Genomic DNA, 55,336 nt, shown 5'->3' with positions numbered 1-55,336 from the left:
CCGGTCGGCCAGCTCCCTGCCCGCGCGCGCGACGGGTTCCGCGGCGCCGGCCGCCGCGATGTCGCGCAGCGCGGACGCGGTGTGTCCGGCGTGCGCGGCGAACGCCTCGTCTGCGCCGAGATAGGCGCGCTGTCCGGCCGCCATCGGGACCAGGGTGGCCAGGAACAGCGCCATGCCGAGTACCAGCGGCGGCAGCACGACGAGCAGCAGCTCGGGTGCCAGGGCGGCCATCCCGGCGAGGGCGCCCGCCGCGGTGAAGACGAAGGAGCGCAGGGTCAGCACGAGTCCTGCCCAGCTGTCGCGGGCGATCTCGCTCTGGTGGGTGACCTGCGAGACGGACCGGGTCGTGGCGGTGTCGGTCCGCCGGTCCAGTGCGGTCGTCAGGGCTCGGGCGACCGCGCGTCGTACGAGCCCGTCCCTGAACGGCTCGACCAGGTCGGCCAGTCGGGCGAAGATGCCCCGGGTGGCGAGCCAGGTCGGCAGGGTGGCGGCAGCGGCAACCGCCAGCCACAGCAGACCGGTTGACGAACTCCCGGCCAGAAATCCCTGGTCGAGGGCGCGGGCCACCCCGTACCCGCTCAGGAAGGTCTGGACGAATTCGACCAACGACCAGGCCGCCAGGCGCAGAAGGACCGAGGTGCGGGCCCGCAGGAACGGCGCCGCTTCCCTCGCGACGCGGCGGAGCGCGCCGGCCGACGACGGTGCGTCGGAGCCGGACGGCCGCCCTGCCGCTGGGTCCTGCCGCCGTGCCCGGGGCTCCACGGTCACGGAGGATTCGCGCGTCATCGCGGCTCCTCCTCCGCGACGAGCGTCGGTTCGCCGGATCCGGCCCCTTCGGCGGACTTCTCCTTGTCCGCTGACTTCTCCTCGTCCCCGGCCGGCGGGACGACGAAGACGGCGCGGTAGGCGTGGTCCGCCCACAGGTCTTCGTGCCGGCCTACCGCGCGCACGGTGCCGTTGTCGAGCCACACCACCTGGTCCGCTTCGACGACCGAGGAGAGCCGGTGGGCGACGATCACTCTGGTGCTCGTACCGGCCCGGCGCGCGAGGTCTCGCTGGACCTGTCGTTCGGTGACGGTGTCGAGCCCGGAGGTGGCGTCGTCGAGGACCAGTAACCGCCCGGTGTGCGCGAACGCGCGTGCGAGGCCGAGGCGTTGGCGTTCGCCGCCGGACAGCGGTGCCTGCGCGAGCGGGGTCCGGTACCCGTACGGCAGCAGCTCGATGAAGCCGTCCGCCGAAGCGGCCCGTGCGGCGGAGCGCACCTCGGACGGCGACGGCTGGACGGCGCCGAAGGCGATGGTGTCCTCGACGGTCGTGCCGAGCAGCGCCGGCCGGGCGAAGGCGTACGTCACGTCATGGCGCAGCCGTACGGGTTCCACGGCGTCCAGGGGTACGCCGTCCAGTGTGACGGTTCCGGCGTCGGGGTCGGTGAGCCGGCCCGCCACGGCCGCCAGGACGGACTTGCCGGATCCCGACCGGCCGACGACGGCGGTCGATGTACCGCCGGGGACGGTGAAACTCACGTCCCGCAGCAGGTCGTTGCCGTCGCGCACCACCTTCACACCGCGCAGCTCCAGCGTTCCAGGGCCGCCGGGCGGCAGGGTGAGCGAGCGGTGGGGCATGGCGGGGAGTGCGAGCAGGGGGGCGAGGCGGCGGGCCGCGGCGTGGCTGCGTGACAGCGCGCCCAGGGTGCCGGTCAGCGAGCCGAGACCGACGGCGAGCATGGCGTAGCGGGAGACGGCGACGAGGTCGCCGACGCTGATCGCGCCGGCCGCGAGCCGCAGTCCGGCGACGGCGAGGACCAGGACGGTGAGCAGTGGCAGCAGGACGGCGCTGCGGCCGGTGGCGCGGCCGTACACCTCCCAGGTACGCCGTCCGTACCGGGCGAGTGCGGAGAGGGGTTCGAGGATACGGGCGTACTCCCGGGCCCCGGTGTGCGCCGCCCGGACGGTCGCCGCGCCGTCGAGGACTTCGGTGAGCCGGGTGGCGACGTCGGCCTGCGCGCGTTGGTAGTCGGCGGTGGTGTCGGCCGTGTGCCGGGCGAACGTCACCAGCAGGGCGACGAGGGCGGGGGCGCCGGTGAGCAGTGCGGCGGCCGTCCAGGGGTCGATCAGGAACAGTCCGACCAGTCCGCCCACGGGGAGGAGGACAGCGGCGGCGGAGCCGGCCAGGGTGACGGGGGCGGACGCGGCGTCGGCCGCGTTGGCGGACAGCCGGGTGGCGAGGTCGCCGGGGGCGACGGTCTCGCCGTGGCGGGGCTCGGCGCGCACCACCCGGTCGAGGGTCTGCCCGCGCAGCCACGCGGTCAGCCATGCGGTGGCGCCGCCTCCCAGCAGGGCTGCGGCGGCGTCGAGCAGGACCTCGGCAGCGGTGAGTGCGGCGCACAGCAGAAGGGCCGGCCAGGGGACGGCCCTACCGGTCACGATGTGGTCGACGGTGGTGCCGAGCGCTGCGGGCAGTGCCACCGCGGCGAGCGCGGCGCCCGCGGAACACACCAGGACACCGGTGAGGGCGGCGGGCCGCCTGCGGGCGAGATCCAGTGCGGTACCGCCGGCGGACGGGACGTCGGGAGCGCTGGTCACGCCGGGATCCTTCCGTCGGTGTGTCGCGCGTGCACCGCGCGCTGAATCGGGTGATCGGGTGATCGGGTGATCGGGTACAGCTGATCCCGGGCGGAGAAACCGCCCGGGATCAGACTGTGCCGCCGACAGCCGCCCGGTCGCCTCAGCCACCGGTCAGCGCGACGGCGCGCGTCACGGGGTGCAGAGGACGACGCTCAGCGAGCTGAACTCGCAGATGAGCAGGCTGACCTGGCTGCCCGTCGCGACGTCGCCGAACGCCTCTTCGGCCGGGGTCTCCATCGCCTGAAGGTCAAGAAGAGCCATGATGGTGTCCTTTCTGGGGACTGTTGTGTGCGGGATTTAGCAACGGCCCCGAATGGGACCGGTCTGTGGGCCGCCTTGTCCGGCGCGGTGTGCGCCGTTCGGCGGCAGGAACGGCAGCGACGCCGGGGTGTCCCCGAGCGCGCTGCCCAGAGCGAGCAGGCAGCCTGCGGTGCCGGTGCTCAGGTCCATCGACAGCCGCATCAACTGCTCTCCCGGGAAAGCCACTTCACCCTGGTACGGCATGACGTGGAGTCCCAGGAGCGCGGTGTGCCTGCGGATGACGCGCTGCCGGTCGGCCGGCTCTCCCGCCGAGGTGCGGGCCAGTTGGAGCACGAGTCCGGCCACCCCCCGGAAGAGGCCGGGCTGGACGTAGAAGGCGGACCGGGAGGCGGGGAGCAGCGCGTGCAGCGCGGCTGCGAACGCCTCGTCGCCGGGCCGGTGCCGCAGGTAGTCGTCGATGACCGTCGCGAGGCCGGCGCTGCCCGCGCCGAGGTACGGCATCGTCCGTTTGCCCTCGACCACCAGGAGCGCCCCGTCGGCGCCCTCCTGACAACGGGCCAGGTCGCGGCGGAGCGCGGTGGCGGCCAGGTCGAGCAGCGCGGGATCCCCGGTCGCCTCGTACCGGCGTACGAAGAGCAGGGCGATGCCGGTGGCGCCGTGCAGCAGCCCGGTCCTGGAGGTGGGCGGGCCGTCCGTGAGCGACCGGGCGGCCAGCGCCGTACAGCGGTCGGCGGCGTCGGCGAGTACGGCGGCGTCCTGGGTGTCGGCCGCGCGGGCCAGATCGTGGAGGGCGAGGGCCACTCCGGCGTAGCCGCTGTGCAGGTCGGCGGTGAGCCCTTCGAGTGGCTGTTTCGCTACGAGGAGGGCGAGTTCGGTCGCCTGGTCCTGGTGTCCCAGCCGGTCGAGGGTCCAGGCGATGCCCGCCAGTCCGTCGTAGAAGCCGACGGGTGTGCCGGGCGCCGGGGACTTGACGCGGGCCAGCAGCCATTCCGCGGCCTCCGGACAGGAGGGTGCTCCGGTCTCCCGGAGGGCGTGGAGGACTCCTGCCGCGCCGTAGCCGAAGGACTGGCCGCCGGCGGGCGAGGCGAACTGGGCGATGTCGCCGGGGAAGCAGCGGTCGTCGCGCTCCGGTGTGCGGGAGTCGATGATCGCGCGGGCCATCGAGTCCCGGCTGCGCGGCCAGTCGCCGAGCGCGGAGACCGATGGCCCCCATGCGTCGGGGCGGTCGTCCGCCACTACCGCGGCCGTGGTCCCGGTTTGGGTCCCGGTCCTGGTCCTGGTCTTGGCGATCGGCGCGGTGTCCGGTGTGGCGTCCCGCAGGATCTCCTCGACGGCCGGACGGAGGCGGGCTTCCGGTATCCCGTAGATGAGGGATATCTCTTCCGCGAGTCGGGCCGCCTTGCGCCGGTCGATCGCGAACAGCGTGGTGAGCGGCAGGAACAGCGCGAGGCGCAGACAGGCGAGTGCGTACCGGTCGATGTCCGCCCCGCGCCGGTCGGACGGCGCGACGAACGCCGGGTTGGCGACGATCTGGCGGCGCCGCTCGTCGGTTCTCGACGCGGCCTCGAAGTCCAGCAGTACGACCCGGGATTCGTCCTCGGAGACCATGATGTTGCTCATGTGCAGGTCGCTGATGACAACACCGCGTTCATGGACGTCGAGCACGGCACGCTCGACGAGTCCGTACAACCTCGTTGCCCACGCGGCGTGTTCGGCGATCAGCTCCGGTGTCGGCTCCGCCTGCGAGAGCGGGAACCTGCGGGCGAACACGGCGTTGAGGGTGGCGCCGGGCACGTGCTGCAGTACGAGGAAGCGGTGCTCACCGATGTCGAGGGTGTCCCGGACCTCTGGTACGCAGTCCAGGCCGGTCAGTTGCTCCAGCGCCACCCGCTCACGCTCCAGCCGGGCCACCGCGTCGGCCCCGTCCGCGGCCAGTCCGGCGTACGGCCGTGCTTCCTTGAGCACCACACGCTCCCCGCTGCGGGTGTCCCGGCCGAGGTAGACGCCTCCCCCGTTGGAGAAGTGCAGGGCGCCCTCGACGCTGTAGGGCACATCGGCCAGCCCGACGGCCTTGCGCGCCTCAAGATGCGGCAGCAGGAACGGCGGGGGTGTCACCCACGCGGGGATGTTCAGCGAAGGACCGCGCGGATCGGGGACGAGCCGGCCCTGCGGATCGGCGACGGCGGGTACGAGGCGGCCGTCGGGCGCGGGACAGAACCGCGGTGCGAACGCCCCGTACCGCACATGGACAGGACCACTGCCGCAGCGCAGATCGCTCAGGATGTAGGGACCGTGCTCACCTTCGAGAAGGGCCATCAGGCCCTCGCACACATCCTGGAACTGGTCCTCGGAGTGTGGATACACCGTGATGAATTTGCCACTGCCCGCCCGGTCCGCGTACTTCGCGTTACGCAGATGCAACAGGGCGGGCCCGGGTATGAACTTGACGGGCAGCCGGCGCGGGAGACAGTAGTCGAGCACCCGCCGCAGAACCGATTCCGCGTTGTCGAGTCCCGCCGAGACGTGGATCTTCCAGCCCTGCGACGGCACCCGCAGACCGAGCGGGCTGAGGGAGAGCCAGTCACCACGCCGCGACCGCTCCCACCCCTCGGGGGCGGCCTCACGGGCCGGACCGTAGAGCGCGCCTTCACCCTGACGACCGGCGGAGGAGCGGTGCGGCGCGTCGTAGAAGACACGGTCCGCCTCGCAGTATGCGGCGTACTCCGGATTCACACTCACTCCCCTGCAGTCGCGGTGTTGCCGACGTCGTGTCGTTGTCGGCGCGCTACAGAAGGTGCCACGCCGCGGGAGAGCCGCAACAGTCACCGCTGTCACGTCTCGCGTGTGCACGCGGACATGCACAATGCACCCTCCACCCGCACATCGACCGCGGCCGAACGCAGGGGCTCACCGACTGCCCGGCATGCGCGGCGCAGACGTCATGGCGGGACGAGGTTGGTTCTGACCGAGATCCGGCTGGGCCAATAGCCGCCCTGAACGTTGCCAACAACTCTCACTCCGACAGTCGATGGCTGTCATGACATCTCTCCTCTGTAGAGATGATCGAGAAGGGTCAACAAACGGTAGGCGGTTTCAGCGGCTTGCGGTATGCGGTATGCGCGTTTTACTCATCTCTTGCCTGATGTTGCCGGTCCGCAGCCGGCCGGTGCGCGCCCTCTCTGCGGCCGACGCACTACCCGTTCCAGTCGGCCGTTCCAGGCAGTCGACATTTGCCCTGGTCAGCACACCCTTCAGCATTCCAGCTTCCCGGAATGACCGTTCCTTGTTGCGGCTGGAACAGATCGCGGAACAAGCTGAGGTCGTCACAATAGATGTGCAGCCAGCCTTTCCGATAATCCGCCGAGCCCGCTCACGGCCGGCTGGAAGCAGCGGACGCGGCCTCCCGAGAAATCGACGCGACCTCCCGAGAAATCTCCGAAGAAACTTCTCCGCCGCACCGAACCCTTCCCGCACACTTCACGTCTTCAAGTCCGCAGAAGCGCTTACGAAACTCGCCAATTCCTATCCAGGAGCCGAATTCATGAAGAGCAAGCTGACCGTGATGACCATTGCCGCCGTGGTCGCCGCCGGCACCGTCGCCGCCGCCGTCCCGGCCTCGGCCGCCACCGCCAAGGCCGCGCCGACCCGCTGCCACACCGCGGACCTGAAGGCCGGTTTCGCCCTGGGCGGTGACGCGGCGCCGGAGATGGGGCAGAGCGCGAAGCAGACGCAGGCCTTCATCTGGTTCACCAACAAGAGCAAGCGCACCTGCACCCTGTCCGGCTTCGCGGGCGTCGACATGACCGGCGCTCAGACGACCGACGGCACCTGGTCGTTGGCGCGTTCCTCCGAGAAGCCCGTGAAGATCGCCCTGGCACCGGGCGACACGACGGACTTCAGCATCACCCTGCTCCCGGTGGCCACGTCCACGCCGAAGAAGGAGAAGTTCGTTCCGTCGAAGTTCCTGGTGACCCCGCCGAACGAGACGACCCACTTCACCCTGAAGTGGCCGTTCGGCGGCCAGATCCTCAAGCAGGACGGCGCCACACACCCGGCCACCTTCCTCAACCCGGTAGGAAAGTAGGCACCGGCCGGCTGCTGACCGGATCCGGCGGGGCGATGCGGCTCGCCCCGCCGGACTCCGAGACACCGGCTTCGGATATGGATCAGTTCAGCGCGAGGAACGACCGGTACAGCTCCCGCAGGCGCGGGCACACGCCTCTTTCGGCCGTCAACTCGGCTGCAGAGAAGTCCATTTCTGGTTGGCTGAGCCGTTGCAGTCCCACAGCACCAACTGTGTGCCGTCGGTGGTCGAGGCAGCCGGGTCGTCCAGGCAGCGGCCGGACACGGGGTTGCGGTAACCACCGTTGTAGACCTGCCACTGCTGGTTGGTACCGCCGTTGCAGTCCCAGATCTCGATCTTCGTGCCGTTGGCGGTGCCGGCGCCGGTGGCGTCCAGGCACTTGCCCAGGGCGCGAAGCGTGCCGTCGGTGCGCGCCGACCAGATCTGGGCGTCGGTGCCGTTGCATCCCCAGATCTGCACGGCGGCGCCGTTCGCACTGCTGCCGGCGTTGACGTCCAGACACTTCCCCGCGACACCGGACTGCACCTGTTGGCCCACGCCGACCGGCGCCTTGAGCCAGCCCGCGCTGTCGGCGGCCTGGATGCCGGCGTTGAAGGCGTCAGCCATCTTGCTGAAGCCGTTGTCGTTGGGGTGCAGGGCGTCGGAGAGGTCCGCCGCCGTCAGGGCGCTCATGTCGACGAAGCGCACATGCTTGCCCGCCGCCTGCTTCGCCGACACCATCCCGGGGATCGTCGCGTTGAACGCCGGCCGGCTGGCCTCCTCGCCGGCACTGGTGGAAACGATCACCGATCCCACCAGCACGGTCGCGTCAGGAGCGGCATTGGTGATCCGGTCGATCAGCGCGCTCAGCCGGGCGGGAGCGGTCGGTACCTCGTAGTTCCCGTTCAGATCGTTCGTGCCGATTTCCAACGTGACGACGTTGGGCCGGTACCGGGCCAGGACCGAATCGGCGATCGAGTCGATCTGGTCGATACGCCACCCGGAGTGGCCCTCGTTGTCGGGGTCCGACATCGGACCGTTGCGCCCCGAGCCCACGAAGTCCAGAGCGTGGCCCTCGGCCGCGAGCTCGTTCCACAGATAGCCTCGGTAGCTGTTGCCCGACGGACTTCCGACGCCCCAGGTGATGGAGTCGCCCAGGGGCAGGACCCGCAGACTGGCGGGCGCCGCGGCGGCGGCCCGCGTCCCCGCGCTCCCGGCCGTTACCGTTGCCGAGGAAGCCGATCCGACACTCAGCGCCGTCATCAGCGCCGTTGTCAGTAATGCCGTGGTGATACAGACGGTGGATCTCTTCATGGTCAGTCCTGTTCGGTGGGGAGGGATCGCGACGGGAGGCGCCCGCCGCGCGATTCGTACGGAGGTTCACGCGGCAGGCAGCGCCCAGCGCTGGTTGGCGCCGCCGTCGCAGGTCCAGATGTCCAGTTGGGTGCCGTTGGTGGTGTCGAAGCCGGGGTCGTCCAGGCACTTACCGGATGCGGGGTTCACCAGTGTGCCGTTGGACGGCTGCCACTGCTGGTTGGCGCCGCCGTTGCAGGTCCACAACTCCACCAGGGTGCCGTTGGCCGTCCCTGCCCCTGTGACGTCGAGGCACAGACCGCTCGCCCGCAGCGTCCCGCCGGTGACGGTCCAGGTCTGCGCGGAGGAGCCGTTGCAGTCCCAGAGATCGACCTTGGCGCCGGCCGTGGTTGATGCACCGAAGTCGTCCAGGCACTTGCCGGCGTTCACGCCGGAGGTCACCGGGCCGGTCGGTGTCGGGGTGCCGCTGCCCGACCCGGGCAGTGCGGCGACCAGTGCGTCCTCGCCGGCGGCCGTGGTGCTGTACGAGACGGATTGCACGGGGCCTGCCCAGACCAGGCCGAACTGGCCGGAGCCGTCGGTGTCGTGGGCGATGATCGAGTTGGCCTGGGCCGTCAGGAAGCCGTCGTAGGCGGTGCTGCGGGCGGCGGTGGCGAACGCCCGCAGGTCGCGTATGAAGATGCCCTTGAAGGCGGGACCGTCGGCTCCGCAGTTCGGCTCGCAGGGCTCCGTCAGGATGCCGTTCTTGCTCAGCCGGGACGTTGCCGCGTCCGCGATGGACGTGCCCGTGGCGAGCAGGCCGGAGTTGCCTGTCGCCTTGTACAGTTCGGCCAGTCCGGACAGGATGACACCCTGGTTGTAGGTCCAGGTGGTGTCGTTGTTGTTCTGGCAGGCGCTGGTGAGCCCGTCGTTGACCAGGTGCGAGCTGTTGATCATTCCGCTGCCGTTGAACCAGTTCCACTCGGCGTTGGCCCATCCCAGGTAGGTGGTGTCTCCCGGAATACGGTTGTGCAGCCCTGCGGTCACCTGGAGGAACAGCTCGTTGGGGATGGCGTTCTTGTAACTCTTCGCCGTGCTCCAGTAGATGCCGCCGCCGCACGTGGAGTCCCAGTAGCCGTGCATGTATTCGGCGTCGGTCCTGGCCATCTGGAGGTAGGAGGCGTTGCCGGTGATGTCGTACGCCTGGATCCAGGCCAGCGCCCACCACCCCGTGTCGTCCAGGTAGTCGTTGGTGAAGTTGTGCGACTTGTTCTTGTTGAACGTCGTCTCGTACGTCGACTGGTACTGGGCGTCGCCGGTCCTCTGCTGGTAGGTCATGACGGTGCTCATCGCCACCGCCGAGGTCCACCAGCCGTTGCCGATGAGCCCGGTCCCCGCGTCGTACGACGTCATCAGGGCAGCGGCGCCGTTGGACGCCGGGGTGGTGGCAGCCGTGGAGGTACCGGTCACCCCCATCAGCAGTCCCAGCCCGAGGGCTGTGGTCGCGACGGCGGCCACCAGCCGCCGTAGCAACGGTCTGTGTTCATCCGTGCGTTTCATGCGCTCGGTACCGTCCATTTCTGGTTGTTTGCTCCGTTGCAGTCCCAGATTTCGAGTTGGGTTCCGTCGGTGGTGGTGGCGTTGGGTACGTCGAGGCAGCGGCCGGACTGGGGGTTGCGCAGCGCGCCGGTGGAGATGGTGTAGGTCCATTTCTGGTTGGTGCCGCCGTTGCAGTCCCAGAGTTCGACGAGGGTCCCGTTGGCGGATCCGCCGTTGCCGGTGACCTCGACGCATTTGCCCAGGATCTGCAGGGTTCCGTCGCCTGCCACGGTGACCTGCTGGGCGGGGGAGCTGTTGCAGCTCCAGATCTGGATCTTGCTGCCGTTCGTCGTCGAAGCGGCGTTGTCATCCAGGCACTTGCTGCCGTTGGCCGCGACCACGGGGCCGGTGTTGCCGGTCTGCCCCGGGGCTTGGGTACCGGTGGCGAGCAGTTCGACCTCGGCGAGCGCGGTCCTCGCGTCCCCGTTGTCTGCGGAGATCACCAGCCGGTAGGAGGAGTAGTCCCCCGGGTCGGCGATTTTGAACGGCCGGGTCTGGAGCCGGTTCGGGAACGACTCGTTCGTCCTGGTGTCGAGGGTCGTCCAGGTCGAGCCGCCGGTGGAGCCTTGGAGCGTCCAGCTCTTGGGGTCCTGTGCGGTGTTGGTGGCCGAGGTGAGGGTGTAGAAGGTGGGCTGCCGCTTCGAGCCGCCGCTGTAGTCGTAGGTGATCGTGGGCGTCGCACCGGCGAAGGTCACCCGGCTGCCGGAGGAGTCGTCGAACAGTCCCCCGACGTTGGTGCCGTCGGACGCCGCAGCGCTTCCGCGTCCCGCTCCTGTCGTGTCACCGAGCGGCTGCGGCGCCTGGCCGGCCGGGGTCAGGGAGTCCGGCAGGGTGTTGTCACCGGTGCCCCAGGTGGAGGGCTGCGCACCCATCGTGAAGTCCAGGGTGGCGCCGGCCCTGAGCTGCGTACCGGTCAGGTAGAGCTTGTTCCAGTCCTGCCCGTCGACCTTGAGTGACTGGACGTACACGTTGCTGCGGTTGTTGGCGGGGGCGTTGACGACGATGTCCTTGCCGTTGTCCTGGTGGACGGTGGCCTTGGTGAACAGCGGCGAGCCGATGACGTAGTTGTCGCTGCCGACCTGGAGCGGGTAGAAACCCAGCGCGCTGAAGATCTGCCAGGTCGAGGTGGCTCCGTTGTCCTCGTCGCCCGGGTAGCCCTGACCGATCGCGCTGCCGGTGAACAGTCGCTGCTGGATCTGGCGGACGGCGGCCTGGGTCTTCGCCGGGGCCCCCGCGTAGTCGTACGCGTAGGGGATGCCGAACGAGGGCTGGTTGCTCATGCCCAGCTGGCCCATGCGGACGTCCCTGGCCTCGGTCATCTCGTGGATGGTGCCGCCGTAGCCGCCGGCGTCACCTATGGCGGTCTCGGGGGTGGCGAAGAAGGTGTCGAGCTTGGTTTCGAGGCCCTTCTTGCCGCCGTACAGCGACGCCAGGCCGTTCGGGTCCTGCGGCACGGTGAAGGCGTAGTTGTACGCGTTGGTCTCGGTGTATTCGTTGCCCCACTGCTTCGGATCGAAGCCGCTGTCGGGCACGCGCCAGGCGCCGCCGGGCTGGCGGCCCTCGAAGAATCCGACGTTCTTGTTGAAGACGGTGGTGTAGTTCCGGGCCCGTCCCAGGAAGTACGCGGACTCGTCCTGGTACTTCTTACGGTCGGCGGCCGATGTGTTCGGGTCGGCCGCGAGCTTGGCGCCCATGGTGCCGATGCCGTAGTCGTTGATGTAGCCGTCCAGGGACCAGGAGATACTGCCCCCCTGGCCGGTGTTGGTGTATCCGGTGAACTCCGAGGTGTCCAGGCCCTTTCGGCCCACCCCTGCGGATGTCGGAACGACAGTGGCGTTCTTCACGGCCGCCTCGTAGGCCGCACGGGCGTCGAAGTTCGTGACGTTCTTGGCGTAGGCGTCGGCGAAGGCGACATCGGAGCTGGTGCCGGTCATCTGGTCGGCGTAGCCGGGCGAGGACCAACGGGAGGTCCACCCGCCGTCCTTGTACTGCTGCACGAAGCCGTCGGCCAGTTGACCCGCGGTGTTCGCCTCCAGCAAGGAGTACGCGGGCCACTCGGTGCGATAGGTGTCCCAGAAGCCGTTGTTGACATAGGTCTTGCCGCTGACGATCTTCGCGCCGGTCTGGGTGGGGGTGGTGCTGCCCGTGGCCGGTGAGAAGGGGCTGGCGTACTTGTAGACCGGACTCGTGGCCGTACCGGTGTTCTCGAAGCCCGAGTTCGGGTACAGATTCATCCGGTACAGGTTCGAGTACAGGGTGGTGAGCTGGTCGTCGGTGGCCCCCTGGACCTCCACCTTGCCGAGCTTCGTGTTCCACTGCCGCTCGGCGGAGTCCTTGACGGTGTCGAAGGACGTGCCGGACGGGATCTCCAGGGAGAGGTTCTTCTTCGCCTGGTCCAGGCTGATGAAGGAGGTGGCGATGCGCATCGTCACCGTCCTGTCGGACGAGGTGTCGAACTTGGCGTACCCGGTGACGTTGTCCCTGCCCTGACCGGACACCTTGGTCGCCGTGCCCGGGGTCCGGTCGAACTCGGCATGTACGTACATCCGGGTCGCGCCGGCACCGTTGCTGATCGCGGAATCGGAGTATCCGTCCACTGTGCCGTTGGAGTTGAGAGTGAGACCGCCGCTGTTGTTGAGGTTGTCGAAGAGCAGGTTGCCGCTGCTGCCGGTGAAGGTGAAGCGAAATGCGGCGGAGTGGTCGGCCGGGGCGATCTCGGCCTTGATGCCGTTCTTGAACGTGACGCCGTAGTAGTGCGGTTGGGCGATCTCGTCGGCGTGGGAGAAGGCCAGAGCACGGTTGCCGCGGTTCAGGTCGGGTGTGCCGGTGGCGGCCGACGGCATGACCTGGAACAGGTCGCGGTCCCCCATCCACGGGCTCGGTTCGTGGCTCACGCCGAGCGCCTGGAGGGTCGGCAGGTTGTCACCGTTGTTGTGCGCCGCGTAGTCGTACTCCCAGCTCGACGAGCCCGCGTCGGTGACCGGGGTGTAGAAGTTGAAGCCGTTCGGGACCCCCGTCAGCGGGAGGTTGTTGCCTCGGGAGAACGATCCTGAGGAGTTGGTGCCGCGCCGGGTGTCCACGTGCTGGGCGTAGCTGGACGAGGTGTTGGGCGTCGCCGCGCCGAGGGTGATGTCGTCGACCCAGCCTTTGAACTGGGTGGAGTTGGCCGTGCCCTGGGTGTCGTCGTAGCCGAGCAGGACACGGTCGATGGTCTTGCCCGCGGCCACCGGGCCGATGGCCGACGCGACGCGGTTCCACTGGTCGGCGTAGAGGATCTTGCCGGTGCCCTGTGCCTTCGGACTCAGGTTGACGCCGTTCTGGTCCAGCGGCGCCCCGGACAGCTCACTGAGGTACGTACCGTCCGTGAAGTGCAGGTCCACCGAGGCGTAGGTGCTCGGGTAGGCCAGGTCGCCGCGGCTCAGCTCGGGGAAGATCTCGTAGGACAGCTGGGTGTTCTGGCTGACCGGAATGTTCACGTTGTAGAGCTTGTTCCACGCCCACACGCCGCCGTTCTGGGTGTGGGTGCCGGAGTACTGCAGCGCCTTGGTCCCGGTGAAACCGACGTTGGGTTTGATGTCGGGGCCCGCCGCGGGGCCGGAGCCGACCGTGGTGGTCATGCCGGCGGACATCCCGGAGGTGCGCGGACTGCCCGACGCGTTGGTCTCCACCGTGCTGTTCCAGGTGGGCTGCGGCTGGCCGGACTCGAAGGAGGTGGTGAAGGCGGGGGCCTCGGCGGCCGAAGCGGCGGGCGCGGCAGAGGCCGCGGGCGCGAGCGTGAGCGCGTACGTCGGCACGGTCAGGGCGAATGCGACCGCCACGGTCAGCAGCGAGCGGGCCACCGTGTTGTTCGGTCTGCCGATTCTCACAAGGAACGCCTTTCTTGACGCCGTCGTCGAGAGGAAACGTGTGAGGTGCGATGCGGGCTGGGCGGCCGCGGGGTCACGGTGTCGCCCAGCGCTGGTTGGCGCCGCCGTTGCACGTCCAGATCTCCAGCCGGGTGCCGTTGGCGGTGTTGCCGCCCGGGACGTCGAGGCACTTGCCGGACGCCGGGTTGACCAGGGTGCCGTTGGTGACCTTCCACTGCTGGTTGGAGCCGCCGTTGCATGCCCACTCCTGGACGAGCGCCCCGTCCGCGGTGCTCGCGCCGTTGATGTCGAGGCAGTTGCCGTTGGCGCGCACTGTGCCGTCCGTCTGGCGCGTCCAGCTCTGTGCCGTGGTGTTGTTGCAGTCCCACAGCTGGACGGGCGTGCCGTTCGCCGTGGCGTTGGCGTTGAGGTCGAGGCACTTGTCGCTGTTCGCGCCCGACAGGATGGTGCCGGTGCTGGGCAGGGGCTGCGCTCCGGAGAGGGTGATGTCCACGGTGTGCGCGCCGGTCAGCGCGGCGGAGACGGCATGCGTCGAGGAAGCCGTGCCGTCGATCTTGAAGGAACTGATGACGTTGCCGGACCCGTGGAGCGCGATGTTCAGCGTCGCGCCCCGGTACCGGACGCCGTTCAGCGTGGCGTCGCCCCACCCGGCGGGCAGCGTCGGCCGGAAGTCGATGCCGGTGGTGCTGAACTTCATGCCGAACAGATCGTTGTCGATCATCCGCAGGTACGCCGTCGCCGACCAGGTCTGGTCGGGAGCGGCGGTCCAGTGGCCGCCGGTCTGCCAGCCGCCGTCCACCGCTCCGGTCTGCGCGTTGTAGATCTCGGCGAACTGCCCGCTGGAGTTGGCGAGTCCGGCCAGGGCCTGGACCTCGTTCGCGAACCGCGCCTGGTTGCCGGTCTGCGCGGCGGCATCGGCCCAGTACCCTTGCACCATCGGCCAGACGACCATGTTGTGCCGGCCGGGCTTGGCGTCGCTGTAGCGGGCGTAGTTCGGGTAGGTGTCCACGATGCCGTACGGCTGCACGTGCGCGTTGCGCATGATCGACTGCGCCTGGCCGGAGTCGGCGATACCGAAGAGCACGGCGAAGGACAGGCCGGTGCCTTCCTCCGTCCGGTCCAGCTGGCCGGACATGCCGTCGTCGCCGTGGACGAAGTAGCCGTACAGCCCCTTGTCGGGGATCCAGAAGTTCTGGTTGATCTTCGTCTTCAGCGTGTCGGCCGACGCGCCGAGGGCGCTCACCTCACCGGCGGGCCTGCCCAGGGCCGCGGCCATCTGGGCGGTACTGCGGTAGGCCGCGTAGTACACCGCGTTCGTGCTGAGCGTCATCATCGTCGCGGTCGCCGCGTAGTCGCCGACGTAACCACCGTGGCTTTCCGCGCTGTCGGCCGGCGGCGCCGGATAGCCCGCGATGCCGTCATTGAAGAAGGACGGCCCCTGGAACAGCCCGCGACTGCTGTTGAAGTTCTGACTCCTGCGCAGATTCAGGGTGTTGGTGGCCACCTGATAGGCATGGGTGAGGAAGGTCCGGTCACCGGTGACCAGGTAGTGGTTCCAGGCACCCGTCATCCACACGACCTGGTCCCACTGCTCGTTGTCCTGCTGGACGATCAGCTGCCCGTCGGACTGCTTGACCACAGCCGACCAGAGGGTGTTCGCTGCCTGCTTCGGCTCCAGCAGGCTCGCCGCGTTCCAGCTGTTCACCGCCGCGTCCCGGGTCCACGGCTGGTCGTAGCCGCCGCCCGCCCGGATGAACGTCTGCGGATCATCGGTCATCAGTCCGGAGGAGTTGTACACCGCCGGGTCGTAGCTGACGGTGTTGGTGTCGAGCAAATTGGCCAGCGCCTTGGTGTAGGGGGCTCCGAGCTTTGCCTGCGTCGCGGAGTCGGCGAAGGTCAGCGTCGGTCGGGCTGGGGCGCTCGCGGCGGCCGCCGGGCCCGCCGCCAGCCCCGTACCGGTGACGGTGGACACGGCCAGGGCCAACGCGCCCGCCCCGAGCAGCATGTGGAACCGCCGGCGCGGATGCGGGCGTGGCCCACGGACAGGTCTCGACATCGGGCACCTCTCTCAGTGACTGTGCGGTGGTGGGGCTGACGGGCGCGGGCGTGCGGATGGCAGCCCGGGCGGGCGCCGCGGTGCGCGTCCGCCCGGGCCGGCTCAGCCGTGGATCAAGTGGGCAGGTTCCATTTCTGGTTGGCTCCGCCGTTGCAGTCCCAGATGTCGAGTTGGGTGCCGTTGGTGGTGGTGAAGCCGGGCACATCGAGGCAGCGTCCGCTTGCGGGGTTGACGAGCGTGCCGTTGCTGACGGTCCACTGCTGGTTGGCGGCGCCGTTGCAGGTCCACAGATTCACGAGACTGCCGTTGACCGTGCCGTTGGCGACCACGTCCAGGCAGAGGCCGCCGCTGCGTACCGCGCCGTTGGCCACCGTCCATTGCTGGGCCGACGAGCCGTTGCAGTCCCAGAGGTCCACGACAGCGCCGGGGGTGGTCGAAGCCTGGTAGTCGTCAAGGCACTTGGCGCCGTTGAGGCCGGAGCTGACCGCGCCGGTCCCGGTGCCGCCGCCGCCGGAGCCCGGGGTCATGGACAGGTTGTCGAACTGGTCGGTGCGGTAGCCCTGGATGCCGAGGCCGGCCTGGCCGGTTTGGAACGACGAGTCGTTCACCGAACCGAACTGCTTTCCGTCGAGTTTGGCGCTGATCTCCGAGCCCTGGAACGTGAACGACAGGTTGTGCCACTGGCCGGTGCCCAACGCTGTCGTCGTACCCGTGGCCAGCGTGTGGTTGCTGCCGTCGGTGTACATCTTCTCGATCCACCACTGGCCGGTGTCCCGAATGCGCAGATAGTAGGCGTTCATGTGCGACTGCGGTCGCTGCTGGGTGTTGGCCCGGCCCAGCAGCTCGGTCGTCCCCGCGCTCCGCAGGTAGACGTCGGAGCTGACCGTGTAGTTGGACCAGGTGGGGTCGCCGATCAGCGAGTACGAGTCGGAGTCGTCCTGCCACTCGATGGGTTTGACCGGAGCCATCTGCTGCACGCACTTGCCCGACCGGCCGGTGCAGGGCTGGACCTCGAAGGAGCCCTGCATGTCGGAGAGGTACTTCGCCTCACCTCCTGTGACAACGTTGTCGAAGTTGTCGGAGTAAGGCAGTGCGAGCGCGTGGGCGGCAGGCGACGTGGCGGTGCCCTTGCCCTGGCCGGCGATGGTGCTGACGGTGTAGACGTAGCCCGGCTGCATCGTCAGCGAGTACGAGCCGTTGCTCGGTGTGATGTCCTGGGTGTGGATGAAGGACGAGCTGTTGCTCGGCGAGTTGACGTTGGTCGCCCACACGTGGACCGCTCCGGTGGACAGCCCGCCCTTGACCGAGAAGTTCACGGTCTGCGTCGAGGTCGACGTCGTGGTCTCCAGAACGGTGGAGTAGTCCGAGTTGTTGGCCGACTTCAGGGTGACGTACGTGCCGTTGGACTCCGATCCGCCGAGATAACCCGAAGCGGAGTCGATGAACTTCCAGCCGGGCTGGGTGAACTGGGTGACCTGGGCAGTGGCCCAGGTGCTGGCACCGATCTGGTAATTGCCCGACCACGGCGAGGCGGCAGTCGCCAGACCGACGGTGTTGTACGGCAGATTGGGGTAGATCGCGGCGATCAGTGGCCAGTTGAAGTAGCTGGTCATCCTGGCATCGATGTAGCCGCGGGTGATGGCCCGGATCAGCGCGGGGGCGCCGGTGTTCATGTCCTGCGAGCCGTTCTCGCTGTCCCACAGCGGCTTGCCGTTGTTCTTCGCCGCCGTGGTGCTGGAGCAGGTGTGGGCGTTACCCCCGTCCCCGCCCTCGCACGAGTAGTGCGCGCCGATGATGGACACGGCGTTGTTGAAGGCACTGTTGTTCGCCATGTCGTCGGCCACGTTCCAGCCGCTGTCGTCCGCGACCAGCTGGACGGCGCCGTAACCGTGCGAGTCGAGCGCGGAGCGGAGTTGGACGAACCAGTTGGCGTCGTGCCCACGCTCGTTCCAGCCGCCGAGATACTTGATGTTCAGGTTGTGGGTCTTGGCGCAGTCCAGCCAGGAGATCAGGTAGTTGACGGTGTCGGTCGACCAGAAGCCGCCGTTGATCCAGCCGGGCGCCGCCCACGCCAGTCCGTACAGACCAATGTTGGGGTTGCGCGCCTTGGCCTGCTCAGCCAGCCAGAACTCGTATCCGGCGTTGCAGTTGATCGTGCCCCTGCTGTGCTCGATCGACGGCTCGGAACCGTCGGTGGAGTTGGCGTCGCCGCCGATCTCCAGCTTGAGCAGCTGGAGGTTGGCGCCGTAGCCGGGCTTGAACATGTAGTCCAGGATCTGGGACTGCTGGTCGGCCGGATAGTCGGTCAGCAGCCGCGAGTTGCCGCCGCCGCCGCTGATCGCACCGATTCCGTCGAACGTCCGGCCGCTCTGGGCGCCGTCCACACTGATCGATGTCGTAGCCGCCTGAGCCGGAACCGCGCTCACCGCCAAGGCGGCCGCGAGGAGCGTCAGCACCCATAGAGGTGCAAGTCTTAACAATCTCCGCATCACTGACATCCTTTCACCGGGGGAATCGCGCACAGTGTGGAGTCGTGTTCGTTTCCGAGTCAACGCCCCTGACAAGGAAACAGAAACGACCATGACGGCCGGCGCGGGGCGGGGTCGCCGGTCGGCCGGTCCGTCGACCTCCGGCGGATCTGCCCGCACCCGTCGCCGACGCCGACCCGGAGATCATTCGCGGGAGCGGGGTGTGACAACGTTGTCGCGAGGGCGCGGTCCAGAGACTTCCGTGCAGCATTCATGGGGCCTCCCGGCAGACCGGTCACATACGGCAAGACGCACCGATGACGGAGGAGAGCGCTCTCAGAAGCTAGCCATCAGTCATGACCGCGTCAATGGCCCGGACACGACGGGATGAATCGGTGTTTGCGCTCCCACTGAGCTTCTCTCGGCACCTGCTCCGGTCCGCACGGTGCCTGGTGGAGACCCGGCATCGCTCGCCGCCCACATTCCCCATGTCCCGGTTGACCAGCGGTCGCGAGCCGAGCGGCCGGGCTGCCGACGGGATCCGCCGGAACCTGCGGCGCCGACGGCCGCCCGTCCTCCGTTCGTCAACTGCAGCCGAATCAAACGCTGTTGATTCTTTTGCGATTTCGGTCGGTTCCGTTGACAACCGTCGTGGGCCTGCCCTTTGCTTCTGGAGATTTACCCCCACCGGTCCGGTGACAGCCGTGGCTGTCCGTTCCTGGAGCCGCAACGATGAAACGATGGCGCCTGCCACTTGCCCTCTCCGTGATGCTGCTGGGGCTCGCCGCCCCGACCGCCGCTCACGCCGACACGCCCGTCACCGCCCCCGCCTCGCTCAGCGCGAGCGCCGCCGCGGCGGCGGATCCAGCATCTCTGGTCAATCCGCTGCTCGGCACGTCCAACGCCGGAAACACCTTCCCCGGCGCCGACACTCCGTTCGGCATGGTCTCGTGGAGCCCCGACACGTCCTCCCGTCCGCCCGGCGGTAACTACGCGTACTCTGACAACGTTGTCACCGGCTTCAGTCTCAACCATCTGTCCGGGCCGGGCTGTGGCGCCATGGGCGACATCCCCGTGCTGCCGACCACCGGCACCGTGGACGGCGCCGCCACCCAGACGTTCTCGCACAGCAGCGAGTCGGCCGACGCGGGAGCGTATGCGGTCACCCTGGGCAACGGTGTGAAGACGGAACTCACCACCACGGCCCGCTCCGGAATGGCGCGCTTCACGTTCCCTTCGACCACACAGGCCAATCTGCTGTTCAAACTGAACGCGGACAAGGCCACCAATCTGCACTTCACCAAGGTGAGCAGCACCGAGGTCAGCGGCTCGGTGGACGCCGGGCTGTTCTGCGCTTCAGCCCCGTCGTACACCGCGTACTTCGACATGGTCTTCGACCAGCCCATGACCGGCAACGGCAGCTTCAACGGCGGGAATTCGGTCACCTTCAACACCACCGGCAACAGGGTGGTCCAGGCCAAGGTCGGCCTGTCCTACGTCTCGATCGCCGGCGCCACCGCCAACCGAGCTGCGGAAAACGCCGGTTGGGACTTCAACGGAACCCGGACCGCCGCGCACAACGCGTGGAACAGCGTCCTGGGCAAGATCGCGATCAGCGGCGGCACGTCGGACCAGCAGAAGGTGTTCTACACCTCGCTGTACCACTCGCTGCTGCACCCCAACCTGCTCAGCGACAGCGACGGGAAGTACTGGGGCTTCGACCATCAGGTGCACACGGTGTCGGGCCGGCAGAAGGCTCAGTACGGCACCTACTCCGGTTGGGACATCTACCGCACCCAGGCGCAGTTGGAGGCACTGGTCGCGCCACAACAGGCAAGTGACAGCGCCCAGTCGCTGGTCAACGACTACGCGCAAGCCGGCTTCTTCCCCAAGTGGTCACTGAACTCGGCCGAGACCCAGGTCATGAACGGCGATCCGGGGCCGGCGATCGTGGCGGACTACTACGCCTTCGGGGCACGGGACTTCGACACCAGCGCCGCCAAGAACGCCATGGTGAAGCAGGGCACCACCAGCAATCCGATCCGGATGGGCCTGGACCTGCAGACGAAGTACGGATATCTGCCCTCGGACGGCAGCTATCCGAAGGACTTCTACGGCTCGGTGGCGACCCTGCTCGAATACAGCGCACAGGACTTCGCCACCTCCGCCTTCGCCGGCGCTCTCGGCGACACCACCACCCGGAGTCAGTTCGCCAACCGTGCCCAGGACTGGCGCAACGTCTTCAACACCTCCAGCGGATTCATGCAGCCCAAGCAGACGAACGGCTCCTGGACGTCGGGCTTCAATCCCACCAGCAGCGATCAGTTCGTCGAGGGCACGTCCTGGCAGTACACCGGGGCGGTGCCGCACAACATCCGCGGCCTGGCCGACGCCATGGGCGGCAACGCCAAGATGGCCACCTACCTCGACAGCGTGCTGTCCGACCTCGGCGGGTCGGGCGGCTCGCACGCCGACCTGGGCAATGAACCTTCGATCGAACTGCCTTGGGAATACGACTACATCGGGCAGCCGTGGAAGACCCAGCAGATCGTCCGCAAGGTCCAGGACCAACTGTGGCCGAACGACCCGGCCAACTGGAAGGTCGGCAACGACGACCTGGGCACCATGAGCGCCTGGTACGTCTGGTCCGCCATGGGTTTCTACCCCGAGACACCCGGTACGTCCGACCTGGCGCTGGGCAGTCCGCTGTTCACCAAGGTCAGCGTCACCCTGGGCAATGGCAAGACGATCACCGTCAACGCCCCCCAGGCCGCTGACAACGCGCCTTACGTCCAGAGCGCCACACTCAACGGCGCCAACTGGAACAACGCCTACCTGCCGGCGTCGTTCGCGACCGGTGGCGGCACCCTCGACCTCACTCTCGGCACCACCGCCAACACCAATTGGGCCACTGCGGCCTCCTCCGCACCCCCCTCGTACAACGGCGACGGCGGCGCCAAGCCCCCCGGGCCGCCGGCGGGCCGTACCGGTCCGGTGACGTCGGCGAACGGCGGCAAGTGCCTGGATGACAACGCCGCTTCGACGACGAACGGCAGCAAGATCCAGATCTGGAGCTGCAACAGCTCCCCCGCCCAGCAGGTCACCGTGGCAGGCGACGGCACCCTGCAGATCCTCGGCAAATGCGTCGAGGTCACCGGCAACGGCGGATCCGCCAACGGCACCCTCGTCGAACTCTGGGACTGCAACGGCGGCACCAACCAGAAATGGACCTACACCACCTCCACCGGCGCCCTGCGCAACCCCCAGTCCGGCCGCTGCCTCGACGTACCCAACGCCACCACCACCGACGGAACCCAACTCGAAATCTGGGACTGCAACGGAGCAAACAACCAGAAATGGAGCCTACCCTCCTGAATCCGGGCGCCCCAACAGCTACGGCGCGGAACTCAGGGGCGGGACTTGCCAGAACATCGTCGGAGGCTGAAGGAGAGGCGATGGCTCGGGGCCGGGGTCTTCGGTGGTGATGACTCCGGCGCCCGCGTGGTCGAAGCCGCTCGGCCAGCGGGTGTGCTCGCTGGCAAGAGCGTCGGTCAACCGTACCCGGAGAAGATCGGCCGTAGTCAGGTCGGTGCCGCGCAGGTCGGCCATGCGGAGATCGGCGTTGCGGAAGACCGCGCCCCGGGCGTCTGCCTTACGAAGGTTGGCCTCGCGCAGGTTGGTCTCGGTGAAGTCGGTGTCGCGCAGGTCCGCACTGACCAGTTTCGCGCCGCGCAGGTCGGCCAGAACGCAGCGGGCCCGGCGGAGGATCGCCGTCGTGAAGTTGGCATGCCGCAGGTTGGCCGAGACCAGGGACGACTGCGTCAAATTGGCGTGGTAGAGGCCCGCTGCCTCCAGGCAGGAGCGGTCAAAGTTGATCTCGGGCAGCCACAGCCCGTCGCAGTCGGCCCGCCGAAGGTCGGTGGAGCTGAGGTTGAGCCAGGGATTGTCGCGGGGATGCTGGCACAGCACGCCGAGAGCAGTCAGCGCCACCTGGGCGTCCGCGGCACGGGTCTCCAACGGCGCGACATCGTTGATGGACACGTTCGCCGCTGATCCCGGTCCCGTGGACGTCCAGGGCAAGTGCGTGCGCAGGTAAGCGGCCTGGATCGAGAGTACGGCGTCGCGGTCCCGGGCGGACTGCTCCCCGATCTGCCACAGCGCGTGCAGGCCGCCGATGCGCACATCCGGCTTGTCGCTGCCGAGTTGGTCGACCGCCCGGCTGAACCGGTCGGTGACGTAACCCAGTTGAGCGGCGCGCAGTCCCTCCTGACTGACCCGCAACTGCCGCCAGGTGGCGTACGCGCCGAAGAGTACGACCAGGCCACCGACGACCTGCAACAGCGTGGTACGCACGTCGTTGACCGCGCTCAGGCGATCCTGCGGCGCCACTGCCGCCCCGGCGAGATCGTGGTCGACCACCACGCCCGGCACGACGACGAACAGCGCACCCAAAGCGACCAGTCCTGCGATCCCGATCAGCGAGGCCAGGGCTGCACGATGCGCGGCCGGCCGACCGCGCCACCCCCGCCGGCCCCCGTCGGAGCTTCCCGTCCCCATGGACAAACGAGCCTAGGGGCCGCTCCGCTTCCGAACAACACCTTTGATCGAACAGCCTCAGCTCTACCGCACGACCATGTTCGATACACACTCGACCGGTCATGTGCGGTAGAGCTCGGTAAGAAGCTCAAGTACGGCGCGGGTGGCCGGGTGGGGGTCGTCGCGCCACCACACCAGTCGTACGGCGATCGGTTCGGCGTCGCGCACCGGCAGGTAGACGATGCCGGGCCTCGGATATTGGTCGACGACGGACTGCGCGGTAACCCCTACGCAGCGGCCGGTGGCGATGACCGTGAGCCAGTCGTCAATGTCGCGGCTCTCCTGTGTCGCGGGGCGCGCGTCCGCGGGCCACAATTCCGCGTTGGTCGACCCGGTGCGCTGGTCGACGAGCAGGACGCGGCTGCTGAGATCAGCCAGCCGCACCGAGCGGCGCCGCGCCAGGGGGTCGGATGCGGCCATCGCGCACCAGCGTGTTTCCAGACCCACGATGGCGCCCTCGAAGCGGCGGTCCTCCAGCGGCCTGCGCATCACCGCGAGGTCCGCGGTGCCCTCGGCCAGGCCGGCGCTCGGGGAGTTGATGCGCAGCAGGTGCAGTTGCGTTTCCGGGTGCGATTCCCGCCACCGGTGTTGAAAGGCGGGTGTGAGTCGGCCGAGTGCCGACCAGGGGTGGCCGACACGCAGTTCGACGTGGCCCGATGTCGCCACCTGCACCAGGTGGTCGACCTCGGTCAGCACGCGCCGGGCGTGTGCCACCACGCGGAGTCCGATCGCGGTCGGCGAGGTTTCGCGGGACGTACGTCGCAGCAGCCGTACGCCGAGGCGCTTCTCGAGCGCCGCGAGTGTGCGGGAGACCGCAGCCTGTGAGACGCCCAGAGCGATCGCGGCGTCGGTGAACGTGCCCTCGTCCACGATCGCGATGAGGCAGCGCAACTGACGCAGCTCGACATCCATAACCGAATCGTATAGTCGGCGGGCTCCATGCATTTTGCGCATGGTCCGGCGCGGCACAGGATCGATGCATGCAAGCAGCCCCCACTCGCCCAGCAGGCCGCGCCGTCCTGCCCACGAAACGCGGCTCCGTACCCATCGCCGGGGTCTGCACGATGCTCGCCAGCGGCCTTTCGACCCAGCTCGGCGCCGCGATCGGGTCGCTGGCCTTCCCGGTGCTCGGCCCTGTCGGCGTCGTCGCCGTCCGCCAGTACGTCGCGGCGGCGGTGCTGCTCGTCCTCGGTCGGCCCCGCCTTCGGTCCTTCACACGGCGCCAGTGGGGGCTGGTGCTGCTGCTCGCGGCCGACTTCGGTGTGACGAACCTGTCGCTCTACACCGCGATCGACCGGGTCGGTCTCGGCCTGGCGGTGACCCTGGAGTTCCTCGGCCCCCTCACGATCGCACTGGCCGGCTCCCGCAGACGCGTGGACCTGGGCTGCGCCCTACTCGCCGTGGCGGGAGTCGTCGCGCTGATGCGCCCGCGCCCCACCGCCGATTACCTCGGCATGGGGCTCGGTCTGCTCGCCGCCGCCGGCTGGGCCGGTTACATCCTTCTCAACCGTTCCATCGGGCAGCGCATCCCCGGGGCACAGGGCACGGCCGCCGCAGCGGTGCTGTCCGCCTTGGTCTTCCTGCCCGTCGGAGCCGGCGTCGCGGTACACCACACGCCGTCCGCCGAGGCGCTCGGTGCGGCTGTCGCGGCCGGCGTCCTGTCCTCCGCTGTGCCGTTCCTCGCGGACCTGTTCACGCTGCGCCGCGTTCCCGCAGCGGCGTTCGGGTTGTTCATGAGCGTCAACCCGGTGCTCGCCGCGGCCGTTGGTGCGTTCGCTCTGGGACAGAAGCTCGACGTGGCGGCCTGGTTGAGCATCGCGGCGATCATCGCGGCCAACGCCATCAGTATCCTCGCGCAGCCGAGGCACGCTTGAGGCCGCGACGGTGCTTGACGTACACCGAAAGCAGCGCCCGTATCAAGATCACTCCATTCCCGCGAAGGAGCCTTCCATGCCCGGTTTCACGCTGACCGATCACCTCTTCTCCGTCCCTCTCGACCATGACCGTCCGGACGGCGAGCACATCGAGATCTACGCTCGCGAGGTCGTGGCCACCGGCCGCGAGCGCGAGCAACTTCCCTGGCTGCTGTTTCTGCAAGGCGGCCCCGGTATGCGGCCGCCGCGGCCGGTCGGCCGGGACTCCTGGCTGGACCGCGCACTCGACGACTACCGCGTCCTCCTGCTCGACCAGCGCGGTACGGGCCGTTCCAGTCCGATCACCCGTCAAACGCTCCCGGCCCGTGGCGAGCCCGCCGCGCAGGCCGACTACCTCACCCATTTCCGCGCCGACGCGATTGTCCGCGACGCCGAACTGATCAGGCGCGAGCTGAGCGACGAACCGTGGTCGTTGCTCGGCCAGAGCTTCGGCGGCATGTGCACCGTCACCTACCTCTCGTTCGCGCCCGAGGGCCTGCGCGAGGCGATCATCACCGGCGGTCTGCCCGCTTTGCGCGTCACCGCGGACGAGGTCTACCGCGCCGCCTATCCGCGCGTGCACCGCAAGAACACCGCGTACTACCGCCGGTACCCGCAGGACGCTGCCCCGGTCCGCCGCATCGCCGCTCACCTGATCGAGCGCCCGGCCCCCATGCCGGACGGATCCTTGCTCACCGTCGAGGCCTTCCAGTCGCTCGGGCTGATGCTCGGCATGAGCGACGGCGCGGACGTGCTGCACTACCTTCTCGAAGACGCCTGGGCCGGAGCGGAGCTGTCCGACGGCTTCCTCGACCGCGCCGCGGCTTTCCTCAGCTACGCCCAACTGCCGCTGAACCCGCTCATGCATGAACTCTCCTACGCCCAGCGCGGCACCGGCGCGACGAACTGGGCGGCTCACCGGGTGCGCGGCGAGTTCCCCCAGTTCGACGCGGGCAGAGCGTTGGCCGGGGACGACCCGATGCTGTTCACCGGCGAGATGACCTACCCGGCCCACTTCGACCAGCCCTGTCTCGCGCCCCTGCGCGAGGCGGCCGAAACACTGTTCGCCCGCGCGGACTGGCCCGACCTCTACGATCCCCGGCGCCTGGCCGCGAACGACGTCCCCGTGGCCGCCGCCGTCTACCTCGACGACATGTACGTCGATGCCGCGTACTCGCTGCAGACCGCCGAGACCATCAGGGGCCTGCGGCTGTGGGCGACCAACGAGTACGAGCACGACGGGCTTCGCGCCAGCGGCGGACGCGTCCTCGACCACCTGCTGCGCATGCTGCACGGCCGGAGCGGCCACCCTTGAGATCCAAAGCTCCGGTCCGAGCGTCTCAACGGGCCGTATTCACACGACTCGTAAGGCTGCCTCACCCCTCACTGTCAGCGGGGGCCGGGCCAGGTCCAGTCGCGGATTTCGGGCAGGTCCTGGCCGTGCAGGCCGATGTAGCGGCTGTGTTCGACGAGCTTGTCGCGCATGGTCTGCTTGAGGTAGTCGCCTCGGGGACCCAATTGCTCCACCCGGTCGATGACATCCATCACCAGGTGGAAGCGGTCCAGTCGGTTCTGTACCCGCATGTCGAACGGCGTGGTGATGGTGCCTTCCTCGTTGTAGCCGCGGACGTGCAGATTGCGATTGGTCCGGGCGTAGGTCAGGCGGTGGATCAGCCAGGGATAGCCGTGGAATGCGAAGATGATGTGCTTGTCGGTCGTGAACAGTGAGTCGTAGTCCGCGTCGCTCAACCCGTGCGGGTGCTCGGTGTCGGGCTCCAGCTTCATCAGGTCCACGACGTTGACCACGCGGACCTTCAGGTCGGGCAGGTGCTCGCGCAGAATCGACACCGCAGCCAGCACCTCCAGGGTGGGAGTGTCGCCGCAGCAGGCCAGCACCACGTCCGGTTCGCTGTCCTGGTCGTTGCCTGCCCACTGCCAGATCCCGGCACCTTCGGTGCAGTGGACGACCGCGTCCTCCATCGACAGCCACTGCGGCATGTCGCGTTTACCGGCCACTACGACATTGACGTAATTCCGGCTGCGCAGGCAGTGGTCGACCACGGACAGCAGGCAGTTGGCGTCCGGCGGCAGGTAGACCCGGACCACGTCGGCTTTCTTGTTGACGACGTGGTCCAGGAAACCGGGGTCCTGGTGGGTGAAGCCGTTGTGATCCTGCTGCCAGACGTGCGAGGTGAGCAGGTAATTGAGGGAGGCGATGTCGCGCCGCCAGGGAAGCTGCTTGGTGACCTTCAGCCACTTCGCGTGCTGGTTGAACATCGAGTCGATGATGTGGACGAACGCCTCGTAGCAGTTGAACAGGCCGTGTCGCCCGGTCAGCAGATAGCCCTCCAGCCAGCCCTCGCACTGGTGCTCGCTGAGCATCGAGTCCAGGACCCGTCCAGAAGGTGCCAGGAACTCGTCGTTCGGCTCCACCCCTGCGTTCCACTGACGGCCGGTGACCTCGAAGACCGCGCCCAGGAAGTTGGACAGCGTCTCGTCGGGACCGAAGATCCGGAAGTTGTGCCGGTCCTCGTTGAGTGTGATCACATCCCGGAGGAACTTCCCCAGCACCAGGGTGTCCTGCCGGTCGACGGCACCCGGAGTGGGTACGTCCACCGCGTGCCGGCGGAAGTCCGGCATCCGTAGATCCCTCAGCAGCAGCCCGCCGTTGGTGTGCGGATTGACGCCCATCCGCCGCTCCCCCTCGGGCGCGAGCAATGCGAGGTCGGGCATCAGACGGCCGTCCGCGTCGAACAGTTCCTCGGGCCGGTAGCTGCGCATCCAGCTCTCCAACTGCCGCACATGCTCAGGGTGCGCGGCGTCCACCAGCAGCGGCACCTGGTGCGATCGGAAGGTGCCCTCGACCGGCAATCCGTCGACCACCGCCGGGCCGGTCCAGCCCTTCGGCGACCGCAGCACGATCATCGGCCAGCGCGGACGGGTGGTGTCTCCGGTGGAGCGGGCATGCAACTGGATGTCCTTGATCCGCTCGACAGCCAGATCCATGGTTTCCGCCATGAGCCGGTGCATTGCTTCAGGCTCGGAGCCGGACACCACGTACGGTTCCCAGCCGCAGCCCCGGATGAACTGCTCCAGTTCTTCGTCCTCGATACGGGCCAGCACCGTCGGGTTGCTGATCTTGTAGCCATTCAGATGCAGGATGGGCAGAACAGCCCCGTCACTGACCGGGTCGAGGAACTTGGTGGATTGCCACGCGGTGGCCAACGGACCGGTCTCGGCCTCGCCGTCGCCCACCACGCAGGCCACCACCAGCTCCGGGTTGTCAAAGGCGGCGCCGAACGCGTGACTGAGGGAGTAGCCCAGCTCACCGCCCTCGTGGATCGACCCCGGGGTGGTGGGCGCGACGTGGCTGGAAATTCCGCCTGGGAAGGAGAACTGGGTGAACAGTTTTTTCAGCCCTGCCTCATCCTGGCTGATATCCGGGTAAATCTCGCTGTAGGAACCCTCAAGATAGGTGTTGCCCACCAATGCGGGTCCGCCGTGACCGGGACCGGCGATGTAAAACATGTCGAGGTCGTATTTCTTGATGATCCTGTTCAGGTGCACGTACACGAAATTCTGCCCCGGTGTTGTCCCCCAGTGCCCGACGATGAGCGGCTTGACGTCCGAAAGTTCCAGGGGGCGCCTCAGCAGCGGATTGTCGTAGAGATAGAGCTGCCCCACGGAGAGGTAGTTCGCAGCCCGCCAGTACCCGTCCATGGCGTGCAGAAGATCCAGGGACAACGTGTCAGCGGCTCGGGTCTGCATGGCCATGGTCGGGCTCCTTCGCGATCGGGCGTGGTCAGGGAAATTCCTGTGCTCCGCAGGGGCCGGGCGAAACCAGCGAGCCATAATTGCTCGAAATAACCGAGCAACTAAATGAAAGCGTCACGTGCGAGTGAACGCTCGCTTCGGTCGCATGTCAACGCGCGGGCAAAACTGCCTGCGGGGTCCGTTCGGGCCGCGGGCCGAAGGGCCGGGGCCCGGCCATCAAAGTGCCGTAATCAAGTCTGAACTGACACGGCTGCCATGGACTCCTGGAGCGGCACCGTGCAGCATCTACCGCACAGCGACAGCCCATGAGGAAGTAGGCACATTCAGATGAGCGACCGAGATGTCTCGCAGCAACACCATCCTGTCGTTGTTGCCCACCGGTCCGAACGCGCGGCCGATGTCCAGTTGCGCATCGCCGATGCGATCACCAAGTTCGCCGGCTCCATGGTTTTCGTCTATCTCCATGCGGTCGGGTTTCTGCTCTGGATGCTGTTCGTCGAGACCAATCCGTGGCCCACGCTGACGCTGATCGTATCCCTTGAGGCAATTTTCCTGTCAACCTTCGTCATGATCGGGCAAAATCGCCAGGCCGCCTTTCAGCAGGCCAAGGCCGATCACGACTTTGTCGAGCAAGAACTGGAGCTGAAGACCAACACTGAACTGACCCGAGCAATTCACGTCATGACCACCGAGCTACACCGCCGCTTGGTAGCAGATCCTGACCAGCGCTAACCAGAACGCGCCAACCAGAACATCCCGGGTGAATGCAGGCCACGGAACACTTTCGTGGTAGCGCGATATCCGGTGCGGATCAGATGTCTGCCCGTGCTGTGTCGCCGGGTATGTTCCGACGGCGCAGCCACCGGACCAATTCGTCGGCTCCCCAGACAATGAAGGGGAACGGGACCACGACGGCCAGTTGTGAAAGACCGACCGACGCGGTGCCGAAGACGTGCTGGAGTGGCGGCGCATAGACGACGGTTGCCGTAAAGACCAGTTCGAAAGCGATGCCCCAGAGCAGAAGCGGATTGGACCGCAGACCGACGGTGAACAGCGAGGCGTGATCAGTGCGGGCGGCGAACGCTGTGCCGATCTGGCAGGCGACGATGCCGACGAAAGTGATAGTCGTGGCTTGCAGATAGGCGTGGTGCAAGGCCGCACCGCCCCCCGTGGGATCGCCGGGGTGCCAGCCCGCCCGCCAGAGGGTGACGAAGAAGCCGCCCATGACCAGGACCGCCGAGATGCTTCCGAGGAACGCCCAGGCGCGAACGAGCAGCGGACGGTCGATGACTCCGGCGGTACGGGAGCGGGGTGGTCGGTTCATCAGTCCGGGTTCGGCAGGCTCGCGTCCCAACGCCAGGGCGGGCAGCGTTTCCGTGCCGAGGTCGATAGCGAGAATCTGAAGAACTGTCAGGGGAAGCGGTATTGATCCGCCGGAGAGCGCGAACACGAGAAAGGGGATCACTTCGGGGACGGCGTGGGCGAAGATGTACAGGACGAACTTTCGGACGTTGTCGAACACCCTTCGCCCGGCGTCGACGGCGGACACGATGGTGGCGAAGTTGTCGTCGGTGAGCACCATGGTCGCCGCTTCGCGGGCGACGTCGGTGCCGGAGCGCCCCATGGCCACACCGATATCGGCATGCCGCAGTGCCGGGGCGTCGTTGACGCCGTCTCCGGTCATCGCCACCACTTCGCCGCGGGCACGCAAGGCTTCGCAGATGCGGAGTTTGGCCTCAGGAGACGTTCGGGCGAACACGATCTCGTCGTCACCTGAGATCAGGACGCCGAGGTCGGCGTCACTCATCCGGTCCAGCGTCGTGCCCGCGACGACCGGGCTGCCTTTGCCGCCGATTCCGACCTGGCGGGCGATTTCGGCGGCGGTCAGTCCGTAGTCGCCGGTGACGACATGGATCCGGATTCCTGCCCGGTGGGCCGCACTGACCGCTTTGGCGACACCCTTGCGGGGTGGGTCGGTCATCGCCACCAGACCGACCAGCGTCAGTCCGGCTTCCGACTCCTCTCTGCTGTCCGGAGCCGCCTCTCCCCGGGGCATGACGCGCCGGGCGACGGCAAGCACGCGCAGACCGGCAGCCGCGTAGCGGTCGGTGGCGGTGCGTAGGTCGTGTTGTGCATTCTCATCCAGCTGCTGTCTGTGGCCACGGGCGTCCACGAGGCCTGTACAGAAGGGCAGCACGGTTTCGAGCGCACCCTTGGTGTGCACCACGATGTCGCCGGCGGTTTCGTCCACGGTCGACATGCGCTTGAGGTGGGCGTCGAAGTGGAAGACGGCCCGGCGTGCGGCTGTGCGCTCGGAGCTGGTCACCGCTACGCCGATCTCCGACGCCAGCCGCAGGAGGGCGAGTTCCGTGGGATCACCGCTGCCGCCGGGTTGGCTGTCGGTCGGTGCTTCGGCGGTCGTACACGCGGCGGCGCTCGCTGCCAGCAGTTCGGCACGGGGATCGCCTTTTACCTGGGCGGTGTCCACTTCGCCGCCGGGCAGCCACATCCGGGTGACCCGCATCCGGTTCTCGGTGAGCGTGCCGGTCTTGTCCGTGCAGATGACCGTCGTCGAGCCGAGGGTCTCCACGGCCGAGAGGCGTTTGACGACGGCTCCTCCGCGGGCGAGTTCGCGTACTCCGCCGGCCAGGGCCAGGGTGATCGTGGGCAGAAGACCTTCGGGTACGTTGGCGACGATCAGACCGATCGAGAAGCTGATCGCCGCACTCCAGCCCAGTCCGGCCGCGACACCCACGGGCAGGAACGCCGCGCCGATGACCACCGCGACGACTGCGATGATCCAGGTCGCCCGTCTGACCTGCTGCTCCAGCGGGCTGCGCTCCGCAGTCGCGCGCTGGGAGAGGGTCGCGATGCGGCCCAGCTCGGTATGCATCCCGGTTCGCGTGACGACGGCCTCGGCCTCGCCGCCGCTGCACGTCGTGCCGCTGAAGACGAGTTCCTGGGCTTCCAGCAGAGCCCCTGTGACTGTCCCCGGGTCGGAGGAGCGGCTGACCGGCAGCGACTCACCGGTCAGCGAGGACAGGTTCAGCAGAACTGTCCCGTCAACGATGCGCGCGTCGGCGCAGACTCGGTCCCCTTCGGCGATGACCAGGAGGTCGCCGGGCACGAGGTCGCGGGCCGCGATCTCACACCGGGTCCCGTCCCTGACCACACGGGCGGTGGCGGGCAGGAACGCGGCCAGCGCCTCGACGGCACGTTCCGCCTGCATCTCCTGCACGAAAGCGAATCCGGCGTTGAGCAGGATCACTGCCACCACAGCGATCGACAACGCCGGCGTGCCGCCCGCCCAGGCCAGAACGGCTGCCAGAGCGAGCAGGATCGCCAGTGGCTGCGTGAACTGGGTCAGCAGTTCACGGGGCCAGCGACGACCGCCACGGCGCGTCAACTCGTTCGGTCCGTAGATCAGTTGACGCCGAGCCGCTTCCTTGCTCGCCAGCCCCTGCCGGGAGGTCCGCAAGTCGCGGAAGAGCTCGGCCGGCTGTTGTCGCTCGTCTGCGTCCTCCGCGTTGTCCGCATCAGGTGCGGCAGCGGCGTCTGGCTTGTGGATGCCGCGTGACAGCACCATGAGGTGTCCTCCTGAGTGTTGAACGGATCCACGTACTCGGCGAAGTCACCCGGCTACTGGGGCGTCGCCCGCGTCCGATCGCGGAACGACGACGACGGGACAGGGCGCGTGCTGGACGCAGTGCTGGCTGACGGAACCGAGCAAGACACCGGCGAAGGCGCCGTGTCCCCGGGTTCCGACCACCAGCAGCCGGGCGTCGCGCGAAGCTTCCATGAGCACCTGAGCCGGGTGTCCCTCGATCACCCGGGTCGTCACCGCAGTCGTCGTGCTGACCTGGTCCTTCACGCGCACAACGGCTTCTTCCAGCACTTTCTCGGCGGACGCTGAGAAGTCTCCACCGTCCGGCACGGACGGCAAGTACCCCCAGGAGTAGCCGTACATGTCGGGGTACTGCCAAGCGGCTACGGCCTCGACCGACGCGTTCATCTGCCGGGCATGCGCCAACGCCCAGCGCAGTGCGGCCTCGGAACCCGCGGAACCGTCCACTCCCACGACGATCCGGCCGGTCTGGTCTACGAGTTGATCCACCATCGGAACTCCTACTGATCGATTGCGATCGGGCCTCACGTACGAATCGTGCGGATCATGCGCGCCTGGTCGGCTCGGCGGTCAGCGCCCGGCCGGCGTTCCGGCTCGGATCCCTTGCGCCCTTCTGGGTACGGGTGGTTCGGGGACCCGCATCTTCCGGCAACCACGGAGACCGAGTGCGCCCACGGTCTGTGTGCCCTCTGCCGCTGGGGCACCAGGGCGCCGGCGGTCGATCACACCGACGCGCCGGCACCGTTCAGCACGGGTGCGGGGGCGGGCTTCGCAGCGCCGATCGGCGACGCGGGGATCGCAGCGGCGGCGGTCTCACGGGCGAGGAAGGAGCCGAGTTCGCCGATGGTGCTCATCAGCGGGGCAGGGAAGACGACGGTCGTGTTCTTGTCGACGCCTATCTCGACCAGGCTCTGCAGGTTGCGGAGCTGGAGCGCGAGCGGGTGCTCCATCATGATGTCCGAGGCATCGCCAAGAGCGGCGGCTGCCATCGATTCACCTTCGGCATTGATGATCTTCGCTCGCTTCTCCCGCTCAGCTTCCGCCTGACGGGCCATGGCCCGCTTCATGCTGTCCGGTAGTTGTATGTCCTTGAGCTCGACCAGGGTGACCTCAACGCCCCATTCGGTGGTCGTCACGTCGAGTATCTCGCGTATGCCCAGATTGATCCGGTCCGTCTCCGACAGCGTCTCGTCGAGCGTGTGCTGGCCGACGACCTTGCGCAGAGTCGTCTGCGCTATCTGGTCGATCGCCGTGTGCACGTTCTCGATCGCGATCACCGATTTCACGGCGTCGACCACCCGGAAGTAGGCGACGGCCGACACGTCGACGCTCACGTTGTCCCGCGTGATGATGCCCTGGGACTGAATGGGCATGGTGACGATCCGCAGCGACACCCGGCGAAGGACATCGACGAACGGAACGATGAGCCGCAGTCCTGGCGAACGCGTCCCCACCAGTCTGCCGAACCTGAACAGCACACCCTTCTCGTACTGCTTGACCACCTTGACCGCCATCGCGAGAGCCACGATGCCCACGATGACCGCGATGACCAGAAGGAAAATCAGAACTGCCATGGTGTTGCTCCTCAGAAGAGGTGGTCGCACACTCCGTGCGCAATATCCCGTGATCGTCTTGTCTGCGACGGCTCGGCATCCGGTGGACGTTCAAGCGACCGCCCCGCGACGAGTTCGCACGCGATCCTGATATATGTCTCCCCCGCGGGGTTCGCCCAGGATTGCGTGTCCAGCGCGCGCAGCCTCCTGCATTCACCCGGGTCCCTCACCAGCCCGGCCCGACCAGTGACGACCACACTCCATCCACTTCGGGCGTCTTCATCAAAGCAATCCGCCTCAAAGGCGACTACTGCGTTGTCTACTTCGACGACCACGGGAGAAGCCTTGGAGGTACGGACGACAATCGCGGAATCGTGGTCCAGGACATACCTGACGGGCAGGACCGCGGGCAGGGCGTGGCGCGTGAAGATCATGCGCCCGATAGAGGCCGTCGCCAGCAGTCTCAGGCACTCTTGATCACCCAGCTCGCGGAATCCGTCGTGGTAGTCCATACATCCATCCTCGCCACGTCAAGTCGTCTCCCGGTAGGGCCGCTTGGTCCCCCCGTCGCAGGCCTGGCGGCCCCGCTCACGCGGGCCGCACTCCTCCTGCGGAGTGGTCGCTAATCCGTTTCAGCGAGTCGATCGGCTCTAGCCGTCGGATCGGTTGTCGCACCATCGTGGAGACATGAACATCCAAGAGACCAACGTGCCGGAGTTTGCCGGAGCACGGCCGATTGTCGTGGGGGTGAACGGATCCCGCGCGTCTCTCGCTGCCCTGCAATGGGCCGTGGTCGAGGCGGCGAAGCTCAATGTGCCTCTCGTGATGGTTCACGCCTGGGAGCCGTCGGGACGTCTCCGCGCGCCGTACGCAAGTGTGACCGAGCGTCGTACGCCGGCCGAGGATCGGGCCACCGGGCAGCGGCTGGTCCAGGCCGCCGTATCGGCTGTCCTGACGGCCCATCCGGGCGCCGATGTGCGGGCGGCGCTGACCGAGGGGCCGCCGGTCCCGGTACTTCTGCGCTACACCGACGACGCCCTGCTGCTGGCACTCGGGCAGAGCCTCTACCAGGACGGATCGCCGACCGTGCTCGGTCCTGTGACCCGCGCGTGCGTCAGCGAGTCTCGTTGCCCCGTCGTGACTGTCCCGGATTTCCCTGTGACAGCGCACGACGGTGAACTCCCGGCCGCGGCGCCCCTGGAGGCGGCCTTCGTCGGCTGACTGGTTGTCCTCGCGGGTCCGTCGCCGCCGCCGAGCCCGGTGGCTCGCTGAAGGCGGTCTCAGTCGTGCGGGACGACGGCGATGGGGGCCCTCGCGTGGTGGATCGCCGCGTGGGTCACGGAGCCGATGTGCGAGCCGATCGACGAACTGCGAATGCGGCGGCCGACGACCAGCAGCGAAGCGTCGGACGCCGCCTCGACCAGCACCGGGGCCGGGCTGCCCATCCGGACGTCGGCGATCACCTCGGCGTCGGGGAACTTCTCCCGCCACGGCAACAGCGTCTGCGTCAACGCGTCTGCCGCGTCCGCCGCCAGTTCGGCACCTAGGTCCGCAGGCACACCCACCGGTGCGTAGCCGTATATCGCCGGCAGGTACCAGCTGTGGACGACACGCAGGGTGGCCGTGCGACGGGACGCGGCGTCCAAGGCGAAGGCGATCACCGCGTCAGCGGGGCGCTCCAGGTCGAGCCCGAGCACGACGTCCCGGCTGTCGGAAGGCTTCGACGGTCGAGCGCCTTCGGCGTGCCGCTGCTCGTCTTCCGCCGGCTCGCCGCCGCGCAGGAGCACCACCGGCCGTGACGCGGTGGCAACGACCTCAAGCGCCACCGAGCCGATCAGGAAGCCGGCCAGCGCGCCCAAGCCGCGCGATCCGAGCACCAGAAGTTCGGCCTCCGCGCCGGCCGCCAACAGGGTGGGGACCGCCGGGCCGTCGACCTGGTCCGCGGTGATCGGCAGCTGCGGATAGCGGCGGCGTAGTGCGGCCGATGCCTCGCGAGGTATCCGCTCGGCCCAGTGGCGCGTCTCATCGGCGCCCGCCAGTGATCCTCTTGTGTCGTAGTTGTAGGGCTGCCATTCCCAAGCATGGATCAGGCGGAGTGGCAGCCCGCGGCTGATGGCCTCGCGAGCTGCCCAGTCGGCTGCGGACAGGCTTTCGGGTGAACCATCCAGACCTGCGACAACGCTACGCATCATGGCTTCGGCCTCCTTCAGGCGTTTGGCCGCCAGCCTCGCGGCTGCCGCCGCGCGGGAGCAGGGGCCGCGGGTCCTTCTTCGGGGGCCGACCGGCCCCGCGCCCCGTGCCGGAAGGTCAGATCGCCGGCAGACCGTGCTCGCGGAACTGGCCGCGTACTCGTTCGATGAGCGCGGGGTCGGGTACGGGGGTGTCGCGGAGGGGGAACGAGAGGCCGAGGGCCTCGTACTTGATGGTGCCGAGTTTGTGGAACGGCAGGACGTCAACGCATTCGACGTTGCCGAGCCCGGCGGCGAAGGCGGCCAGACCGTCGATCGCGCGCCGGTCGTCTGTCCAGCCTGGGACGAGGACGTAGCGGATCCGGGCCGGGACACCGAGCTTGTTGAGGCGGGTGGCGAAGGTGAGTGTGGGGGCCAGGCAACCGCCGGTGAGCCTGCGGTAGGTCGGAATGTCGAAGGCTTTGATGTCGAGCAGGACCAGGTCGGTGTCGGCGAGCAGGTCGTCGGTCGCGCGGGCGCCGAGGGAGCCGGAGGTGTCCAGCGCGGTGTGCAGGCCCAGTTCGCGGCAGCGGTGGAACACCTCGGCGGTGAAGGCTGACTGGAGCAGCGGCTCGCCGCCGCTGAGGGTGACTCCGCCACCGGCGGTCGTCAGGAAGTCCCGGTACTTCGTGATCTCTGCCATGACCTCGTCCACCGTGGCGCGCCGGCCTTCGCGCATGTGCCATGTGTCGGGGTTCTGGCAGTACAGGCAGCGCAGAGGGCAACCGCTGAGGAAGAGTACGAACCGGGTGCCGGGGCCGTCCACGCCGGTCGACACGTCCCATGAGTGGATCCGCCCGCCGATCCCGGTACGGACGGCCCGAGTTCCGGGGCCGGTGCTCATCGGGCGCCGTGGAAGGTGCGGCTGAGGACGTCGTATTGCTGCTCGCGGGTGAGGCGGACGAAGTTCACGGCGTATCCGGAGACCCGGATGGTCAGGTCCGGATACTTCTCGGGGTGCTCCATGGCGTCTTCGAGGGTGACCCGGTCCAGGACGTTGACATTGAGGTGGAAGCCGCCGGCAGCCGTGAATCCGTCGAGGATGCCCACCAGGTTCCCCGCGCGTTCGGCGGGGTCGTGGCCCAGTCCCTCCGGGGTGATGGTGGACGTCAGGGAGATCCCGTCACGAGCCTTGTCGTACGGGATCTTGGCGACCGACATCGCGGAGGCGATCACCCCGTGGAGGTCCCGCCCGTTCATCGGGTTGGCGCCCGGGGCGAAGGGTGCACCTGCGGGGCGCCCGTCGGGAGTGTTGCCGGTGTGCGCGCCGTAGACGACGTTGGAGGTGATGGTGAGCACCGATTGGGTGTGCTCGGCGCCGCGGTACGTCGGGTGGCGGGAGATCTTGGCCATGAACGACTCGACCAGGCCCACTGCGAGGTCGTCCGCACGGTCGTCGTTGTTGCCGTACGCGGGCCAGTCGCCCGCGATCTCGTAGCGCACCGCCAGGCCGGTCGTGTCCCGGATCACCTTGACCCGGGCGTACTTGACGGCGGACAGGCTGTCGGCGGCGACGGACAGGCCGGCGATGCCGCAGGCCATGAAGCGGTGCACCGGGTAGTCGTGCAAAGCCATTTCCAGCCGCTCGTAGGCGTACTTGTCGTGCATGTAGTGGATGACGTTGAGCGCGTCGACGTAGGTGGCGGCCAGCCAGTCCAGTGTGCGGTCGTACGCGGCGGACAGCTCGTCGTAGTCGAGATACTCACCGGTGAGCGGCTGCGTCGGCGGGCTGATCTGCTCGCCGGTCCTCTCGTCGCGACCGCCGTTGATCGCGTAGAGCAGGGCCTTGGCGAGGTTGACCCGGGCCCCGAAGAACTGCATCTGCTTTCCCACCGCCATGGCGGATACGCAACAGGCGATGGCGGTGTCGTCGCCGGTACGCGGCCGCATCAGGTCGTCGGACTCGTACTGGATGGCGCTGGTATCGATGGAGACCTGGGCGCAGAACCGCTTGAAGCCCTCCGGGAGCCATGGTGACCAGAGCACGGTCAGGTTGGGTTCAGGCGCGGGGCCGAGGTTGTAGAGGGTCTGCAGGATGCGGAAGGAGGTACGGGTGACCAGGGTACGGCCGTCGGTCCCCATTCCGCCGACGGCCTCGGTGACCCAGGTCGGGTCACCTGAGAAGAGCGCGTCGTACTCGGGTGTGCGCAGGAAGCGGACGATCCGCAGCTTGATGACGAAGTCGTCGATCAGCTCCTGCGCACCCGTCTCGTCGATGTTGCCGGCGTCGAGGTCCCGCTGGAGGTAGACGTCCAGGAAGGTGGAGGTCCGGCCCAGTGACATCGCCGCGCCGTTCTGCTCCTTCACCGCGGCGAGGTAGCCGAGGTAGAGCCACTGGATGGCCTCGCGGCCGGTGGCTGCGGGGCGGGTAACGTCGCAGCCGTAAGCAGCGGCCATCTGGTCCAGCTCGCCCAGCGCCCGGATCTGCTCGGCCAGTTCCTCGCGGTCGCGGATGACGTCGGCTGTGGACGGTCGCTCGTCGAGCAGGGCACGCTCGGCCCGCTTGACCTCGACCAGGCGGGCGGTGCCGTAGAGGGCGACGCGGCGGTAGTCGCCGATGATCCGGCCGCGGCCGTAGGCATCGGGCAGGCCGGTGATGAGGCCCGCTTTGCGGGCGCGGCGCATCTCGGGCGTATAGGCGTCGAAGACCCCGTCGTTGTGCGTCTTGCGGTAGGTGCCGAACACCTTGGTCACGAACGGGTCGGGCTCGTAGCCGTACGCGCGCAGGCTGTTCTCGACCATGCGCAGACCGCCGTTCGGCATGATCGCGCGCTTGAGCGGGGCGTCGGTCTGCAGGCCGACGATCAGTTCGCGGTCGCGGTCGATGTATCCGGGGGCGTGCGAGGTGATGGTCGAGGGGGTGGCCGCATCGACGTCGAGGATGCCCCGGGCACGCTCCTCCGGGTAGAGGGCCGAGACCCCTGCCCACACCGCGAGGGTACGGTCGGTCGGGCCGCTCAGGAACGCGGGGCCGCCCTCGTACGGCGTGTAGTTGGCCTGGATGAAGTCGCGGACGTCGACGCGGTCGCGCCAAAGCTGCCCTCGCCATGTCGCGGTCCACGGCTCGGTGCGGGATTCGGGTGTCACAGTCATCGCAGTCGTCCATTTCACGTTGCCCGTCACTGCTGTGCCGATCCTGGTCGCGATGGGCGGGCGACGGCAGGGCCGCCGGGTGCCGAACCGGTGGGCCGGTCGGACCCCGTGTCCCGTCTGCCGGGCGTAGCCGTCCGCGTACCCCTTGGGTCCCGGGGTGCTGCCCCGATCGGCCCTTATGCCGGATGGGGGCGATGACGGACAGTGCGGGAAAGGTCCCGCACGCCGGCAGGAAGGCAGCATCATGAGGTACCGCACCGTGGGCGACTTGATGACCGTTTCAGTGGCACGGGCACGCGTCGACACGCCCTTCAAGGAGATCGTCAAGCTGCTGGGTGAGTACGACATCAGCGCGGTGCCCGTCGTGGACGGCACCGATCACCCGGTGGGCGTGGTGTCCGAAGCGGACCTGTTGCGCGCCGAGGCCGGCCGACCGGATCCGGTCGGGTCGCTGTCCGTTCGCCCAACCTCCGGCGACCGTGCCGCGGCGACCACTGCGGGCCGCCTGATGACCAGCCCCGCAGTCGTGGCCGAGCGCCACTGGACGGTCGTCCGGACGGCGCGGGTCATGGACAGCCGCAAGGTCAAGCGCCTACCGGTCGTGGACGAGGCCGGCCGGCTGGTCGGCATAGTCAGCCGAGCTGATCTGCTGCGGGTTTTCCTGCGTCATGACCACGCGATCCGCGAGGAGATCAGCGGGGACGTCCTCGACCGCACCTTGGGGATCACCCCCACCGACGTGGCCGTCCGTGTCGTCGACGGGCGGGTGACCCTGGTCGGCGTCGTCCAGAGCCGCAGCCAGATCCCCTTCGTGATCCGGCTCTGCGAGAGCGTCGACGGTGTCGTCGAAGTGACAGGTGAACTCAGATTTCGCACCGACGACGTGCTCACATCGGCCACCGCTCACGGACCCGCCAGTCATGTCGAACAGTCACCGTGACACCGCGGCGGAAACCGTAGCGACCAGGCCCGCTTTGCTCATGAACCTGGAACGGAACGAACTGCCATGGAAGTGCTGACATTGCAGGGCGAGATCGACCTGTTCACCGCACCGGAAGTGTCCGCTCAACTCGACGCGGCAACCGCCCGTCCGCGCACCGAGTTGGTCGTGGACCTGCGCCCGGTGACATTCATGGACTGCAGCGGGCTGTCGGTGCTGTGCCGCGCGCGCAAGCGTCTCCTGCGCGGCGGTGGCGGTATCCGGCTCGTCGTGAACGACTCCGCCGTGCTGCGGCTGCTGCGCCTGACCGGACTGGCCGAGGTCTTCGACACGGTCGCGGACCTGCCGCACGAAGTCCCTGCCCTGATCGGATGACGCGGGAAACGTGCCGGCGATCAGGCGTACCGCACGCATAGGGGGACAGGTTCACAAGGTGGTGCTTCGGCACCGGTGGAGGACCGTTGAGCGAGAACAGCACGGAGACCGGCGGACAACTGCCCAGATCACGGCCGGGCGAACTCCTCGAAGAGCCTCAGCTTCGGGTCGACACGGTGCGCGGGACGCGCGACCGGGTGCACAGCTTGCTGGAGGCAGTGCTGTCGGTCGGGCGGGAACTGGATCTGCCCCACGTGCTCAGACGGATCGTGGAGACCGCCGTCGTCCTGGTCGATGCGGAGTACGGTGCGCTGGGTGTGATCGGCGACGACGCCCAACTGTCCGAGTTCCTGACTGTCGGAGTCTCCGACGAACAGGCGCTGAGGATCGGACCGCTTCCCTCGGGACACGGAATCCTGGGAGAGCTGATCCGCCACCCGGAAACCCTGCGCCTGCCAGAGCTTTCCGCGCACCCGGCGTCATACGGACTCCCGGAGAACCATCCGCCGATGCGTACGTTCCTCGGCGTCCCGATCCGGGTACGGGACATGGCTTTCGGCAACATCTACCTGACCGAAAAACGGGGCGGCCGCGAATTCGACGCCGAGGACGAGAGTCTGCTGACCACCCTGGCTGTCGCGGCCGGAATCGCCATCGAGAACGCCCGACTGTACAAAAAGGCCCGTGAAAGCCGGCGGTGGATGGAGGCGAACGCCGAGGTCGTCAGCGAGCTGCTGTCAGGCGCCGACGAAACACCGGTACTGGAACTGATCGTCGACCACGGCCGCCGCATCCTCCACGCGGACCTGGGCGTCGTCGCGCTCCCCGTACCGGGCGGCACAGACCTGCAAGTGATGATCGCGATGGGCGTCGACGCCGAGAACCATCGGGGGCTGGTACTACCGGGCGAGGGCTCCTTCATGGGGACCGCGATGTCCGTCGGCCGACCGATCACCACGACACACATCACCACAGATCCCAGGGTCACCGTGGGCCCCCCGCGCTGGCAAGGGCTCGGGCCGGTGGTGGCGGTGCCCATGGTGGCCGGCGAAAAGGCACGCGGCGTGCTGATGCTCGCACGCAAGGAGGGCTCAGCCGAATTCACCGAAGGCGAGGCGTCGCCGCTGCTCAGCTTCGCCGGCCACGCTGCGCTGGCACTCGAACTTGCCGAACGACGCCGCGGAGCAGAACAGTTGGCGCTGCTGGAGGACCGCGACCGGATCGCCCGCGACCTTCACGATCTTGCCATCCAGAGGCTGTTCGCGACGGGGATGACGCTCCAGAGCGCCGCGCGGTTCGTCCAGCACCCCGAGGCGAGCGAGCGGCTGGCGCGGGCTGTGGACGATCTGGACGAGACCATCAAGATCATACGATCGACCATCTTCGGACTGCGGGTCCACGAATCCGGCCGAGCCTCCCAAAGCCTGCGGGTACGGGTGTCGGCGGCGGTGGCGCAGGCCGCCCGTACGCTCGGCTTCACCCCGGCGCTCAGCATGGAAGGGCTCATCGACACCGACGTGCCCTCGGCAGTCGCGGACGACGCCATCGCCGTCCTGGCCGAAACTCTTTCCAACGTCTCACGCCACGCGAGGGCCACGACTGCCGGTGTTTCGTTCGCCGTCAGATCCGGGACCCTGACCATCACCGTTGTCGACAACGGAGTCGGCGTGGCCGCCGGCAGCAGGCGAAGCGGCCTCGACAACCTCGCGGTACGGGCCGAGCGCCACGACGGCACCATGGACATTCGAACCGGCACCCAGGGCGGTGCGCGCCTGGTCTGGTGCGTTCCAGTGGCAGCAGACCACGCCGGACCCGCCTGAAGCCTGTTTCAGACGGTTGTGTCCGTGCCCGTCGGGACGAGATTGTGGCCGGTCAGGTCCTACGGCCATCGCATCCGCGCTGTTGCCCGGCGCTGGGCGCGGCGGCCCGCGGAGACGACGAGTTTGGTGTCGGCGTCGATGATGACCTGCACCTTCGCCGAGAACCGGTAGCTGCGCGACGAGGCACCGACCTTCCGGTCCCGTACCGGGATCAAGGTGCCGTCCACGGTCCACAACCGGTCGACCGCGTCGGCCGGGCGGGCGGCCGGCTCGACCGCAAGCAGTGGCCGCAGCTGCTGGTTCACCCCGCACACGGTCGTCGGCGAGCAGCCGAACAACGGCGCGAACTGGCGCATCGTGAGGTTCGTGCCGAAATACACGGCCACCAGCCACACCCGGTCCGCCAGGGGATCTCTCAGGCCTCGGAAGCCGCGCCCGTCGATACAGCCTCCTCGGTCAGCAGTCGGCGAATGTTCCGGGCCACAGTCTCGGCCTGAACAAAGGCTCGCGGACGGGCCGACGCAGCAGGGCCGACGACGGGGCCGAGGGCGAAGACCTCGCGCATGGTCGTCGACCGGAACGTCTGCGGGTCGACAGAGAGAAAACGGTGCCCGTCGGCGAGGCCGGACGGGAGCGGATGCAGGCCGGTCGCCACGACCAAGGCGTCGTAGCCGAGGGTGGTGCCGTCCGTGAGGCAGAGTTCCGCGCGATCGGTGTCCACCGAGGCGACCTCCACGTGACGGAAGCCGATGCCCTGCCGAAGCCGTAGATGCTCGGGCGGTTGCATAGCGTGCGGCCCGTAAAGGCCCAGCGCCACGAGGAGTTCGAGCTCCGGGTCGCGCGGGTCGATCCGATCGATCACGACGATGCGGAACTCACCGCCGTAGCAGAGTGCGCTCAGCCGGTTGGCCGCCAGAATACCCGCGGCGCCGCTACCGATGATCACAATGCGCTGGTGCGTTTTTTGTTCTGCGTACGGGTCCATGTGGTCTTCCACGAGGCTCACTCTCCGTGCGTCGGCGTGGCGCCTTTCACGGCGTCGCGCGATGAGGTTCCCGCCTGTCAGTACCGCGCCTGCCAGGCCGACCAGGCCGCGCTTCTTCAGGCTGCCGTGTGCGGCGGCCGATGCCGAGAGCCGAACGGCCCTGCCGCGAGGGCGGACCGGGCCGTAAACCAGACTCGGCCGGCCCTACCCGTTCACGGAGCCGGGCCCCAGGATCGAGTCGGGGACCCATTACCGAAGGAGCGGGCATGAGCGCACAACGTGTCGTCGTAGGGGTGGACGGATCAGCCCCGTCCTTCGGGGCACTGGACGCCGCCGCCATCGAGTCGCAGCGGCGTACGGCAGACCTCGAAGTGGTCTACTGCGTAGCCGACTTGGACGAAGGCGGCCCGATCCTTCGGGCCGCCGCCTCGCGGGTCGCCAAGCGCCACCCCGGCCTCACCGTCAACACAACAGCCGTTGTCGGCGACCCGGCCGATGTGCTGGTCGAACGGGGCCGCGACGCAGTCCTCACCGTGGTCGGCAGCCGCGGGATCGGCGGTTTCGCCGGGCTGATGGTGCCCTCGGTGAGCCATCGGGTGGCGGCCCGTTCAGACGTACCGCTGCTCGTGATGAAGGGAACGGACGCCCGACACACGTCTCGGCGCATCCGCAGGGAAGGGGTGTTGCTCGCTCTGGAGAACGACGACGACGCTGACGCCGCGCTGTTCGCCTTCGAAGAGGCCGAACTGCGCCACGCCCAGATCGACGTACCGCACGCCTGGACATACCGGCAGGCGCTACTGGAAACCCTGGACCCGCACCCCACCGTGCCCGCACAGGAAAGGATCCCGCACCGGACAGCAGCCTCGGCGGCACTCCCAGAGTTCGTCGAACCGCCGCGCCTGGCTTACCCGCGCCGTGAGTTCGGGACGCGGCCGGTGCGGTACACGCCTTGCCGCGACCTCATCGCGGCCACCGCGGACGCGGAACTGGTGGTGATCGCCGCCCACCGGCGGCGCAACCGGCTGCGCATCCAACTGGAGCCGCTCACCCGGGCATTGCTGCACCACGCGCAGTGCCCGGTGGCAATCGTTCCGGCTCCGGAAGGCTAGGGCGGCGGAACAGGTACGTTCACGAACGCGGCTGCCGTACCGTGCGGTCTTCGCCGTATGCCCTTAATCGCGGTAAACCTCCAGCAACCGCAGCAAAGGGTACGTAATACTCCCCTGACCGTGAGCCTTGGCGAATCCCCACCCTACGGGCGAACGACGAGGTCAGCGCACCCGTCCCCGCGGCTTCAGTGGGGTCGGGGGGAGATCCGGGGCGGGGAGGCGGGGGCCGGCGTAGCCGTGGACCTCGCCGAAGCGGGTGCCGGACATCCAGTCTTCGCGGGCCTGGTTGATCTCGTCGTTCGACCTCGCCACGTAGTTCCACCACATGACGATCTCCTCCTCGAACGGCTCGCCGCCCAGGAGCATCAGGCCCGCGTCCGTCGCCGCGCGCAGGGGAAGTTCCGAGCGGCCGCAGCCCAGGTAGAGCATGGAGCCCGGGAGTACGGGGACGCCGTCGACCGCCGCTTCGCCGGACATGGCGAGGACCGCGTACTCGAAGTCCGGGTTGAGGGGCAGTCGCAGTCCGGCGCCCGCCGTGAGGGTCAGGTCGGCGGCGGTGAGGGGGGTGTAGGTGGTGCCCGGGGATGTGGCGCCGTCCAGGTCGCCGAGGATGACCGTCGCCGTCAGGCCGGGGGCGGTGACCGTGGGCAGGGCGCTGTGGTGCTCGAAGTGCGGTTCCGTGTCGCGGTGTTCGTCGGGGAGCGCCACCCAGAGCTGGGCGCCGTGCAGCAGGCGGGCGTGCGGGCGGGGGCTCTCCTCGGAGTGGGAGATCGCCCGGCCGGACGTCATCAGGCCCAGCTCGCGTGGGCGGACGGTCTGCAGGCTGCCGAGGCTGTCGCGGTGCAGGACCTCGCCGTCGTGCAGCCAGCTCACGGTCTGCAGGCCCATGTGCGGGTGGGGCGGCACCTGCATGCCGGGCTCGTCCGCGATGTCGTCGGGGCCGTAGTGGTCGACGAAGGCGAACGCTCCCACCATGCGGCGGCCCAGGTTCGGCAGCAGCCTGCGGACCTCGGTGGACTCCCCCAGCTGCACGCGGCGCGGGCTCAGCAGTTCGCGTACCGGCTCGGCGACCACAAATCCGCGTCCTCCGGAGACGGCGACGTCGGCCCGACGATCGAGATTGCTCATGGGGCCCAACCTAAGCCCGGCGGGCGCGGGCCGACAGTCTTCGGCGACGACTGGTAGTGGAATGTTCAACCAAAGGCCGGTGTTATGGCGGGCAGGACAGATCGTGAGGAGGACACGTGGAGACCACGTACTACGAGTACGGAACGGCCGCCGAGCGCTGGGACCGTGCGCAGCTGTTCTTCGACGCCAAGGAGTACGGCACCGCCGCGCGCATCCTCGGCGGGCTCGTCGAGGAGGCTCCGGACCAGGTCGCGACCCGGCTGCTGCTGGCTCGGGCGTACTACCACTCGGCGCGCCTGGTGAAGGCCGAGACCGAGCTGCGGGCCGTGCTGGAGCGCGATCCGGTGGAGCACTACGCCCGGCTGATGCTGGGCCGCACCCTGGAGCGCCAGGGCCGGGACACCGAGGCGGCGACCCAGCTCCGGCTGGCCGACGCGCTGGCGGGTACGTTCACCGCCACCGCGTGACGCGGTCCTCGGTCGTGTCCGCGAAGTCTCGTCCGGCTCGAAGGGCGGACGACGATACGTCGCGGACACTCCCTAGCGCAGTCGCGCCAGCCTCTCGCGCGCCGGGCCCAGCGCCCGGCCGCGGGCGGGCACGTCCGCCCACGGGTCGGTACGCGCCTGCTCCAGGACGTTCGTCACCGTCCAGCGGCGGGCGGTGACGGCGGGGTCCTTGAGCTGGTCCCAGCTGATCGGCGTGGCGACGGGCGCCTCCTGCCTCGCGCGTACGGAGAAGGGGGCGACCGCCGTCTGCGCGTAGCCGTTGCGCTGGATGTCGAGGTAGAGCCGGCCTTCCCGCGCCTCGGTGCGCACCTCCGTGGTCAGCCGGTCCGGGTCACGGGCCGCGAGGGTCGCCGCGACCTCGGCCGCGAAGTCCCGCACGTCGTCGAAGCCGGCGCGGCGGTCCAGCGGAACGACGACGTGCAGGCCCTTGGAGCCGGTGGTCATCAGCATGCTCGGCAGTTTCAACTCACCCAGCAGATCGCCCAGTTGGAACGCCGCCTTGCGCACCGCCTCGAAGTCGTCGCCGGCCGGGTCGAGATCGAAGACCAGCCGGTCGGGGGCGTCGGGGCGGTCGGCGCGTGACTGCCAGCGGTGGAAGGTGAGACACGCCTGTCCCGCGAGATAGAGCAGTGTCGCCTCGTTGTCGCAGACCGGATGGGCCACCGTGCCGCCCTTCTTGGTGACTTCGGCCCTGCGGATCCAGTCCGGGTAGCTGTCCGGGGCGTTCTTCCGCATGAAGCGCGGGCCGCCCACCCCGTCCGGGTGGCACTCCAGCATCAGCGGTCTGCCCTTGAGCTGGGGCACCATCCAGCGGGCGACACTCCGGTAGTACTCCACCAGGTCGGCCTTGGTGAGGCCGAGTTCGGGGAACAGCACCTTGCCGGGACGGTTGACCTCGACGGTCCGCCGTCCCGACCGTACGCGCAGGGCATCACTCATCGCCGGTCCGCTCTTCTCAGCCTGTCCACTTCCAGTCGGCGACCTCCGGCAGATCCGTACCGTGCTCGCGGATCCACGCGTGGTGCCGGGTCCTGACGTCCGCCATCGCCTGACGGACCGCCACCGCCCGTACGCCCAGGCCCGGTACGCGGTCGATCACGTCCATCACCAGCCGGTAGCGGTCCAGGTCGTTGCGTACCACCATGTCGAACGGGGTGGTGGTCGTCCCCTCCTCCTTGTAGCCGCGCACATGCAGATTGCTGTGGCCGGTGCGGCGGTAGGCCAGCCGGTGGATCAGCCACGGGTAGCCGTGGTACGCGAAGATCACCGGACGGTCGGTGGTGAAGATCGAGTCGTACTCGGAGTCCGTCATCCCGTGCGGGTGCTCGTCGTGCGGCAGCAGCCGCGCCATGTCGACCACGTTGACCAACCGGACGGCCAGCTCCGGCAGATGGATGCGCAGCAGGCTCGCCGCCGCCATCGCCTCCTGGGTGGGTACGTCCCCGGCGCAGGCCAGCACCACGTCCGGCTCGCGGGTGCCGTCCTCGGTGCCCGCCCAGTCCCAGACGCCGGCGCCGCGCGCGCAGTGGGCGCGTGCCTCGTCGAGGGTGAGCCAGTCGAAGCTGGGCTGCTTGCCCGCGACGACGACATTGACGTAGTCCCGGCTGCGCAGCGCGTGATCCGCCACGGACAGCAGGGTGTTGGTGTCCGGCGGCAGGTAGACCCGGACGACCTCGGGGCTCTTGTTCAGGATGTGGTCGACGAAACCGGGGTCCTGGTGGGAGAAGCCGTTGTGGTCCTGGCGCCAGACGTGCGACGTCAGCAGGTAGTTGAGCGAGGCGATGGGGCGCCGCCAGGGCAGTCGACGCGAGGTGCGCAGCCACTTGATGTGCTGGTTGACCATCGAGTCCACGATGTGGGCGAACGCCTCGTAACTGGAGAACAGGCCATGACGCCCCGTCAGCAGATAGCCCTCCAGCCAGCCTTGGCACAGGTGCTCGGACAGCACCTCCATGACCCGGCCGTCGTGCGTCAGGTGCTCGTCGGTGTCGAGCGTCTGCGCCTGCCAGGCCTTGCCGGTGGCCTTGTACAGCGCTTCGAGCCGGTTGGAAGCGGTCTCGTCGGGGCCCACGACACGGAAGTCCCTGCGGCCCGCGGTGGCTTCCATGATCGCTTCCAGCATGCCGCCCAGCACCCTGGTGGGTTCGTTGAGTACGGTGCCGGGCTTGTCGACGCGCACCGCGTACCGCTCAAGGTCGGGGATCGGCAGTTCGCGCAGCAGCAGACCGCCGTTGGCGTGCGGCGTCGCGCCCAGTCTGCGGGCGCCTTCGGGCACGCACTCCAGTACCTCGGGGCGCGGCGCGCCCGTCGCGTCGAAGAGTTCGTCGGGACGGTACGAGCGCAGCCACTCCTCCAGCTGCGCCAGATGCTCCGGGTTGGTGCGCACCCCGCTGAGCGGCACCTGGTGCGCGCGCCAGGTGCCCTCGACCGGCAGCCCGTCGACCTCGCGCGGCCCGGTCCAGCCCTTGGGCGTACGCAGCACGATCATCGGCCAGTTGGGCCGCTCGGTGGTGCGGCCCTCGCGCGCTTCGTGCTGGATCTGCGCGATGCGGTCGACGGCGCGGTCCATCGCCTCGGCCATGGCCCGGTGGACGGCGAGCGGTTCGTCGCCCGTGACATGCAGCGGCTCGTGGCCGTATCCCCGCAGCAGCGAGTCGAGTTCGGCCTCGGGCAGCCGTGCGAGCACGGCCGGATTGGCGATCTTGTACCCGTTGAGATGGAGGACGGGCAGGACGGCTCCGTCGTGCACCGGGTCGAGGAACTTGTTCGAGTGCCAGGACGTGGCGAGCGGCCCGGTCTCCGCCTCGCCGTCCCCGATCACGCAGGTGACCAGCAGGTCGGGGTTGTCCAGCGCGGCGCCGTAGGCGTGGGCGAGCGAGTAACCCAGCTCCCCGCCCTCGTGGATGGAGCCGGGTGTCTCGGGCGCGACATGGCTCGGCACACCGCCGGGGAAGGAGAACTGGTGGAACAGTCGCTCCATCCCTTCCCTGTCCCTGCTGACGTCCGGGTACGTCTCCGAATACGTGCCCTCCAGCCAGGAGTTGGCCAGCACGGCGGGGCCGCCGTGCCCCGGCCCCCAGACGCACAGGGCGTCGATGTCACGCGCCTTGATGATCCGGTTGAGGTGTGTGTGTACGAGGTTCAGGCCGGGCGACGTGCCCCAGTGGCCGAGCAGCCGGGGCTTGATGTGCTCGGCGGCGAGTGGTTCGAGCAGCAGCGGGTTGGCCATCAGGTAGATCTGGCCGACGGCCAGATAGTTGGCGGCGCGCCAATGGGCGTCGAGCGCCGTCAGTTCTCTCTCGTCGAGCCCCGCCCACGCTTCGTCGGTGTGCACCTCGTACATGGTCGTCTCCTCGCCCGCGCCTGTTCGGCCGCCGGTCAGCTCTGGTCGGGTTCTGCGCCGTGCCACACCGTGGTCACGTTGCAAAACTCGCGGATGCCGTGTCCCGACAGCTCACGCCCGTAGCCGGAGCGCTTGACGCCGCCGAAGGGGAAGGCGGGGTGGGATGCCGTCATACCGTTGAAGAACACACCGCCGGCCTGGAGGTCACTGACGAAGCGCTCCACTTCCGCGTCGTCACGTGTCCAGACGTTCGAACTGAGCCCGAACGGGGTGTCGTTGGCGATTTTCACGGCCGCGTCGAGATCGGCGGCGCGGTAGAGCGTGGCGACCGGGCCGAAGGTCTCCTCGTGATGGATGCGCATGTCCTCGGTGATGTCGGCGAGTACGGTCGGCTCGAAGTACCAGCCCCGGTCGAGCCCGGCCGGCCGGCCGCCGCCGCACAGCACCGTCGCGCCCTTGGCGACCGCGTCGTCGACCAGCTCCGCCAGGTCCGTACGCCCCTGTTCGCTGGAGAGCGGACCGACGTCGGTGGACTCCTCCATCGGGTCGCCGACGGTCAGCGCCCGCACCCCCGCGGTGAACCGGGCGGCGAAGTCGTCGTAGACGTCGGCGTGCGCGATGAAGCGCTTGGCGGCGATACAGGACTGGCCGTTGTTCTGGACCCGCGCCGTCACCGCCGTCTTCGCCGCCCGCTCGATGTCGGCCGACGGCATGACCACGTACGGGTCGCTGCCACCGAGCTCCAGCACCGTCTTCTTGACCTCGTCGCCCGCGATGGCGGCGACGGACCGGCCGGCCGGCTCACTGCCGGTGAGCGTGGCGGCGGCGACCCGGTCGTCGCGCAGGATCGACTCGATCGCGCCGGAGCCGACCAGCAGCGTCTGGAAGCAGCCGTCGGGGAAGCCGGCCCTGAGGAACAACTCCTCCAGGTACAGGGCGGTCTGCGGCACGTTCGACGCGTGCTTGAGCAGTCCCACGTTGCCCGCCATCAGGGCGGGGGCCGCGAACCGGACGACCTGCCAGAGCGGGAAGTTCCACGGCATCACGGCGAGGACGACGCCCAGCGGACGGTAGTGGACGCGGGCGTACGAGCCGCCGGAATCCTTCACGTCGGCGTCCGACGGATGTTCGTCGGCGAGCAGCTTCTCGGCGTTGGCCGCGTACCAGCGCATCGACTTGGCGCACTTCAGCGCCTCGGCGCGGGCCTGCGCGAGGGGCTTGCCCATCTCGGTCGTCATGGTGCGGGCGATGTCGGGCGCATCCTGCTCCAGCAGCTCGGCAGCGCGGTTCAGCAGCCGGGCCCGTTCGTCGAACGGGGTGCCGCGATAGATCCGCGCGGTGCTGTGGGCCGTCGCGATACGGCGCTCGATCTCCTCGGCCGTCAGCGGTTCGAACGTACGGAGCGTCTCTCCGCTGGCGGGATTCACCGTGGCGATGGGCATGGGGCGATTCCTCTCGATTCGACAGTCAGACCTTTCCGCGACCTGCGGGGCCTCGCAACACGGGGCGCCGGCTCGCCGGGCGGCGGTCGGTCCTGCGCCGCATCCTGCGCCGCTCGTCCTCGTCGGTACCGCCCCAGACGCCGGTGGTACGGCCGGTGTTCAGCGCCCATTCGAGGCACTGCGCCTCCACCGGGCAGCCGTGGCACACCTCCTTGGCGCGCTTCGCCTGGGCGGCGGCGGGTCCGGACTCCCCCACCGGGAAGAACAGCTCGGGATCGGCGTCGGTGCAGGCGGCGTGCCGCAGCCACTCCCAGGTGTCGGGGTCAGGGACGAAGCCGGTGACACCGGCGTCGGTCTGGCTGTGGCCTGTCGTCAGACGGGTGGTCATGCGGTTCAGTCCTCTCTCGCGCTTCGTGGCTTCCTCGTCGCGTACCCGTTGGCGCGCGCCGAAACGGTAAACGTCCCGCTGTCTGCATCCGCGTCCGTACGCGCGTCGCGCCGAAGACCCGTATCCGCACCGCGCCGCCCGGCCCGGTGGTCCGGGTCGGGCGGCGCGGCAAGCCGTGGGGCGGCGTCAGTGGATGATCTTCTCCACCAGCAGCCGCACCCCTGCCGCGATCGACTCCGCGTCGATGCCGGCGGCCCGCAGCTGCTCCTCCGGGGTCGCCGAGCCGGGCATGTTGCCGACCGCGAGCCGTACGAACCGCTTGGGCGCCGGGCGGCCGTCGGAGAACGCCTCGGCGACGGCGTCCCCGATACCGCCCTCCGGGTGATGGTCCTCGACCGTGATCAGACAACCGGTGTCTTCGGCCGCCGCCTGGAGCGTCCGCTCGTCGACCGGCTTGACCGAGTACAGGTCGACGACCCGGACGGGGATGCCCTCCGCGCCGAGGAGATCGGCGGCCTTCAGGCACTCGTGGACGGTGGTACCGGCGCCCACGAGCGTCACCTGGTCGGCGTCCGAGCGGCGCAGCACCTTGCTGCCGCCGACGGGGAACTGCTCGTCGGGACCGTAGATGACGGGGGTCTCGCCGCGCAGCGTACGCAGATAGCGGATGCCCGCCAGTGCGTGCATCGTCGCGGCGAGCTGCGCCGTCTGGTTGGCGTCGCACGGGTGCAGGACCGTGCTGCCGTGGATGGCGCGGAACATCGCCAGGTCTTCGAGGCCCATCTGGGACGGGCCGTCCTGGCCGATCGAGACACCGGCGTGCGAGCCGACGACGTTGATCGAGGCGCGGCTGACGGCGGCCATCCGCAGGAAGTCCGCAGCGCGGGTGAGGAACGCGGCGAAGGTCGACGCGTACGGGACATGGCCGAGGGCCTGCATCCCGACGGCCGCCGCGATCAGCTGCTGCTCGGCGATGTAGCACTCGAAGAACCGTTCGGGGTGCTCGTCGGCGAAGAACTTGGCGCGGTCGGAGTCGCTGACCTCGCCGTCCAGGGCGACGATGTCGCCGTGCGCGTAGCCGAGCGCCGCGAGCGCCTTGCCGTAGGCGTCACGGGTGGCGACCTCCTCGCCGATGTCGAACGTGGGCAGCTCGCCGCTGCCCCGCTGACCGGTGTCAGAGGCGGACGCCTCGGTCCCTGCCTGCTCGCCGTGCCCGTCGGGCTTGGCGGGCTTGTTGGCGTGCACCCGGATCGAGCGGCGGCCGCCCAGCTCGGCGATGGCACTCTCCGCGTCGGGCAGCGGCTTGCCGTGCTTGCCCTCCTGGTCCTCGACGGCCGCGACGCCCTTGCCCTTGAGGGTGCGCGCGATGATCGCGGTGGGCCGGCCGGTGGTGGCCAGTGCCTCGGTGTACGCCTTCTCGACCGCCTCGACGTCATGGCCGTCGATCTCGACGGTGTGCCAGCCGAAGGCGCGCAGCCTGCGCCCGTACGCGTCGAGGTCGTGCTGGTGGCGGGTGGGGCCGCGCTGGCCGAGCCTGTTCACGTCGATGATCAGGGTCAGCTTGTCCAGGCCCTGGTCGGAGGCGTGCTCGACGGCCTCCCAGATGGAGCCTTCGGCCATCTCGCTGTCACCGGACAACACCCATACGTGGAACGGGTCGCGTCCCAGGCGCTTGTCTGCGAGCGCCATGCCGACACCGACGGGCAGGCCCTGGCCGAGCGATCCGGTGGCGACGTCGACCCACGGCAGCCGGGGCGTCGGGTGGCCTTCGAGCCGGCTGTCCAGGGTGCGGTAGGTGGCGAACTCGTCCTCGCCGATCGCACCCGCCGCCAGATACATCGAGTAGAGCAACGGGGACGCGTGCCCCTTGGAGAAGATCAGCCGGTCGTTGCCCGGGTGGTCCGGGTGGTCGAAATCGTAGTGCAGATGGTTCGCGAGCAGCACCGCCATGAGATCGGCCGCCGACATCGAGGAGGTCGGGTGCCCTGATCCTGCCGTATCGGCGACACGTACCGAGTCGACCCTCAACTGCTGGCCGAGCTCGGTCAGTTGTCCGCTCTTCATGCTTATCGCTCCTTGCTGGGTGCGCCGGGCACCCTGGCGAGTTCGGGGGAGGACGACTCCAGGGGCACCGTCCAGGAACGGACGAGGCCGAGTTGCACGGCCTGCCGGGGCAGCATCGCGTCGAGGGCCCAATCGGCGGCCACCCGGATGCGGTTGCCCGGCATGGCCGCCAGGTGGTAGCCGCGGGTGACGGCGCCGGCCAGCGGTCCTGCCAGCGGCACACCGAGCGGGTTGGCGGCGGCCTTGACCCCGCCGAGGTCGACGACGAAGCCCAAGTCGTTGTGTTTGTAGGCGCGTCGCTGACCGATGCCGATCGAGGCCGCCACGTTGGCACCGGCGACCTTGCCCTGCCGTCCGGCGTGCTGGGCCGTCATCGGGGTGATCTCGCCCGGCTTGGTGAGATCGGGCACCGCCGCCGCGTCACCGCAGGCGAACACCTCGGGGTGGCCAGGGACGTTGAGGTACGGGTCGACGACGAGCCGGCCCTTCTCGACGGGCAGGCCGATGTCGGAGACCAGCGGGTCGGGGCGTACGCCCACACACCAGATGAGCGTGTGCGTCTCGATGAACTCGCCGTCGTCCAGGGTGATCCCGGCCGGAGTCACCTCCTTGACGGAGGTACGGGTACGCACGTCGACGCCACGGCTGCGCAGCACCCGGTCGGCGGTGGCGGAGAGATGGCGGTCCAGCTCGGGCAGCACGCGCGGCGCGATGTCGAGCAGCAGCCAGCGCGGCGGCCGGCTCAGCCGCCAGGCGGGCTGCTGACGCACCAGCGCGTCGGTGAGCAGCTTGCCCTGGGCGGCGACCTCGGTGCCGGTGTAGCCGGCGCCGACCACCACGAAGGTGGCACGGGCCGCTGCCTCGGCGCTGCCCCGGACGGTGGCCAGCTCGATCTGCCGGGTCACGTGGTCCCGCAGGTACAGCGCCTCCGGCATGCCACGGAAGCCGTGGGCGTATTCGGCGACGCCGGGGATCGGCAGCAGTTTGTTGACGCTGCCGACGGCCAGGACGAGCCGGTCGTACGTCAGCTCGCCGCGCCCGCCCTCGGGGTCCGTGTAGGCGACCGTGCGGGAGTCCAGGTGGACGCTGTCGGCCTCGCCGAGGACGAGCCGTACCCGCGGCAGCGTCCCCGGCAGCGAGACCGTCACCCTCCGTGGTTCCAGGATTCCGGCGGCCACCTGCGGCAGCAGCGGCAGGTAGAGGAAGTAGTCGGTCGGGTTGAGCAGGATGATCTCGGCCCGGCCGCGTACCTGCCGGGACAGCACCCGGGCGGTCTGGTAGCCGGCGAATCCCGCTCCCACGATGACAATGCGTTCTCGGCTCACGTTCGACTCCGGACGGTGACTTTGGGGTCGTACGGATGGACCCACCAGGTGCCCAGTCGAGAGAGCCCCAAACACCGGAAATGTCCCTGCCGGGTACGCGCCGCCGCCCCCGCCGCCGTAGGCGCCGCACGCCCCCGCCCAACAGGGCGGCCGGTCCGTCGGTTGACAGGCCGATGATTGGTGGGAGGGTGGATTCAGCGGGTGCGACGCCCCGCGCCGGCTCGTCTCCCCCAGGTCGTGTCCCTGGATCCCGGGGATCGGTTGCTTGCCGACCGCCTCGGCGGGTAGCGGCACTGGCACGTCCGTACGGCGACTGCCGTGCGGCTGCGGAGACGAACGATGCGAGGAGAGCGACGTGAGCGGCGACAGCAGTGAGATGGCCGACGATGTCTACCAGCCCGACGGTTCCGAAGTGCTGGACGACGAGGGCATTCTCGACACCGAGGACACACTCGTCGACCGTGGCTCCGACCCCTTCGACGAGGGCTGGTCGCCTCCGGAGCGCCCGCTCGGCGTGGAACACACCGGTACCACGGCGGCGGAACAGCACGAGGGCGAGACGCTGGACCAGCGGCTCGCCGAGGAGATCCCGGACCGTACGGACGACGAGGACCCCGACTGGGACGGCATCGGCGATCTGACGCCGGGCGAGGGCGAGGCCCTGGACGACGAGGTCGGGGACGCCAGGGCGGGCCGCCTGGTGGCGCCCGACGAGGGCGCCCACGAGGACGCGGAGAAGGACATGATCGCCAGCGATGTCGGCATCGACGGCGCGGCCGCCTCGGCCGAGGAGGCCGCGATCCATCTCGTACCGGACGCAGACGACGACTGAGCACGGCCGACGACTGAGCACGGCCGACGGCCGAGCGGCGCCGCCGCTGTACGGCCGGCACGGT

At 68.7% G+C, this 55,336-nt stretch carries 38 protein-coding genes and 2 pseudogenes; 12 read left to right on the top strand and 28 right to left on the bottom strand.

Annotated features, from left to right (window positions below; genetic code table 11):
* The 4 genes and pseudogenes from HY68_RS44150 to lanKC all read right to left on the bottom strand — a co-directional run.
* Positions 1-786: pseudogene (locus HY68_RS44150) on the bottom strand (ABC transporter ATP-binding protein); the annotation flags it as partial.
* Entirely contained in the window at positions 783-2,582 is a 1,800-nt protein-coding gene (locus HY68_RS27985) for an ABC transporter ATP-binding protein (RefSeq protein ID WP_063779683.1), read from the bottom strand. The pseudogene HY68_RS44150 and the gene HY68_RS27985, both read right to left, overlap by 4 nt.
* A gap of 171 nt (positions 2,583-2,753) precedes the next feature.
* Complete coding sequence (locus tag HY68_RS27980) at positions 2,754-2,885, bottom strand: SapB/AmfS family lanthipeptide (protein WP_041993935.1); 132 nt, start codon at positions 2,883-2,885, stop codon at positions 2,754-2,756.
* Positions 2,886-2,921: 36 nt separating this feature from the next.
* Positions 2,922-5,618 (bottom strand): class III lanthionine synthetase LanKC, encoded by a 2,697-nt coding sequence (lanKC, locus tag HY68_RS27975; protein ID WP_041997383.1) that lies wholly within the window; start codon positions 5,616-5,618, stop codon positions 2,922-2,924.
* Positions 5,619-6,426: 808 nt separating this feature from the next.
* On the opposite strand from lanKC, the gene HY68_RS27970 reads away from it, so the two are divergent.
* The gene (locus HY68_RS27970) at positions 6,427-6,969 is read left to right on the top strand and encodes a DUF4232 domain-containing protein (protein WP_041993932.1); all 543 of its coding nucleotides are present in this window, start codon (positions 6,427-6,429) and stop codon (positions 6,967-6,969) included.
* 147 nt (positions 6,970-7,116) lie between these two features.
* On the opposite strand, the gene HY68_RS27965 is transcribed toward HY68_RS27970, so the two are convergent.
* The 5 genes from HY68_RS27965 to HY68_RS27945 all read right to left on the bottom strand — a co-directional run bounded on the left by HY68_RS27965 (position 7,117) and on the right by HY68_RS27945 (position 18,251).
* Positions 7,117-8,262, bottom strand: a complete 1,146-nt coding sequence (locus HY68_RS27965; protein WP_041993929.1) for an SGNH/GDSL hydrolase family protein — start codon at positions 8,260-8,262, stop codon at positions 7,117-7,119.
* 66 nt (positions 8,263-8,328) lie between these two features.
* Positions 8,329-9,801, bottom strand: a complete 1,473-nt coding sequence (locus tag HY68_RS45580; RefSeq protein WP_078864009.1) for a glycoside hydrolase family 76 protein — start codon at positions 9,799-9,801, stop codon at positions 8,329-8,331.
* On the bottom strand, positions 9,798-13,706 hold the full coding sequence (locus HY68_RS27955) for a GH92 family glycosyl hydrolase (RefSeq protein WP_157874413.1): 3,909 nt from the start codon (positions 13,704-13,706) through the stop codon (positions 9,798-9,800). The genes HY68_RS45580 and HY68_RS27955 overlap by 4 nt, the downstream gene beginning before the upstream one ends.
* 73 nt (positions 13,707-13,779) lie before the next feature.
* Positions 13,780-15,762, bottom strand: a complete 1,983-nt coding sequence (locus HY68_RS42970; protein ID WP_078863825.1) for a ricin-type beta-trefoil lectin domain protein — start codon at positions 15,760-15,762, stop codon at positions 13,780-13,782.
* Positions 15,763-15,875: 113 nt separating this feature from the next.
* On the bottom strand, positions 15,876-18,251 hold the full coding sequence (locus HY68_RS27945) for a ricin-type beta-trefoil lectin domain protein (RefSeq protein WP_241778701.1): 2,376 nt from the start codon (positions 18,249-18,251) through the stop codon (positions 15,876-15,878).
* A 711-nt stretch (positions 18,252-18,962) separates the two neighbouring features.
* Between HY68_RS27945 and HY68_RS27940 the strand changes: the two genes are divergently transcribed.
* Positions 18,963-21,605: a lectin gene (locus HY68_RS27940; RefSeq protein ID WP_063779681.1), complete on the top strand. Its 2,643-nt coding sequence runs from the start codon at positions 18,963-18,965 to the stop codon at positions 21,603-21,605.
* 18 nt (positions 21,606-21,623) lie between these two features.
* Here HY68_RS27940 and HY68_RS27935 read toward each other — a convergent pair whose 3' ends face one another.
* The gene (locus HY68_RS27935) at positions 21,624-22,682 is read right to left on the bottom strand and encodes a pentapeptide repeat-containing protein (protein WP_241778700.1); all 1,059 of its coding nucleotides are present in this window, start codon (positions 22,680-22,682) and stop codon (positions 21,624-21,626) included.
* Between the two features lie 204 nt (positions 22,683-22,886).
* Positions 22,887-23,738, bottom strand: a complete 852-nt coding sequence (locus HY68_RS27930) for a LysR family transcriptional regulator (protein ID WP_041993921.1) — start codon at positions 23,736-23,738, stop codon at positions 22,887-22,889.
* A gap of 68 nt (positions 23,739-23,806) precedes the next feature.
* Here HY68_RS27930 and HY68_RS27925 point away from each other — a divergent pair, with 68 nt between their 5' ends.
* Together HY68_RS27925 and HY68_RS27920 are read left to right on the top strand one after the other, a co-directional pair.
* Positions 23,807-24,700 (top strand): EamA family transporter, encoded by an 894-nt coding sequence (locus tag HY68_RS27925; protein WP_078863823.1) that lies wholly within the window; start codon positions 23,807-23,809, stop codon positions 24,698-24,700.
* A gap of 76 nt (positions 24,701-24,776) precedes the next feature.
* Complete coding sequence (locus HY68_RS27920; protein WP_041993916.1) at positions 24,777-26,054, top strand: alpha/beta fold hydrolase; 1,278 nt, start codon at positions 24,777-24,779, stop codon at positions 26,052-26,054.
* Between the two features lie 74 nt (positions 26,055-26,128).
* Here the strand turns inward: HY68_RS27920 and HY68_RS27915 are convergent, their stop codons facing one another.
* Entirely contained in the window at positions 26,129-28,513 is a 2,385-nt protein-coding gene (locus HY68_RS27915; RefSeq protein WP_041993913.1) for a phosphoketolase family protein, read from the bottom strand.
* Positions 28,514-28,840: 327 nt separating this feature from the next.
* On the opposite strand from HY68_RS27915, the gene HY68_RS27910 reads away from it, so the two are divergent.
* A complete protein-coding gene (locus HY68_RS27910) occupies positions 28,841-29,245 on the top strand; it encodes a DUF1003 domain-containing protein (RefSeq protein ID WP_041993910.1) in 405 nt (134 codons plus the stop codon).
* A 79-nt stretch (positions 29,246-29,324) separates the two neighbouring features.
* Here the strand turns inward: HY68_RS27910 and HY68_RS27905 are convergent, their stop codons facing one another.
* From HY68_RS27905 to HY68_RS27890, 4 genes are all read right to left on the bottom strand, one after another.
* The gene (locus tag HY68_RS27905) at positions 29,325-32,099 is read right to left on the bottom strand and encodes a cation-transporting P-type ATPase (RefSeq protein ID WP_041993907.1); all 2,775 of its coding nucleotides are present in this window, start codon (positions 32,097-32,099) and stop codon (positions 29,325-29,327) included.
* A gap of 45 nt (positions 32,100-32,144) precedes the next feature.
* Complete coding sequence (locus tag HY68_RS27900; RefSeq protein WP_041993904.1) at positions 32,145-32,630, bottom strand: universal stress protein; 486 nt, start codon at positions 32,628-32,630, stop codon at positions 32,145-32,147.
* Positions 32,631-32,860: 230 nt separating this feature from the next.
* Positions 32,861-33,712 carry a slipin family protein gene (locus tag HY68_RS27895; protein WP_041993902.1) on the bottom strand — a complete coding sequence of 284 codons (852 nt, stop codon included), beginning with the start codon at positions 33,710-33,712 and terminating at the stop codon, positions 32,861-32,863.
* Between the two features lie 11 nt (positions 33,713-33,723).
* Entirely contained in the window at positions 33,724-34,203 is a 480-nt protein-coding gene (locus HY68_RS27890) for a pyridoxamine 5'-phosphate oxidase family protein (RefSeq protein WP_063779680.1), read from the bottom strand.
* 175 nt (positions 34,204-34,378) lie between these two features.
* Here HY68_RS27890 and HY68_RS39680 point away from each other — a divergent pair, with 175 nt between their 5' ends.
* Positions 34,379-34,912 carry a universal stress protein gene (locus HY68_RS39680; protein WP_078863822.1) on the top strand — a complete coding sequence of 178 codons (534 nt, stop codon included), beginning with the start codon at positions 34,379-34,381 and terminating at the stop codon, positions 34,910-34,912.
* A 59-nt stretch (positions 34,913-34,971) separates the two neighbouring features.
* Here HY68_RS39680 and HY68_RS27880 read toward each other — a convergent pair whose 3' ends face one another.
* The 3 genes from HY68_RS27880 to pflB form a co-directional block, all read right to left on the bottom strand.
* Positions 34,972-35,883 (bottom strand): universal stress protein, encoded by a 912-nt coding sequence (locus tag HY68_RS27880; RefSeq protein ID WP_041993900.1) that lies wholly within the window; start codon positions 35,881-35,883, stop codon positions 34,972-34,974.
* Between the two features lie 115 nt (positions 35,884-35,998).
* Positions 35,999-36,763 carry a pyruvate formate-lyase-activating protein gene (gene pflA, locus HY68_RS27875; RefSeq protein ID WP_041993898.1) on the bottom strand — a complete coding sequence of 255 codons (765 nt, stop codon included), beginning with the start codon at positions 36,761-36,763 and terminating at the stop codon, positions 35,999-36,001.
* The gene (gene pflB / locus HY68_RS27870) at positions 36,760-39,012 is read right to left on the bottom strand and encodes a formate C-acetyltransferase (RefSeq protein WP_041993896.1); all 2,253 of its coding nucleotides are present in this window, start codon (positions 39,010-39,012) and stop codon (positions 36,760-36,762) included. The genes pflA and pflB overlap by 4 nt, the downstream gene beginning before the upstream one ends.
* A 244-nt stretch (positions 39,013-39,256) precedes the next feature.
* On the opposite strand from pflB, the gene HY68_RS27865 reads away from it, so the two are divergent.
* The 3 genes from HY68_RS27865 (at position 39,257) to HY68_RS27855 (ending at position 42,147) form a co-directional block, all read left to right on the top strand.
* The gene (locus HY68_RS27865; protein ID WP_041993894.1) at positions 39,257-39,952 is read left to right on the top strand and encodes a CBS domain-containing protein; all 696 of its coding nucleotides are present in this window, start codon (positions 39,257-39,259) and stop codon (positions 39,950-39,952) included.
* Between the two features lie 66 nt (positions 39,953-40,018).
* Positions 40,019-40,327 (top strand): STAS domain-containing protein, encoded by a 309-nt coding sequence (locus HY68_RS27860; protein WP_041993892.1) that lies wholly within the window; start codon positions 40,019-40,021, stop codon positions 40,325-40,327.
* 86 nt (positions 40,328-40,413) lie between these two features.
* A complete protein-coding gene (locus HY68_RS27855; RefSeq protein WP_041993890.1) occupies positions 40,414-42,147 on the top strand; it encodes a GAF domain-containing protein in 1,734 nt (577 codons plus the stop codon).
* 69 nt (positions 42,148-42,216) lie between these two features.
* On the opposite strand, the pseudogene HY68_RS27850 reads toward HY68_RS27855, so the two are convergent.
* Both HY68_RS27850 and HY68_RS27845 read right to left on the bottom strand, forming a co-directional pair.
* Positions 42,217-42,557: pseudogene (locus tag HY68_RS27850) on the bottom strand (transposase family protein); the annotation flags it as partial.
* Between the two features lie 5 nt (positions 42,558-42,562).
* The gene (locus tag HY68_RS27845) at positions 42,563-43,144 is read right to left on the bottom strand and encodes an FAD-dependent oxidoreductase (protein WP_041993887.1); all 582 of its coding nucleotides are present in this window, start codon (positions 43,142-43,144) and stop codon (positions 42,563-42,565) included.
* Between the two features lie 254 nt (positions 43,145-43,398).
* On the opposite strand from HY68_RS27845, the gene HY68_RS27840 reads away from it, so the two are divergent.
* A complete protein-coding gene (locus HY68_RS27840) occupies positions 43,399-44,244 on the top strand; it encodes a universal stress protein (RefSeq protein WP_041993885.1) in 846 nt (281 codons plus the stop codon).
* Between the two features lie 162 nt (positions 44,245-44,406).
* Here the strand turns inward: HY68_RS27840 and HY68_RS27835 are convergent, their stop codons facing one another.
* Positions 44,407-45,372 (bottom strand): pirin family protein, encoded by a 966-nt coding sequence (locus HY68_RS27835; RefSeq protein WP_041993884.1) that lies wholly within the window; start codon positions 45,370-45,372, stop codon positions 44,407-44,409.
* A gap of 116 nt (positions 45,373-45,488) precedes the next feature.
* Between HY68_RS27835 and HY68_RS27830 the strand changes: the two genes are divergently transcribed.
* The gene (locus HY68_RS27830; protein WP_041993882.1) at positions 45,489-45,839 is read left to right on the top strand and encodes a tetratricopeptide repeat protein; all 351 of its coding nucleotides are present in this window, start codon (positions 45,489-45,491) and stop codon (positions 45,837-45,839) included.
* 72 nt (positions 45,840-45,911) lie between these two features.
* On the opposite strand, the gene ligD is transcribed toward HY68_RS27830, so the two are convergent.
* From ligD to HY68_RS27800, 6 genes are all read right to left on the bottom strand, one after another.
* Positions 45,912-46,817: a non-homologous end-joining DNA ligase gene (gene ligD / locus HY68_RS27825; protein ID WP_041993880.1), complete on the bottom strand. Its 906-nt coding sequence runs from the start codon at positions 46,815-46,817 to the stop codon at positions 45,912-45,914.
* Between the two features lie 16 nt (positions 46,818-46,833).
* A complete protein-coding gene (locus HY68_RS27820; protein WP_041993878.1) occupies positions 46,834-49,221 on the bottom strand; it encodes a phosphoketolase family protein in 2,388 nt (795 codons plus the stop codon).
* Between the two features lie 35 nt (positions 49,222-49,256).
* Positions 49,257-50,663, bottom strand: coding sequence for an NADP-dependent succinic semialdehyde dehydrogenase (locus HY68_RS27815; RefSeq protein WP_041993877.1), 1,407 nt, complete (start codon positions 50,661-50,663; stop codon positions 49,257-49,259).
* A gap of 25 nt (positions 50,664-50,688) precedes the next feature.
* Positions 50,689-50,967 (bottom strand): WhiB family transcriptional regulator, encoded by a 279-nt coding sequence (locus HY68_RS27810; protein ID WP_041997361.1) that lies wholly within the window; start codon positions 50,965-50,967, stop codon positions 50,689-50,691.
* 270 nt (positions 50,968-51,237) lie between these two features.
* Positions 51,238-53,115, bottom strand: a complete 1,878-nt coding sequence (locus HY68_RS27805; protein ID WP_041993874.1) for a transketolase — start codon at positions 53,113-53,115, stop codon at positions 51,238-51,240.
* 2 nt (positions 53,116-53,117) lie between these two features.
* Positions 53,118-54,440 (bottom strand): NAD(P)/FAD-dependent oxidoreductase, encoded by a 1,323-nt coding sequence (locus tag HY68_RS27800; protein WP_041993871.1) that lies wholly within the window; start codon positions 54,438-54,440, stop codon positions 53,118-53,120.
* 376 nt (positions 54,441-54,816) lie between these two features.
* Here HY68_RS27800 and HY68_RS27795 point away from each other — a divergent pair, with 376 nt between their 5' ends.
* Entirely contained in the window at positions 54,817-55,272 is a 456-nt protein-coding gene (locus HY68_RS27795; protein WP_041997358.1) for a DUF5709 domain-containing protein, read from the top strand.
* Positions 55,273-55,336: the final 64 nt, after the last annotated feature.

Source organism: Streptomyces sp. AcH 505 (assembly GCF_000818175.1).
Classification (GTDB): Bacteria; Actinomycetota; Actinomycetes; order Streptomycetales; family Streptomycetaceae; genus Streptomyces.
Note: the sequence above shows the minus strand (reverse complement) of the source record. Positions and strands in the feature narration are given on the sequence as shown.

Bases quoted from the DNA above. Each gene is read 5' to 3' on its own strand.
- HY68_RS27980 (WP_041993935.1), bottom strand. From the start codon at position 2,885: ATGGCTCTTCTTGACCTTCAGGCGATGGAGACCCCGGCCGAAGAGGCG.
- HY68_RS27970 (WP_041993932.1), top strand. From the start codon at position 6,427: ATGAAGAGCAAGCTGACCGTGATGACCATTGCCGCCGTGGTCGCCGCC.
- HY68_RS27965 (WP_041993929.1), bottom strand. From the start codon at position 8,262: ATGAAGAGATCCACCGTCTGTATCACCACGGCATTACTGACAACGGCG.
- HY68_RS45580 (WP_078864009.1), bottom strand. From the start codon at position 9,801: ATGAAACGCACGGATGAACACAGACCGTTGCTACGGCGGCTGGTGGCC.
- HY68_RS42970 (WP_078863825.1), bottom strand. From the start codon at position 15,762: ATGTCGAGACCTGTCCGTGGGCCACGCCCGCATCCGCGCCGGCGGTTC.
- HY68_RS27945 (WP_241778701.1), bottom strand. From the start codon at position 18,251: ATGCGGAGATTGTTAAGACTTGCACCTCTATGGGTGCTGACGCTCCTC.
- HY68_RS27940 (WP_063779681.1), top strand. From the start codon at position 18,963: ATGAAACGATGGCGCCTGCCACTTGCCCTCTCCGTGATGCTGCTGGGG.
- HY68_RS27930 (WP_041993921.1), bottom strand. From the start codon at position 23,738: ATGGATGTCGAGCTGCGTCAGTTGCGCTGCCTCATCGCGATCGTGGAC.
- HY68_RS27925 (WP_078863823.1), top strand. From the start codon at position 23,807: ATGCAAGCAGCCCCCACTCGCCCAGCAGGCCGCGCCGTCCTGCCCACG.
- HY68_RS27920 (WP_041993916.1), top strand. From the start codon at position 24,777: ATGCCCGGTTTCACGCTGACCGATCACCTCTTCTCCGTCCCTCTCGAC.
- HY68_RS27915 (WP_041993913.1), bottom strand. From the start codon at position 28,513: ATGGCCATGCAGACCCGAGCCGCTGACACGTTGTCCCTGGATCTTCTG.
- HY68_RS27910 (WP_041993910.1), top strand. From the start codon at position 28,841: ATGAGCGACCGAGATGTCTCGCAGCAACACCATCCTGTCGTTGTTGCC.
- HY68_RS27905 (WP_041993907.1), bottom strand. From the start codon at position 32,099: ATGGTGCTGTCACGCGGCATCCACAAGCCAGACGCCGCTGCCGCACCT.
- HY68_RS27900 (WP_041993904.1), bottom strand. From the start codon at position 32,630: ATGGTGGATCAACTCGTAGACCAGACCGGCCGGATCGTCGTGGGAGTG.
- HY68_RS27895 (WP_041993902.1), bottom strand. From the start codon at position 33,712: ATGGCAGTTCTGATTTTCCTTCTGGTCATCGCGGTCATCGTGGGCATC.
- HY68_RS27890 (WP_063779680.1), bottom strand. From the start codon at position 34,203: ATGGACTACCACGACGGATTCCGCGAGCTGGGTGATCAAGAGTGCCTG.
- HY68_RS39680 (WP_078863822.1), top strand. From the start codon at position 34,379: ATGAACATCCAAGAGACCAACGTGCCGGAGTTTGCCGGAGCACGGCCG.
- HY68_RS27880 (WP_041993900.1), bottom strand. From the start codon at position 35,883: ATGATGCGTAGCGTTGTCGCAGGTCTGGATGGTTCACCCGAAAGCCTG.
- pflA (WP_041993898.1), bottom strand. From the start codon at position 36,763: ATGAGCACCGGCCCCGGAACTCGGGCCGTCCGTACCGGGATCGGCGGG.
- pflB (WP_041993896.1), bottom strand. From the start codon at position 39,012: ATGACTGTGACACCCGAATCCCGCACCGAGCCGTGGACCGCGACATGG.
- HY68_RS27865 (WP_041993894.1), top strand. From the start codon at position 39,257: ATGAGGTACCGCACCGTGGGCGACTTGATGACCGTTTCAGTGGCACGG.
- HY68_RS27860 (WP_041993892.1), top strand. From the start codon at position 40,019: ATGGAAGTGCTGACATTGCAGGGCGAGATCGACCTGTTCACCGCACCG.
- HY68_RS27840 (WP_041993885.1), top strand. From the start codon at position 43,399: ATGAGCGCACAACGTGTCGTCGTAGGGGTGGACGGATCAGCCCCGTCC.
- HY68_RS27835 (WP_041993884.1), bottom strand. From the start codon at position 45,372: ATGAGCAATCTCGATCGTCGGGCCGACGTCGCCGTCTCCGGAGGACGC.
- ligD (WP_041993880.1), bottom strand. From the start codon at position 46,817: ATGAGTGATGCCCTGCGCGTACGGTCGGGACGGCGGACCGTCGAGGTC.
- HY68_RS27820 (WP_041993878.1), bottom strand. From the start codon at position 49,221: ATGTACGAGGTGCACACCGACGAAGCGTGGGCGGGGCTCGACGAGAGA.
- HY68_RS27815 (WP_041993877.1), bottom strand. From the start codon at position 50,663: ATGCCCATCGCCACGGTGAATCCCGCCAGCGGAGAGACGCTCCGTACG.
- HY68_RS27805 (WP_041993874.1), bottom strand. From the start codon at position 53,115: ATGAAGAGCGGACAACTGACCGAGCTCGGCCAGCAGTTGAGGGTCGAC.
- HY68_RS27795 (WP_041997358.1), top strand. From the start codon at position 54,817: ATGGCCGACGATGTCTACCAGCCCGACGGTTCCGAAGTGCTGGACGAC.